This is a genomic window from Microcoleus sp. D3_18_C2 (assembly GCF_036702395.1).
In the GTDB taxonomy this organism is placed as follows: Bacteria; Cyanobacteriota; Cyanobacteriia; order Cyanobacteriales; family Microcoleaceae; genus Microcoleus.
Genome location: NZ_JAUBTG010000024.1, coordinates 1 through 56377, shown reverse-complemented (window position 1 = coordinate 56377; position 56377 = coordinate 1). Strand labels below are relative to the sequence as shown.

Annotated in this window: 53 protein-coding genes, 27 tRNA genes and 2 pseudogenes (1 of these 82 cut by a window edge); 63 read left to right on the top strand and 19 right to left on the bottom strand. The window is 45.1% G+C overall.

Annotated elements, in window-relative coordinates; genetic code table 11:
• The 4 genes from QUA88_RS16290 to QUA88_RS16275 all read left to right on the top strand — a co-directional run.
• Positions 1-2819, top strand: the 3' portion of a protein-coding gene (locus QUA88_RS16290; protein WP_333272608.1) for a glycosyltransferase. The gene continues 2539 nt to the left of window position 1, outside the view; 2819 of the gene's 5358 nt are visible here — the last part of the coding sequence; its start codon lies off the left edge, out of view; its stop codon occupies positions 2817-2819.
• A 138-nt stretch (positions 2820-2957) separates the two neighbouring features.
• A complete protein-coding gene (locus QUA88_RS16285; RefSeq protein WP_333233893.1) occupies positions 2958-3686 on the top strand; it encodes a class I SAM-dependent methyltransferase in 729 nt (242 codons plus the stop codon).
• A 222-nt stretch (positions 3687-3908) separates the two neighbouring features.
• Positions 3909-5189: a glycosyltransferase family 4 protein gene (locus QUA88_RS16280; protein ID WP_333044909.1), complete on the top strand. Its 1281-nt coding sequence runs from the start codon at positions 3909-3911 to the stop codon at positions 5187-5189.
• A 116-nt stretch (positions 5190-5305) separates the two neighbouring features.
• Positions 5306-5941, top strand: coding sequence for a DUF1802 family protein (locus tag QUA88_RS16275; protein ID WP_333272604.1), 636 nt, complete (start codon positions 5306-5308; stop codon positions 5939-5941).
• Here the strand turns inward: QUA88_RS16275 and QUA88_RS16270 are convergent.
• The 4 genes from QUA88_RS16270 to QUA88_RS16255 all read right to left on the bottom strand — a co-directional run bounded on the left by QUA88_RS16270 (position 5928) and on the right by QUA88_RS16255 (position 8601).
• Positions 5928-6578, bottom strand: coding sequence for an ABC transporter permease (locus QUA88_RS16270; protein WP_333053526.1), 651 nt, complete (start codon positions 6576-6578; stop codon positions 5928-5930). The genes QUA88_RS16275 and QUA88_RS16270 overlap by 14 nt on opposite strands.
• A 33-nt stretch (positions 6579-6611) precedes the next feature.
• Entirely contained in the window at positions 6612-7073 is a 462-nt protein-coding gene (locus QUA88_RS16265; RefSeq protein WP_333053528.1) for a DUF29 domain-containing protein, read from the bottom strand.
• A gap of 52 nt (positions 7074-7125) precedes the next feature.
• On the bottom strand, positions 7126-7881 hold the full coding sequence (locus tag QUA88_RS16260) for an ATP-binding cassette domain-containing protein (protein ID WP_333208958.1): 756 nt from the start codon (positions 7879-7881) through the stop codon (positions 7126-7128).
• 81 nt (positions 7882-7962) lie between these two features.
• A complete protein-coding gene (locus QUA88_RS16255; RefSeq protein WP_333272601.1) occupies positions 7963-8601 on the bottom strand; it encodes an NUDIX hydrolase in 639 nt (212 codons plus the stop codon).
• Positions 8602-8861: 260 nt separating this feature from the next.
• On the opposite strand from QUA88_RS16255, the gene QUA88_RS16250 reads away from it, so the two are divergent.
• A complete protein-coding gene (locus tag QUA88_RS16250; protein WP_333272598.1) occupies positions 8862-9134 on the top strand; it encodes a hypothetical protein in 273 nt (90 codons plus the stop codon).
• A 440-nt stretch (positions 9135-9574) separates the two neighbouring features.
• Here QUA88_RS16250 and QUA88_RS16245 read toward each other — a convergent pair whose 3' ends face one another.
• The gene (locus tag QUA88_RS16245) at positions 9575-10006 is read right to left on the bottom strand and encodes a hypothetical protein (protein WP_333208954.1); all 432 of its coding nucleotides are present in this window, start codon (positions 10004-10006) and stop codon (positions 9575-9577) included.
• Between the two features lie 267 nt (positions 10007-10273).
• On the opposite strand from QUA88_RS16245, the gene QUA88_RS16240 reads away from it, so the two are divergent.
• From QUA88_RS16240 to QUA88_RS29540, 5 genes and pseudogenes are all read left to right on the top strand, one after another.
• Entirely contained in the window at positions 10274-10447 is a 174-nt protein-coding gene (locus QUA88_RS16240) for a hypothetical protein (protein ID WP_333053533.1), read from the top strand.
• 68 nt (positions 10448-10515) lie between these two features.
• Entirely contained in the window at positions 10516-11427 is a 912-nt protein-coding gene (gene era, locus QUA88_RS16235) for a GTPase Era (protein ID WP_333246205.1), read from the top strand.
• A gap of 310 nt (positions 11428-11737) precedes the next feature.
• Positions 11738-13288 (top strand): ATP-binding protein, encoded by a 1551-nt coding sequence (locus QUA88_RS16230; protein WP_333272595.1) that lies wholly within the window; start codon positions 11738-11740, stop codon positions 13286-13288.
• Positions 13289-13524: 236 nt separating this feature from the next.
• Positions 13525-13756, top strand: a pseudogene (locus QUA88_RS16225) (DUF433 domain-containing protein).
• A pseudogene (locus tag QUA88_RS29540) lies at positions 13753-14085 on the top strand (DUF5615 family PIN-like protein). Before QUA88_RS16225 ends, QUA88_RS29540 begins: the two co-directional pseudogenes overlap by 4 nt.
• A 189-nt stretch (positions 14086-14274) precedes the next feature.
• On the opposite strand, the gene QUA88_RS16220 reads toward QUA88_RS29540, so the two are convergent.
• Complete coding sequence (locus QUA88_RS16220) at positions 14275-14979, bottom strand: Crp/Fnr family transcriptional regulator (RefSeq protein ID WP_333154838.1); 705 nt, start codon at positions 14977-14979, stop codon at positions 14275-14277.
• Between the two features lie 160 nt (positions 14980-15139).
• Here QUA88_RS16220 and QUA88_RS16215 point away from each other — a divergent pair, with 160 nt between their 5' ends.
• The 4 genes from QUA88_RS16215 (at position 15140) to QUA88_RS16200 (ending at position 20314) form a co-directional block, all read left to right on the top strand.
• Positions 15140-17458: a nitric-oxide reductase large subunit gene (locus tag QUA88_RS16215; protein ID WP_333272591.1), complete on the top strand. Its 2319-nt coding sequence runs from the start codon at positions 15140-15142 to the stop codon at positions 17456-17458.
• A gap of 48 nt (positions 17459-17506) precedes the next feature.
• Entirely contained in the window at positions 17507-18220 is a 714-nt protein-coding gene (locus QUA88_RS16210) for an alternative oxidase (protein WP_333053543.1), read from the top strand.
• Between the two features lie 422 nt (positions 18221-18642).
• Entirely contained in the window at positions 18643-19575 is a 933-nt protein-coding gene (locus QUA88_RS16205) for a hypothetical protein (RefSeq protein WP_333232568.1), read from the top strand.
• Positions 19576-20074: 499 nt separating this feature from the next.
• The gene (locus QUA88_RS16200; protein WP_333232565.1) at positions 20075-20314 is read left to right on the top strand and encodes a DUF2281 domain-containing protein; all 240 of its coding nucleotides are present in this window, start codon (positions 20075-20077) and stop codon (positions 20312-20314) included.
• Here the strand turns inward: QUA88_RS16200 and QUA88_RS16195 are convergent.
• The gene (locus QUA88_RS16195; RefSeq protein ID WP_333232579.1) at positions 20215-20460 is read right to left on the bottom strand and encodes a phage integrase N-terminal SAM-like domain-containing protein; all 246 of its coding nucleotides are present in this window, start codon (positions 20458-20460) and stop codon (positions 20215-20217) included. The genes QUA88_RS16200 and QUA88_RS16195 overlap by 100 nt on opposite strands.
• A gap of 220 nt (positions 20461-20680) precedes the next feature.
• Here QUA88_RS16195 and QUA88_RS16190 point away from each other — a divergent pair, with 220 nt between their 5' ends.
• From QUA88_RS16190 to QUA88_RS29535, 3 genes are all read left to right on the top strand, one after another.
• Positions 20681-21469, top strand: a complete 789-nt coding sequence (locus tag QUA88_RS16190) for a trypsin-like peptidase domain-containing protein (RefSeq protein ID WP_333232563.1) — start codon at positions 20681-20683, stop codon at positions 21467-21469.
• Positions 21470-21578: 109 nt separating this feature from the next.
• Entirely contained in the window at positions 21579-21794 is a 216-nt protein-coding gene (locus QUA88_RS16185) for a KTSC domain-containing protein (RefSeq protein ID WP_333232562.1), read from the top strand.
• Positions 21795-21967: 173 nt separating this feature from the next.
• On the top strand, positions 21968-22117 hold the full coding sequence (locus QUA88_RS29535; protein ID WP_445251568.1) for a DUF2513 domain-containing protein: 150 nt from the start codon (positions 21968-21970) through the stop codon (positions 22115-22117).
• Between the two features lie 232 nt (positions 22118-22349).
• Here the strand turns inward: QUA88_RS29535 and QUA88_RS16180 are convergent, their stop codons facing one another.
• From QUA88_RS16180 to petM, 5 genes are all read right to left on the bottom strand, one after another.
• Positions 22350-22742 carry an aspartyl protease family protein gene (locus QUA88_RS16180; RefSeq protein WP_333152425.1) on the bottom strand — a complete coding sequence of 131 codons (393 nt, stop codon included), beginning with the start codon at positions 22740-22742 and terminating at the stop codon, positions 22350-22352.
• Positions 22735-22953: a hypothetical protein gene (locus QUA88_RS16175; protein ID WP_333053554.1), complete on the bottom strand. Its 219-nt coding sequence runs from the start codon at positions 22951-22953 to the stop codon at positions 22735-22737. The genes QUA88_RS16180 and QUA88_RS16175 overlap by 8 nt, the downstream gene beginning before the upstream one ends.
• 357 nt (positions 22954-23310) lie before the next feature.
• Positions 23311-24228, bottom strand: coding sequence for an NAD(+) kinase (locus QUA88_RS16170; protein WP_333053556.1), 918 nt, complete (start codon positions 24226-24228; stop codon positions 23311-23313).
• A gap of 1 nt (position 24229) precedes the next feature.
• Complete coding sequence (locus QUA88_RS16165; protein WP_333053557.1) at positions 24230-25207, bottom strand: NmrA family NAD(P)-binding protein; 978 nt, start codon at positions 25205-25207, stop codon at positions 24230-24232.
• A 197-nt stretch (positions 25208-25404) separates the two neighbouring features.
• Positions 25405-25509 carry a cytochrome b6-f complex subunit PetM gene (petM, locus tag QUA88_RS16160; protein ID WP_172189541.1) on the bottom strand — a complete coding sequence of 35 codons (105 nt, stop codon included), beginning with the start codon at positions 25507-25509 and terminating at the stop codon, positions 25405-25407.
• A gap of 354 nt (positions 25510-25863) precedes the next feature.
• Between petM and pdxA the strand changes: the two genes are divergently transcribed.
• Together pdxA and QUA88_RS16150 are read left to right on the top strand one after the other, a co-directional pair.
• On the top strand, positions 25864-26961 hold the full coding sequence (gene pdxA / locus QUA88_RS16155) for a 4-hydroxythreonine-4-phosphate dehydrogenase PdxA (RefSeq protein ID WP_333053558.1): 1098 nt from the start codon (positions 25864-25866) through the stop codon (positions 26959-26961).
• A gap of 120 nt (positions 26962-27081) precedes the next feature.
• A complete protein-coding gene (locus QUA88_RS16150; RefSeq protein ID WP_333260588.1) occupies positions 27082-30693 on the top strand; it encodes an OmpA family protein in 3612 nt (1203 codons plus the stop codon).
• 240 nt (positions 30694-30933) lie between these two features.
• On the opposite strand, the gene QUA88_RS16145 is transcribed toward QUA88_RS16150, so the two are convergent.
• Positions 30934-31782 (bottom strand): biotin--[acetyl-CoA-carboxylase] ligase, encoded by an 849-nt coding sequence (locus QUA88_RS16145; RefSeq protein WP_333053561.1) that lies wholly within the window; start codon positions 31780-31782, stop codon positions 30934-30936.
• 496 nt (positions 31783-32278) lie between these two features.
• Here QUA88_RS16145 and QUA88_RS16140 point away from each other — a divergent pair.
• The 34 genes from QUA88_RS16140 to QUA88_RS15975 all read left to right on the top strand — a co-directional run bounded on the left by QUA88_RS16140 (position 32279) and on the right by QUA88_RS15975 (position 41859).
• Positions 32279-32352, top strand: a tRNA-Asp gene (locus tag QUA88_RS16140).
• A gap of 207 nt (positions 32353-32559) precedes the next feature.
• A tRNA-Cys gene (locus QUA88_RS16135) sits at positions 32560-32633 on the top strand.
• 79 nt (positions 32634-32712) lie between these two features.
• Positions 32713-32786, top strand: a tRNA-Glu gene (locus tag QUA88_RS16130).
• A 5-nt stretch (positions 32787-32791) separates the two neighbouring features.
• Positions 32792-32866 (top strand) — tRNA-Lys (locus QUA88_RS16125).
• Positions 32867-32879: 13 nt separating this feature from the next.
• Positions 32880-32961: transfer RNA gene (locus QUA88_RS16120), tRNA-Tyr, on the top strand.
• 34 nt (positions 32962-32995) lie between these two features.
• Positions 32996-33069: transfer RNA gene (locus QUA88_RS16115), tRNA-Tyr, on the top strand.
• A 4-nt stretch (positions 33070-33073) separates the two neighbouring features.
• Positions 33074-33160: transfer RNA gene (locus QUA88_RS16110), tRNA-Ser, on the top strand.
• A 4-nt stretch (positions 33161-33164) separates the two neighbouring features.
• Positions 33165-33237: transfer RNA gene (locus QUA88_RS16105), tRNA-Phe, on the top strand.
• Positions 33238-33243: 6 nt separating this feature from the next.
• Positions 33244-33318, top strand: a tRNA-Asn gene (locus QUA88_RS16100).
• A gap of 10 nt (positions 33319-33328) precedes the next feature.
• Positions 33329-33407: transfer RNA gene (locus tag QUA88_RS16095), tRNA-Gln, on the top strand.
• A gap of 5 nt (positions 33408-33412) precedes the next feature.
• Positions 33413-33486, top strand: a tRNA-Gln gene (locus QUA88_RS16090).
• Positions 33487-33521: 35 nt separating this feature from the next.
• A tRNA-Leu gene (locus tag QUA88_RS16085) sits at positions 33522-33593 on the top strand.
• A gap of 23 nt (positions 33594-33616) precedes the next feature.
• Positions 33617-33697 (top strand) — tRNA-Leu (locus QUA88_RS16080).
• 4 nt (positions 33698-33701) lie between these two features.
• Positions 33702-33774 (top strand) — tRNA-Pro (locus QUA88_RS16075).
• A 131-nt stretch (positions 33775-33905) separates the two neighbouring features.
• Positions 33906-33979 (top strand) — tRNA-Leu (locus tag QUA88_RS16070).
• 13 nt (positions 33980-33992) lie between these two features.
• Positions 33993-34069: transfer RNA gene (locus QUA88_RS16065), tRNA-Met, on the top strand.
• Positions 34070-34148: 79 nt separating this feature from the next.
• Positions 34149-34225 (top strand) — tRNA-Thr (locus QUA88_RS16060).
• 5 nt (positions 34226-34230) lie between these two features.
• Positions 34231-34301: transfer RNA gene (locus QUA88_RS16055), tRNA-Gly, on the top strand.
• 184 nt (positions 34302-34485) lie between these two features.
• Positions 34486-34557, top strand: a tRNA-Gly gene (locus QUA88_RS16050).
• A gap of 82 nt (positions 34558-34639) precedes the next feature.
• Positions 34640-34737 (top strand) — tRNA-OTHER (locus tag QUA88_RS16045).
• A 101-nt stretch (positions 34738-34838) separates the two neighbouring features.
• A tRNA-Arg gene (locus QUA88_RS16040) sits at positions 34839-34912 on the top strand.
• 7 nt (positions 34913-34919) lie between these two features.
• Positions 34920-34996: transfer RNA gene (locus QUA88_RS16035), tRNA-Ala, on the top strand.
• Between the two features lie 208 nt (positions 34997-35204).
• Positions 35205-35277 (top strand) — tRNA-Ala (locus QUA88_RS16030).
• Between the two features lie 6 nt (positions 35278-35283).
• A tRNA-His gene (locus QUA88_RS16025) sits at positions 35284-35358 on the top strand.
• Positions 35359-35362: 4 nt separating this feature from the next.
• A tRNA-Ser gene (locus QUA88_RS16020) sits at positions 35363-35445 on the top strand.
• 128 nt (positions 35446-35573) lie between these two features.
• Positions 35574-35846 (top strand): hypothetical protein, encoded by a 273-nt coding sequence (locus tag QUA88_RS16015; RefSeq protein ID WP_333053562.1) that lies wholly within the window; start codon positions 35574-35576, stop codon positions 35844-35846.
• Positions 35809-36381: a dihydrofolate reductase family protein gene (locus QUA88_RS16010; RefSeq protein ID WP_333053563.1), complete on the top strand. Its 573-nt coding sequence runs from the start codon at positions 35809-35811 to the stop codon at positions 36379-36381. The genes QUA88_RS16015 and QUA88_RS16010 overlap by 38 nt, the downstream gene beginning before the upstream one ends.
• Before the next feature lie 460 nt (positions 36382-36841).
• Positions 36842-36915, top strand: a tRNA-Lys gene (locus tag QUA88_RS16005).
• A gap of 227 nt (positions 36916-37142) precedes the next feature.
• Positions 37143-38105: a GNAT family N-acetyltransferase gene (locus QUA88_RS16000; protein ID WP_333272583.1), complete on the top strand. Its 963-nt coding sequence runs from the start codon at positions 37143-37145 to the stop codon at positions 38103-38105.
• A gap of 325 nt (positions 38106-38430) precedes the next feature.
• Complete coding sequence (locus tag QUA88_RS15995) at positions 38431-38610, top strand: radical SAM protein (protein WP_333208932.1); 180 nt, start codon at positions 38431-38433, stop codon at positions 38608-38610.
• A 124-nt stretch (positions 38611-38734) separates the two neighbouring features.
• Entirely contained in the window at positions 38735-38935 is a 201-nt protein-coding gene (locus QUA88_RS15990) for a hypothetical protein (RefSeq protein WP_333053565.1), read from the top strand.
• Positions 38936-39144: 209 nt separating this feature from the next.
• A tRNA-OTHER gene (locus QUA88_RS15985) sits at positions 39145-39215 on the top strand.
• A 527-nt stretch (positions 39216-39742) separates the two neighbouring features.
• Positions 39743-41182, top strand: a complete 1440-nt coding sequence (locus tag QUA88_RS15980) for a hypothetical protein (RefSeq protein ID WP_333272580.1) — start codon at positions 39743-39745, stop codon at positions 41180-41182.
• A 218-nt stretch (positions 41183-41400) separates the two neighbouring features.
• On the top strand, positions 41401-41859 hold the full coding sequence (locus QUA88_RS15975) for a DIP1984 family protein (protein WP_333232555.1): 459 nt from the start codon (positions 41401-41403) through the stop codon (positions 41857-41859).
• Positions 41860-42162: 303 nt separating this feature from the next.
• On the opposite strand, the gene QUA88_RS15970 is transcribed toward QUA88_RS15975, so the two are convergent.
• On the bottom strand, positions 42163-42417 hold the full coding sequence (locus QUA88_RS15970) for a DUF433 domain-containing protein (RefSeq protein WP_333232552.1): 255 nt from the start codon (positions 42415-42417) through the stop codon (positions 42163-42165).
• Between the two features lie 462 nt (positions 42418-42879).
• Here QUA88_RS15970 and QUA88_RS15965 point away from each other — a divergent pair, with 462 nt between their 5' ends.
• Positions 42880-43221, top strand: coding sequence for a hypothetical protein (locus tag QUA88_RS15965; protein WP_333149124.1), 342 nt, complete (start codon positions 42880-42882; stop codon positions 43219-43221).
• A gap of 143 nt (positions 43222-43364) precedes the next feature.
• On the opposite strand, the gene QUA88_RS15960 is transcribed toward QUA88_RS15965, so the two are convergent.
• Complete coding sequence (locus QUA88_RS15960) at positions 43365-43757, bottom strand: DUF4189 domain-containing protein (protein WP_333053569.1); 393 nt, start codon at positions 43755-43757, stop codon at positions 43365-43367.
• A gap of 269 nt (positions 43758-44026) precedes the next feature.
• Here QUA88_RS15960 and QUA88_RS15955 point away from each other — a divergent pair, with 269 nt between their 5' ends.
• The 7 genes from QUA88_RS15955 (at position 44027) to QUA88_RS15925 (ending at position 48430) form a co-directional block, all read left to right on the top strand.
• Positions 44027-44854 (top strand): hypothetical protein, encoded by an 828-nt coding sequence (locus tag QUA88_RS15955; protein WP_333272576.1) that lies wholly within the window; start codon positions 44027-44029, stop codon positions 44852-44854.
• A gap of 12 nt (positions 44855-44866) precedes the next feature.
• Positions 44867-45505 carry a ThiF family adenylyltransferase gene (locus QUA88_RS15950; RefSeq protein WP_333053571.1) on the top strand — a complete coding sequence of 213 codons (639 nt, stop codon included), beginning with the start codon at positions 44867-44869 and terminating at the stop codon, positions 45503-45505.
• A gap of 128 nt (positions 45506-45633) precedes the next feature.
• Positions 45634-46077, top strand: a complete 444-nt coding sequence (locus tag QUA88_RS15945) for a peptidoglycan-binding domain-containing protein (RefSeq protein ID WP_333053572.1) — start codon at positions 45634-45636, stop codon at positions 46075-46077.
• A gap of 202 nt (positions 46078-46279) precedes the next feature.
• Positions 46280-46636: a peptidoglycan-binding domain-containing protein gene (locus QUA88_RS15940; protein WP_333053573.1), complete on the top strand. Its 357-nt coding sequence runs from the start codon at positions 46280-46282 to the stop codon at positions 46634-46636.
• A gap of 143 nt (positions 46637-46779) precedes the next feature.
• Positions 46780-47346: a DUF924 family protein gene (locus QUA88_RS15935; protein ID WP_333053574.1), complete on the top strand. Its 567-nt coding sequence runs from the start codon at positions 46780-46782 to the stop codon at positions 47344-47346.
• Positions 47347-47467: 121 nt separating this feature from the next.
• Positions 47468-47914 carry a hypothetical protein gene (locus tag QUA88_RS15930; RefSeq protein ID WP_333053575.1) on the top strand — a complete coding sequence of 149 codons (447 nt, stop codon included), beginning with the start codon at positions 47468-47470 and terminating at the stop codon, positions 47912-47914.
• Positions 47915-47995: 81 nt separating this feature from the next.
• Positions 47996-48430, top strand: a complete 435-nt coding sequence (locus tag QUA88_RS15925; protein WP_333053576.1) for a DUF6575 domain-containing protein — start codon at positions 47996-47998, stop codon at positions 48428-48430.
• 86 nt (positions 48431-48516) lie between these two features.
• Here QUA88_RS15925 and QUA88_RS15920 read toward each other — a convergent pair whose 3' ends face one another.
• Positions 48517-49863 (bottom strand): sorbosone dehydrogenase family protein, encoded by a 1347-nt coding sequence (locus tag QUA88_RS15920; RefSeq protein ID WP_333208916.1) that lies wholly within the window; start codon positions 49861-49863, stop codon positions 48517-48519.
• Between the two features lie 312 nt (positions 49864-50175).
• Positions 50176-50676: an autotransporter gene (locus tag QUA88_RS15915; protein ID WP_333053578.1), complete on the bottom strand. Its 501-nt coding sequence runs from the start codon at positions 50674-50676 to the stop codon at positions 50176-50178.
• Between the two features lie 813 nt (positions 50677-51489).
• On the opposite strand from QUA88_RS15915, the gene QUA88_RS15910 reads away from it, so the two are divergent.
• Entirely contained in the window at positions 51490-52125 is a 636-nt protein-coding gene (locus QUA88_RS15910) for a L,D-transpeptidase (RefSeq protein WP_333272570.1), read from the top strand.
• Between the two features lie 417 nt (positions 52126-52542).
• On the opposite strand, the gene QUA88_RS15905 is transcribed toward QUA88_RS15910, so the two are convergent.
• Together QUA88_RS15905 and QUA88_RS15900 are read right to left on the bottom strand one after the other, a co-directional pair.
• Positions 52543-54411, bottom strand: coding sequence for a tetratricopeptide repeat protein (locus QUA88_RS15905; RefSeq protein ID WP_333208914.1), 1869 nt, complete (start codon positions 54409-54411; stop codon positions 52543-52545).
• A gap of 72 nt (positions 54412-54483) precedes the next feature.
• Positions 54484-55257, bottom strand: a complete 774-nt coding sequence (locus QUA88_RS15900; protein ID WP_333272567.1) for a Uma2 family endonuclease — start codon at positions 55255-55257, stop codon at positions 54484-54486.
• Positions 55258-55459: 202 nt separating this feature from the next.
• Between QUA88_RS15900 and QUA88_RS15895 the strand changes: the two genes are divergently transcribed.
• Positions 55460-56272, top strand: coding sequence for an ABC transporter ATP-binding protein (locus tag QUA88_RS15895; protein WP_333053582.1), 813 nt, complete (start codon positions 55460-55462; stop codon positions 56270-56272).
• Positions 56273-56377: the final 105 nt, after the last annotated feature.

Sequence of the window (56377 nt, the reverse complement as noted above, 5' to 3'; positions counted from 1 at the left end):
TTCTCGAAAGTGCGATCGACAGCGTAATCAATCAAGTTTATCCAAACTGGGAACTCTGCATTGCCGACGATTGCAGCACCGATTTAACTGTTGCTGAATCTTTGAAAAGCTGGGGTCAAAAGGACGATCGTATCCGCATCACATTTCGTACAGAAAACGGCAACATCAGCGCAGCAACCAACAGCGCCGCCGCCCTCGCAACAGGCGACATCATCCTGTTTTTAGACAACGACGACGAACTAACTCCCGACGCATTAGGCGAAGTCGCCTTATATTTTGCCGCCCATCCAGCCACAGATTTTCTCTATTCCGACGACGACAAAATCGACACTAAAGGCCGCCGATTCGCCCCGCAATTCAAACCGGAATGGTCGCCGGAACTGCTGCTTTCCTATATGTATCTCGGTCATTTGTGCGCCGTCAGAAGACACATTTTTGAAGAAATAGGCGGTTTGCGAATCGGTTTTGAAGGCTCGCAAGATTACGATTTTGCCTTGAGAGCCACCGAAATTTCTCGCCACGTCGCCCACCTGCCGCTAGTGCTGTATCACTGGCGAACCGCACCCGGTTCTACAGCCATATCTGGAGCCGCGAAACCCGCCAGTTTTTCCGCAGGTCAAAAAGCCATTCAAGACGCACTAAACCGCCGCCAAATTAACGGCAATGTCGCTCAGCACGCATGGGCTATTAAAGAAAATTTGGGCATATTTGCCCAGGATTTCCCGGATAACGGCCCGTCAGTAACGGTAATTATTCCTACTAAAAATCAGCTCCAATTGCTGAAATCATGTCTGGATTCTCTAGAAACTACAACATACAAAAATTATCAAGTTGCCGTTATCGACAACGAAAGCGACGATCCGAAAACTCTGGAATATTTAAAGCAATTAAATTGCCAAGTTTTGCATATAAAAAATCCTGGGGGCAAGTTTAGTTTTGCAGCAATTAACAACCGCGCTGTCGAACAAGTTGACAGCGAATATGTGTTGTTTTTGAACAACGATACTGAAGTAATTAACCCCCGCTGGCTGAGTCAAATGGTGGGATACGCTCAAATTCCCGCTGTGGGTGCAGTCGGCGCGCGGCTGTTATATCCCGACGGCAGAATTCAGCACGCGGGCGTAATTCACGGGCTGCATCACGGTTTGGCGGGTCACGCTTTTAAGCTGATGGACAAGAATAATCGAGGCTATCTTTCTCAAGCGATGGTAACGCGAAATTACTCTGCGGTAACAGCCGCTTGCACGATTACTCCACGTCAATTGTTCTTAGAATTGGGCGGTTTTGATGAGGAGAATTTTGCTGTTGCTTACAATGATGTAGATTACGGATACCGATTGTTAGAACGGGGTTATCGGTGCGTATATTGTCCCGATGCGGAGTTGTTGCACAAAGAAGGAACTTCTAGGGGTTTTACCGACAATCCTCAAGAAGTGGCGGCTTTTAGGCGTAAGTATGCGGGCAAAAATGACAGTTTTTACAGTCCTCATTTGTCTTTAGAAGATGAGTATTTTCATATTCAACCTCGACGGGTTTTTATGAAGGAAGAAGGTTCGGCAACGAGCAATGTACGGGATGTAACGGATGTAACGGATGTAACCGATAAGGAAGAACGCAAATTTAGTGATTCTGGTTGGTTGGAAGCAGAAGCAGAGAATTTGATTCATCCTATCAAAGTTTTGATGTGCAGCAATTCGCTGGATTTTACTGGGGCGCCCCTGCATCAGTACGAAATCGCGGTGAAATTGGCGGCTGAGGGTGTGGTTAAGCCGATCGTACTTTGCACCACAGACGGGCCCCTGCGTCAAGCTTACGAACAGCAGGGAATTGAAGTAATTGTGCGCGACAATCCTCTCGAACACATCTATCAGCGCGATGCTTATGATGAAGCTATCCGCAGTTTTAGCACAGAAATTGCCAGTTTAAAAGTAGATGCAATTTATGCCAATACTTTAGAAAACTTTTTTGTAGTTGATGCGGCGCGACAACTCGGAATTCCTACAGTGTGGAACGTGCACGAAAGCGAACCTTGGCAAACTTATTTTAACAGGTTTGGTTCGGAGATTGCGGCGAGAGCTTTAGAGTGTTTTCGCTTTCCTTACAAAGTTATTTTTGTGGCGGATGCCACGCGGGACAGGTATTTGCCTCTCAACAGCCACCACAATTTTACGGTGATTCACAACGGCTTAGATTTAAGCAAATTGGAAAATTTGGATAATTCTGAATTAGCTAGAAAAACTTTAGGTGTTGCGGCGGAAGATGTGGTAATTTTGCTGCTGGGAACGGTATGCGAACGCAAAGGACAGCAGGATTTAGTTAAGGCACTTTCACTTTTACCTGATAAATGGCACAATAAAATTAGGTGTTTTATTGTGGGCGATCGCCCCAGTATTTACAGCAATAAATTAGCCGATTTAGTGGGGGAATTGCCAGCAGAGTTGCGGCAAAGGGTGACAGTAGTCCCGGAAACTGGGGAGACGGTAAAATATTACAAAGCGGCTGATATTTTTGTTTGCACTTCTCGCGTCGAAAGTTTTCCAAGAGTGATTTTGGAGGCGATGGCTTGCGATTTGCCAATTGTTACATCGCCAGTTTTTGGGATTAAAGAACAAGTGCGGCCTGGAATTAATGGTTTGTTTTATACGCCCGATCGCCCGGACGAATTAGTTGCAGCTTTGATTAGTTTATTGGAGGATAAATCTTTGCGACAGCAGTTAGCTGACAACGCTAAATATGTCTTGGATTCACTTAATACTTTTGAGGAAATGACTCAAGCTTATGCAGAGATTTTTTGCGAAGCATATTTCAGCCGTCATTAGTCATTTTACAGTGCCAGCGTCCCCCCCAGTGAAGGGCAGTAACTCACCTCGTAGACTTTTGGCAGGATTTAATATAATTTGCCAAGAATTGCGGAACATATTGAAAATTGAGCCATCAATACTATAAAATAATCAAAAATGAACGATGATAAAATGACCGATCGCCCAAGAGTAGATTATGAAAGGGCCTGGGACAGTTACGCCCAACAGTGGCAAAAAACTAATGCCGAACTTGCCTATATTGGCGACGAATGGATAGGTAAAGCTGCCGGTGCCGCCAACTCCTTAGCCGAATACGAAGCGCTGATAGAACAGCAATTTATTGCACCGTACATCAAAAAAGAACATACGGTTTTAGAAATTGGTATCGGCGGGGGAAAAACTGGTTCGCTGTTGCTGAAATACTGCGATCGACTAATTTGTGCCGACATTTCCAGTCAAATGCTGCAAGCAGCCCGATCGCGCTTGGGGTGCGATCGCGTTTCTTACGTCAAACTCGACGGTTTAACATTAGACGGCATCGCCCCAGGTTCAGCGGATGTCTGCTTTTGTTACGATACAATGGTACACGTAGAGCCGGTAGATATATTCAACTACCTGACTCGAATTCCCAAACTGCTGCGGGGCGATCGAATTTGCGTGTTTCACCACACAAATATTTTTAGCGAATTAGGGTGGCAAAAATTCGCCAGCGAGTGGGACAAAAACTTGCTAGGGCACCGAGACGGCACAGCATTTTCAGTGATGACTGATACAATTATGGAAAAATTTCTCCATCATTTAAACTATGAAATCATCCTGAAAAATACATCTTCAGTACCGCGAGATTGCGTCTGGATCTGCAAAGCGCCAACCCCTAATGAATAAAACCAAAGCTTTTTAGCCGCCTCAAAATATTTTATTCCAACTAACAACAGTCAACAGTCAATCGATTTTAGATTTTAGATTTTAGATTTTAGATTGTTATCAGTCAACAGTCAACAGTCAACAGTCAACAGTCAATCGATTTTAGATTTTAGATTGTTATCAGTCAACAGTCAACAGACAACAGACAACAGTCAACAGTCAACAGTCAACAGACAACTGACAATGAAAGCATTATTTCTCCATCCCAACTTCCCCGCCCAATACCGCCACATTATCACGGCTTTAGGCGCAGATCCCAAAAATCAAATTGTTTTCGGCACTAAAAACGAGCGCCCAGAGTGGAACATTCCCGGCGTTCGCAAAGCAGCATTTACCCCCAGCCGAGAACCCCACGCGCAGACTCACCAATACGTCCGCCCTTTAGAAAGTGCCGTCATCTACGGACAAGCCGTATTTAGAATGGCAGAACAACTCAAAGCAGACGGTTTCGTACCCGATATTATCTGCGGACATTCCGGTTGGGGGCCGACATTGTTTGTCAAAGAAGCTTTTCCAAATACGCCGCTTTTGTGCTATTTCGAGTGGTTTTATCATGCTATTGGTTCAGACGCAGATTTCGACCCAGCGGAACCTTTAACAGTTGACGATATGGCCAGAATTAGAATCAAAAATGCGCCGATTTTGATCGATTTATACTCTTGCGATTGGGGTTTATCACCAACTTATTGGCAGCGATCGCAATTTCCCCCAGAATTACAACAAAAATTATCCACACTCCACGACGGCGTAGATACCGATTACTTCAAACCAGACCCCGGTGCTAAACTGGTTTTGCCTAACTTAGACTTGTCTGGCGTTGATGAAATTGTCACCTACGTATCGCGGGGAATGGAACCTTACCGGGGTTTTCCCGAATTCATTGAGTCGATCGCCTATGTACAAGAACGCCGCCCCAACTGTCACGTAGTAATCGTTGGTTCAGAAAGAGTTTGTTACGGTCGTTCTTTACCCAACGGCGAGTCTTACAAAGACTATATGCTCAAAAAAGTACCGCTAGATTTATCGCGAGTTCACTTTGTCGGGCCCCTACCTTACGGACTGTATTTAAAAGTAATTCAAGCATCCGACGTACACGTTTATTTGACCAGACCTTTTGTGCTATCTTGGTCTATGATTGAATCTCTATCAACCGGATGTTTAGTAATCGGTTCCGACACAGGGCCAGTCAGAGAAGTTATCCGCGACGGAGAAAACGGTTTGCTAGTCGATTACTTCTCACCGAAACAAGTAGCCGATCGCATTGATGAAGTTTTAGACCATCCTACCCGCATGGCAGAAATTCGCGTCAAAGCCCGTCAAACCGCCCTAGAACGCTACAGTTTAGCTAAAATGCTGCCGCAACATTTACAACTGATCGAGCAAGTAGCAAATCGTTCCATGCCGCCTACAGTTGGTATGGAACCAGAACGGGAATTAGCAGCATCTTTTGCAGTGAGAATTTAGCAATAAAGGGTAGTCCTGCATAGTCAGGACTACGCCAATTTTAACAGGAAGAAATGGCTGTACTTGCTTGAAAGTAACCATTTTTGTTACTATTGTTAAAACCCAAATAAATTCCCATGAAATCAACTACTAGGGCGCTGAAAGAATGGAATGTAGCAGTTAATGCTTTGGAACAAGGTCAAACCATTGTGCTGTTGCGGAAGGGGGGAATTCGCGAGCAAGCAGGACAGTTCAATGTCACTGAAAAACAGGTTTTGCTGTATCCAACTTTTGAACACCAACAGCCGGATTTATTAAAGCCGGAGTTTGCACATCAAGTCCAGAAAGTTGAATCTGGTTGGCATCCTGAAGTTATTAGAATTGGCAGTTGGGCGGAGATTACTGATGTTTTTTTGGTAGCTTGGGAACCGGCAATTACTGCGCTATTTCCGTACCATATTTGGAATGAAAAATTTGTAAGCGATCGCCTGAAATGGAAACAAACTCAGCCAATTTATATTTTATTGCTGCGGGCTTATCGCCTTGCAGAAATCCGCGAAATTCCCTACACTCCTGAATACGGCGGTTGCCGTTCTTGGATCGATTTGGCCGATGCTATTTCCCTGGAGGGAAGCCAAGCTGTTTTGAGCGATCGAGAGTACATTGAACGCTCAAATGAAATCCGCAATCTGATAGCGAATCCTGCGAATGCTTCTGGTTCGCAGAGAGTGACAACGCTGACGGAAGGTAGTCAGGATTTTACTCCTCATTAATAGTTTTTAAGGTACTTTTCGAGAGGCGCGCTTCTACCAAACCCAGCCCAAAATCCGCAACTAATGCCATTAAAGCGGCCGGAATTGCCCCAGCCAAAAGTAACTGATTGTTGACGGTAGCAACGCCCCGGAAAATAAACACCCCCAAGCCGCCGGCACCAATTGCAGCGGCGATTGTAGCGAGTCCGATCGCAATTACCGCAGCAACTCGCACCCCCGCCAGAATCACGCCCAGCGCCAGGGGAATTTCCACTTGCCATAACAGTTGCATATCAGTCATCCCCATGCCTCTTCCCGCTTCCGTAATCGCTGGATCGACGCCGACAATCCCAGTATAAGTATTGCGGATAATAGGCAGTAAAGAATACAGAGTGAGGGCGATAATTGCCGTGCGATCGCCTATTCCACCCACTACCGGCACCGGGATTAGCAAGCCAAACAAAGCTAAACTGGGAATTGTTTGCATAATATTAGCAAATCCCAAAATTGGCTTTTTCAATTTAGGTTTTCTCGTGGCTAAAATTCCCAGGGGCATCCCCACAATAATAGCGATAAAAATTGCAACAGTTACTAAATATAAGTGTTCACTGGCGCGCTGAATTATCTCAGCGCCATAGCGGTTGATAAAAATTATCATTAGGTAATTGGTTCTTGCTGATTGCTGTCAACCTTATAAATCATTTTCTATTTCAGGACTTGGTTCACCAGGATAGAAGCGAGAGTCCAAAATTTCCTCTAAGCTGTAAAGGCAATTTTGAGGAAATGTTTTGAGAGGCAAATCGGTTTCTCCTACTGCCAAATCTCTACCGTTTTGATAAGCTTCTTGGAAAGCTTCTTGCAAGTAAGGTTTCAGACTTGGGTTATCTTGTATCAGTCTCTGAGTGTCCCGCCGCTGCACTCGAATTGTAGACAACCAGCTACGACTCCGCTGCTGGGGCTGATATTGCCACTTCAGCAAATGTCCCAGCAAAATGCTCAAACGATTTCTAAGTTCTTGACGTTCCTGTTTGCCCAAAGATTCAATCTCCTCAATTAAATTTGGCAAGTCAAGTTGACTCCACTGACACTTGCGAAGTAACTTGGCTTGTTCTTGCGTCCAAGCATAGAAGTCTGTCTCGTAAAGACTGTGCATCGTTTGATTATCAGCTTAGTTACTAAAACTATATTATCAAATTTTTGCTAAATTATTCAAATTTAGCTACTTGCAAACATTCAAGAAATGCCCCCGCTTCTGGATGCTGAGATTTGAGAAAATCATCAGGTGTTGCCAATTCAATCAACCGTCCATCTTGCATCAAACCAATTCTAGAAGCTAACAAAAAAGCTTCTTGAATGCCGTGAGTCACAAAAATCACAGTTTTGCCAAGTTGCTGCTGTAATTGACCGAATTCCCGCTGCAATTCCAGACGAGTAATCGGGTCTAAAGCACCAAACGGTTCATCCATTAACAATATCGGAGGGTCAGCCGCCAGTGCTCTGGCGACGCCTACCCGCTGCCGCTGTCCGCCGGATAACTGATGCGGATAGCGTTTGGCGAAGTGCTGGGGGTCGAGGTTGACTAATTCTAACAGTTGGCGGACGCGAGATTGAATACGATCGCCCTCCCAACCTTCTAATCTTGGCACTAAACCGACGTTTTGCTCGACGGTAAAATGGGGAAACAAACCAATTTCTTGAATGACATAACCAATTTTTCGGCGCAGTTGAATTGGGTTCCATTGAGTTGTCGGTTTTCCCATGACAAGAACTTCGCCGCTGCTTGGCGTTAGTAAATTGTTAATCAATTTCATGGTAGTAGTTTTGCCACTCCCGCTGCGTCCCAGCAATACTAAAACTTCTCCTTGCAGCACTTTGAAATTGAGTTTGTCTACTAAATGCCTGCGGTTGAGGCGATATGTCACGTCGAGGCATTCGACAGCAACTTCATTATTGAGAGGCATGATTAGTTCCGGTGATTTTGGTTTTAATAAATCGTCAATTGGCTAGCGTCGCGGGACAATCCAAAATCTAAAATCTAAAATCTAAAATCTAAAATTGTCTTGGTTTTGCCATTCTAGCAGTAAGGCTCGACATTGGAGGCAAGTTAATTTTTTGAGCAAGTCGCGAATTCCGTCTGGGGTGACAGGATATTCAGCACCGATAAATTCGGGGTTTACTGTTGCTGTCGGGTGCAATTCTGCAACAAAACCGTAGAGTTTTTGATTGGAGAATGAGCTGTTTATCGCCCAGCCGATATTGTTAATCGGTTCGAGGCGGGCGATCGCACTTTCTGTCACGCCTAATTCTTTCTTGATTATAGCTGGAACGGCTGCTGCTGGCGTGGCTTCGGCTGGTACGCGACCGCCGGGAAAATCCAAGGTTGCTTCTGCCACGCCGGGGCGATACATCGGTGAGGGAAACAGCAATTTGTCAGCTTGAATTGTCAAGATCACAACTGAATCTGCTCTTTCTACTCGCCAATATTCTACTGTTTTTCCTTCGGTTGTTTCGAGATGTTCCGCGATTAGTTTTACCCAATGAGAGTTGATCTCTACAAAGCGATCTAGAGTTTTCCACTGGGATTTTGCAGTTTGGTTCATGTGGGAATTTTTGGAATAAATCAGATGTTGTTTGCTATGGTAGGCGATCGTTGCCGAGCGCAACAATAAGCTGTTCACCATTTAAATCTCAGAGGCTATCTATGCCAGTAAAGGGTTTCAGGCTCTGAAATACGCAGTTTAAATGCTAAACAGCTTAGCCGATCGACCTTTTCAGCTTTGAGCCCGTTTTTTCCTCTCGATTGTAAATTTTTGCTACAACCTTACACATTCGCCTAGATAATTCCGTAACATAGACTACATAATCAAAGTTTATCTGCGCCGGCGCTCTGGGTTGTTGCAACCCCGACCTGGTTCAGAGTCTTAGCCCAAAAGGAGTTGTGATGAAACTGCAAACAGATATTCGTACTTGGCAATCCCAACCAACGCCCGGAAGCTTCGCCAATGTCCGCGACTGGGAAAAATTTGGCTGCGCCGTACCTGCACCAAAATTGACTCCTTCTATGTGGGTTAAATTGTTCAACCCGCCAACGGCATTCAGCTTTGACGAAGCGTGGCTGTTGTGTGAATCTTCGGAAGAACAGTGGCTAGCTTGGATTCCTGATTATGGCGAAATTTTACTGAGTACACATGAATTTTGCGCTACTAAATCGTGAATTACGCAGACAAACTTTCATAAACCGGGTGTTAAAATCCATATCCCTCCGGTTCCACGGGATTTTTGGGAAACAAGCTGGTTTCTGCCTAATTATCTCGTTTGCAGTGAGGAATGCAAGTCCTTAAACTTTGATAAGGACTTGCATTCCTCACTACAAACCTCTTATATGATGTCGTTTCAGCCGATATCATATAAGTCCTAATAGATATTAATTGAAATTTCGCCAACAAAAAGAGCAATAGGTTTCCTATTGCTCTTTTTGTTCAAAAACACTCTCTAGTTTTTATCTTTAGATAGCGGAAGTTATATCAACTGGCTTCGATTGACCCCAATATCGCTGCGGTGACGGGTTTACTGTATCGATGCTTGCATGGGAGATATTGGTGAACCCGCCCTTACAGCAATTACGGTCAATTTAGCCCCTGTGATATTGCTGGCTTATTTGCAAACTGCACGGTTATTTGCGTTTCTGACAATCGTGCCTACTCTACCATTAATCTGAATCGGGTTCTTGGTGCTGGCTCGAATCAAGAGTGGTTGTTTTGCCAGACATTCTCTGATTGATGCTGCCCAGGCGGTGAGAGCTCCGGTGTATTCTGTACGACCCGCTGGGGCGCGAAACTGATCGGTAATTAGGAAATCCGAGGTGATGCTAGTGTCAGTACCAACATTGGTAATAATTGGAAAATCAAAGGCTCTGGGCAAGGTTCTGTCCTGGATTCTGCCCGGTACTAACTGGTATTTCTTCGATCCACCCTTGTAGTCAATACCTGCTTGAGGGCTGGTGGGAGGGCTTGTTTGAGCTAAGGCGGGAACAGGCAAGCTTGCTACCAAAACGGTGCAGACACTCCAAAATAATTTCGATTTCATTCGATTCATCTCCTCAACTTTATGACGATTAGCACTAATTTAGGTATGCTCAAAATACACTAGCTTTTATTGAGAAAGCGCCTGATGATATTGAGCTTTTGAGTTTGAGTTCAACTTACCTAATTTATTACCAAACATTCTCAAAAATGTTAAAACTGGTTGGCCTGACCAACTGTAGAAAAGTTTCAGTTGAGTTAGATATTTACACATCTGAAGTTGTTACAGCATTGGGGAGTCGGTTTTACCAGAATGATTCATTTTTGAGCGATGTCATTGGAACTTTATCAAATTTTGTCTCAGATATCAAGTTTTGCCGATCGCGTATCCTGTTTTAACACTGGTTTGTGGCTCGATCGAGGTTTGAGTGTGGCGCGCTATACCAGGGCGAGAAAGATGCTACAGTGCATCGATGGGCGTTTGAGTATTTTCAGGCGACAATAGACAGAGAAGGGGCTTGAAAATAGGTGATTTTAGTGGAAGATAGTAAATTTATCGACGTATCGGGCATTATGGGTGTTCCCGCGGCTCCGGCGGGTTACAAATCCGGCTTTGTGGGTATTGTCGGACGCCCGAATGTCGGAAAATCAACGCTGATGAATCAGTTGGTGGGACAGAAAATTGCGATTACTTCGCCGGTGTCTCAGACGACGCGTAACAGGCTGCGAGGCATCCTAACGACACCGGAAGCACAAATTATTTTTGTAGATACTCCCGGAATTCACAAGCCACATCACGAATTGGGCAAGGTTTTGGTGCAGAATGCCCGCACAGCGATTCAGTCGGTGGATGTCGTGCTATTTGTGGTGGATGGTTCGGTGGAATCGGGAGGGGGCGATCGATATATTATCGAAATTCTCAGCAATTGCAAAGTTCCGGTGATTTTTGGGATGAATAAGTTGGACGAACAACCGGAGGATTCTGTGTTGATCGATCGAACTTACGAGCAAATTGTCAATCCTGAGTGGCCTGTAGTGAAATTTTCCGCTCTCACGGGCGAGGGTGTCGAGTCGCTGCAACAATTGTTAATCGAACATTTGGAGGTTGGGCCTTACTATTATCCGCCAGATTTGGTGACTGACCAGCCGGAACGCTTTATTATGGGCGAATTGATTCGGGAACAGATTTTGCTGCTGACGCGGGAAGAAGTGCCGCATTCTGTAGCAATCGCGATCGACATAGTTCAAGAAGAAGCGAAAATTACGCGGATTCTGGCGACAATTCACGTCGAACGGGATTCCCAAAAAGGTATTTTAATCGGTAAAAGCGGCAGTATGCTCAAGTCGATCGGCAGTGCGGCCCGGGAACAGATTCAAAAGTTAATTGAAGGCAAAGTATATTTGGAGTTATTTGTCAAGGTGCAGCCGAAGTGGCGGCAGTCGCGTACTCGTTTGGCAGAATTGGGCTATCGCGTGGAAGAATAAAACTTTGGCAGTTGGCAGTTGGATTTCTTCGGTTCTTTAGACCTCTTGCAAAAAATCCTTTTCATCTATTGATGGGACGGGCTCTCCGGCCCATCCCACAAGATTTATTTTTTCTTGTGGGATGGGCCGGAGAGCCCGTCCTAATTATTTTTGCAAGAGGTCTTTTGAATCAAGAATCGAGCACGAATTTCGCTCATAGAGAGTTTCATCGGGTACCGAGAGTCTGTACAAACCCCCGCTTAACAACTAGAACGCCATTCCAATAACAGTACAGTAAACTGAGAGCAGCCCCATTCGCCCCAGTTGACCTATGCCACGTTGGTTCAATACTGCTGGCCCATGCCAAGAAGACATTCATTACGCATTGTCGCCCACGGTACGCTTACCCAGCTTAGAAAGGTTAATCGCTCAACGCAACTATTTCGTCATCCATGCACCCCGGCAAGTGGGGAAAACCACCGCTATGCTGGCGTTAGCCAAACAACTCACCGAAAGCGGACAATACACCGCCGTGATGCTGTCAGTTGAAGTGGGCGCACCCTTCAGTCAAGACATCGCGGGTGCAGAGGATGCCATTCTCGGTGCTTGGCGACGGGCGATTTCGATTCGACTTCCCCCAGAATTGCAGCCGCCTGCTTGGCCCTCGTCGGAACCGGGACAGCAAATCGGCGATGTACTCAGCCTGTGGGCACAATCTTCTCCTCGTCCTTTGGTGATTTTCATCGATGAAATTGACGCACTACAAGACCAAGCGTTGATTTCTATGCTGCGACAACTGCGCGATGGTTATCCCAATCGCCCGAAAGCGTTTCCGCAATCGGTGGGTTTAATTGGTTTGCGGGATGTTCGCGATTACAAAGTGGCTGCGGGGGGAAGCGATCGACTCCATACATCGAGTCCGTTTAATATTAAAGTGCGATCGATTACTCTCAGAGATTTTAATGCCTCAGAAGTCGCGGAACTCTACGCGCAACATACCCAAGATACCGGACAAGTTTTTACACCTGAAGCCGTAGCCTTAGCTTTTGAACTGACTCAGGGACAACCTTGGTTAGTGAATGCTTTAGCTAAGGAAATTGTAGAAGAATTAGTTACCGATGAATCTATAGAAATTACACCACAACATATTTTCTCAGCTAAAGAAATTTTAATAAAACGGCAAGATACGCATTTGGATAGCTTGGCAGAACGACTCAGAGAAAACCGAGTCAAAGCCATTATCGAGCCGATGTTGGCGGGTTTGGAACTGGGCAATATCCCCAATGATGATATTCAGTTTTTAATCGATTTGGGTTTGTGTAAGATGGATGTTCAGGGTGGATTGACGATCGCTAACCCAATTTATCGGGAAGTTTTGCCCCGCGTGCTCACCGTAACGCCAATGGCTTCTCTGCCCCAAATTGCACCGAGTTGGTTGACTCAGGTCGGCAAATTAGACACGCAAGCGTTACTCAAAACTTTTCTGGAATTTTGGCTACAGCATGGCGAACCGTTACTCAAAAGTGCATCTTATCCCGAAATTGCCCCGCATTTAGTGTTGATGGCGTTTCTGCATCGGGTAATTAATGGTGGGGGAACGTTGGAGAGGGAATATGCGATCGGACGCGACAGAATGGATTTATGTTTGCGTTATGGTGAGGTAACGTTGGGAATTGAACTGAAGGTTTGGCGAACTCGGAAAGTCGATCCGTTGAGTAAAGGGTTGGAACAGTTAGATGGATATTTGGCTCGATTGGGAGAAGATGAAGGGTGGTTGGTGATATTCGATCGACGCGAGAATGCGATCGAATTAGAAGAACGACTGAATACTGAAATTCATCTGACACCAATGGGGCGAACCGTTACAGTTATTCGTGCGTGAAGAAGTTCTGATGAATGTTTTGGTTCTGGCGATCGCCGAGGGTGTGCGATGACTCTAATCTAAAATATAATTAAGAAGGGATTGACATACACTATCGAGCTGCGGTATTACTCGATTATATCCAGTATTGTACCGCAACTGCAATACAATTATTCGATCGCGCACCCATGTAACAAGCTAGTATATCTAATCTTTTCGCCAAACCTCAAACGAGGAGATTCTCAAAAATTCCAACTATGAACTACCGAAACCACATCACGATCGAAGCAAATAAACGCGGTGGTAAGCCTTGTGTACGCGGCTTGCGAATTACGGTTTATGAAGTGCTTGAGTACCTGGCTTCCGAGATGACCGAAGCAGAAATTAAAGGGCGATTTTCCCGATTTGACGCGAGAAGATTTAAAAGCCTGCATAGCTTATGCTGCTGACCGCGAGCGTCGGTTTATGACCGCGACCTTATCGGCATGAAATTACTTTTTGATGAAAATTTGTCGCCCAAGTTGCCGAATCGTTTGAGCGATCTTTTCCCAAATTCGCTTCACGTCCTTTGATGTGGGAATGAAAGCAACGATCGACCCAATAGTTTGGGATTATGCAAAAGAAATAATTTGATGATTGTCTCGAAAGACGCGGATATGCACGACCTGAGCTTAGTATTTGGGAATCCACCGAAAGTTATTTGGCTTCGCCTTGGAAACTGTTCGACATTGCAAATTGAAAATTTGCTACGTCGGAACTTTAACGCGATCAAATTATTTTGTGAAGACGAGAATTTATCGCTGCTTGCTTTATCATAATACACCGAATCGAATTAGCGTTAGGGTAGGTAGTTTTTCCATGATTATTCCACCAATCTTTTAAAGCCTCACACGCCAATTCACTGGCATATTTACTGTTTCATAATGTTATATATCCTATGTTTTGTTGAAAATCATAAATCCCATGTGGAATAACTTTTCCGTGACCTAAACTCCAAAATTCATGATCTAAAAGCGATCGCCCAACTCTACATTCTGACTCAACGCTTGTAGCCGCTCGCGATCCAATAACTCAATCTGAGAACCATTGATCGTAATTAATCCTTTATCGTGGAGATGCGAGAATGCCCTAGAAAGGGTAGCAGAAATCGTCCCTAAAATAGCAGCTAGCTGAGTTTTAGTAACATCTAGATTAATAACTTGATCACCATTAGCGCGACCGCTCAAATCTAATAAATAAGCCGCTAATCTTTGTGGCACTTCTTTAAACGACAGATCTTCCACCATCTGTGCCAATTTACGCGAACGGGTTGCCAAACTTGTCAGCATATTGATGGCGAGCGCAGGATATTGATGAAGTAAATCCAGAAAAGCTAACCGAGGGAAGAAGATTAATTCTGTGGATTCCAATGCGATCGCAGAAGCTGGAAAAGCTTTGCCATCAAAGGTGGCAACTTCGGCAAAGTAATCGCCTCTTTTTAATAAATGTAAAATGTGTTCTTTCCCATTGGATGCAGTCTTAAATACCTTAACACGACCAGCTTGGACAATGAAAAACCCAGTTGCTTCACTGCCCTGATGGAAAATTGTCTCATCTTTTCCAAAGGTTTGCAGTTGAGCGATCTGAGCTAAAGGAATCAGTTGCTCTGCTGATAATCCTTGAAAAATTAGAATGTTTTGTAACCAGTTGCTCAAATCGACTCTATTTAACATCGTTTAGGGTAGTGAGGATGGTTGGAACAAAGCGCCGAGCTAGACAATATAAACGTACTTGAGCATTTTTTAAGGTTCTTTTTGACTTAAGTCAAAGCATTATTAGGTTCTATTCTCCTATGGTATGTCATAGGTACTTTAAAACCGAATTTATGGCTTTATGGCAAACCCAACCTTTGACAAAGTGGTGACAGCCCGCGCTCGTCCCCGTCAAATTAGCCTACCCGCTTGGCTTGTGCTAATTTGCATCGTCACTTTTTCAGTGCTGATCTTTGCAGGATCGGCGATTTATAAAAATGCACCACCGATTCCCGCGACAGTGGTTTCTCCACAACAGGAAATCATTCTGACTCAAGCGAATATTCAAGCTGGGCAAGTAACCTATCTAGGTCGTGGGGGGCAACATATTGGTAGTATTTGGGGGCATGGCAGTTATTTAGCACCCGACTGGACTGCCGATGTTTTACACCGTTGGGGCTTAGCAACGGCAGGAATTTTGCATAATGGCAATCCTGATTTTAGTGAAGCAGATTTACAGGCACTATCAGAAGTCGATCGCGCTACTCTCCAAGCGCAGGTACAGCAAGAATTTAAAACTAATCGCTATGCGTCAGAGACAGGCGCTTTAACCCTCACGGCTGCTCAAACTAAGGGACTAAGCAAGGTTTTTGATAGCTATAAAACTTTGCTATCCCAAGGCTCCAAGATTCATTCCATTCCTAGCGGTTGGTTTACTGACGACACGCAAATCCGCAATGTCACCGCTTTCTTTAGTTGGACGGCTTGGGCAGCATCTGCCGATCGCCCGAATGCACCATTTTCCTATACCGCCAACTTTCCCCACGATGACTTGATTGGCAATCAGGCTCCGGCTCAATTCTTGATCTGGTCAATTGTGTCGGTGATTGTGCTGATTGCGGCGATCGGTATATTTCTGTTTGTTTACATCACCCAAGAAGATAGCGAAGAAGTAATCGCTGTCGCCCATCGCCCCCTGATTCGGATTGCCACACCGAGCCAAAAAGTCACTACCCTCTTCTTTGGGGTTGCTATGACTTTGTTTTTGGTGCAAATGTTGATGGGAATGGTCACAGCCCATTACGCTGTAGAAGGCGACGGCTTCTATGGTGTGCCACTTCAGCAATATTTACCCTATGCCGCCTCGCGGACTTGGCATTTACAGCTAGCAGTATTTTGGATTGCCACCTGTTGGCTCGCCGCAGGGCTATATTTCGCGCCAAGGTTTGGTAAACATGAGCCGAAGTTGCAAGCTTGGGGCAATGGCGGTTTGTTAGTGGCTTTGACTGTCGTTGTTGTTGGTTCCTTAATCGGATCTTGGGCTAGTGTCCAAGGCATTATCGGCGGTGACAATAGTTTCTGGTTTGGACATCAGGGCTATGAATATGTAGAACTTGGTCGCCTCTGGCAATTATTGCTGATTGGTGGCATGGTGTTTTGGCTCTGGCTGATGTACCGCGCCCTCAAGCCTGCACTCAAGGCGGAAGGCGATAAAACGGGACTGAATCACTTCTTTCTCTACAGTGCGATTACGATTCCCCTGTTCTATGCGTCAGGGTTGATGTACAACAATCACACCCATTTGAGCATTGCTGAATATTGGCGTTGGTGGGTTGTGCATCTTTGGGTAGAAGGTTTCTTTGAGGTATTTGCGACGGTAGCGATCGCCTATCTATGTAGCGAATTGGGCTTCCTAAAGCGCTCCTCCGCCCTGAGAGCCACCTACATGACGACAATTCTCTATCTCGGTAGTGGCGTAATCGGCACGTTACACCATCTCTACTTTGCAGGAACACCTGTATTCATTACGTCGATGGGTTCCGTTGCTTCAGCCTTAGAAGTCGTTCCCTTGACCTTAATTGGCTTTGAAGTGGTGAAGTCGATGAAGCTATCCCAAGAAGCGCAAGGATTTTATCGAGTACCACTAAAATTCTTTATTGCCACTGCTTTTTGGAACTTAATTGGCGCAGGTGTCTTTGGTTTCTTAATCAATCCACCGATCGTTCTCTATTATTCCCAAGGACTAAACACAACCCCAATTCACGCTCACTCTGCACTCTTCGGTGTGTATGGCTCCCTGGCGATCGCCCTCATGCTCTTTGCCTTGCGTGAAATCACTCCCGATCGCGCTTGGGATGAGAAAAACTTCAATTTATCCTTCTGGTGGATCAATGTTGGTCTAGGCATGATGATGGTTTTAGGACTGATTCCTAATGGTTTTTATCAATTGGTGCAATCCGTTAATCATGGCACTTGGTACGCTCGCAGTGCTGAAGTCATTGGTTCTGCCTGGATGCAGTGGACAGTTTGGCTACGCATCCCTGGGGATATCGTCTTCTCGGTTGGTGCATTGATCCTCGTCTTTTGCGTGATTAAAGCGATCGTGGCTATTTTCCAACAGCCTACTCAAGCCCAACCCCTCGAAACCATTGCGGCTGAGACTCCGGTTGTCAGTCATTAGTTGCTCAATTGTTCAAATTATCTTTGGTATTTATTGAGGATTCAGTCAGTGATTCGTTTCTTAGTTGGTATTCTCGTTTTTGTGATCAATATCGTCTATGCCGATCGCCCTTATCCTCGGTTTTATGTGCTAGAAACCGTGGCTCGTGTTCCTTATTTCTCTTATCTATCGGTACTTCACCTCTATGAAACCTTGGGCTGGTGGCGGAAGGCTGATTGGTTAAAAATCCACTTTTCGGAGTCGTGGAATGAACTACATCATCTGTTGATTATGGAATCACTGGGAGGATCGAGCTTTTGGGTCGATCGCCTTCTAGCACGAGCCACTGCACTCATTTACTACTGGATTATCATTTTGGTCTACATGGTGTCGTCCAAATCTGCCTACAACTTCATGGAACTTGTAGAGGGACACGCCTATGCCAGCTACGACAAGTTCCTCAATGCCGAAGCTGAAGCTCTCAAGCAACAGCCCGCACCAGATGTCGCTATCCAATACTATCGAGATGGCGATTTGTATATGTTTGAGGAGTTTCAAACAAGCAGTGCTAATGTATTCCGTCGTCCAACGATCGACAATCTCTATGATGTGTTTGTTGCCATTCGGGATGATGAAATGGAACACGTGAAAACAATGGTGGCTTGTCAGCAGCCGACTGCACAATTCTCGTTAGTCAGTCCCCATGCGATGCAGGCAGCTTCTACGCTAAAGGTTGAGTTAACTGCAAAGACCGATGCTGTGGAACTCAGTCCGTCGAAATAGGTGATTTGAACCCGTCGTTCTCTGGTATGAAAACGTTGGTATCGCCCCGTGTCTAGGGGCGATCGCGGCTTTCTCTTATTTTGCGATCGGGACTTTATTCCATTCGTCGATCGTCTTGGACTAAAATCTGTTCTCTAAACTAATCTGTTAAAAATCCCATATTAAATTAGTACAATTAATTCAGGGAATATGCGATCGGGTGCGATCGAGTCTAATCTCAAATATAATAAAGATAGCTTGTTTCAGTGCGACGCCTGAAGTGATTGAGTCGAATCGTGCTGCGAACTCGATCGAGAAAAGAAGATTCCGATGGGGAGTAAGAAGGGGTTGACAGACATCATCGATATGCGGTATTATTCGATTATATTCAGTATTGTACCGCAACGGCGATACAATTATAAGTAGTGAATAGAATTAGCTTTATGACAATAGACTTCGGCAGTATCAAAGGCTACAATCCTGATAGAGGATTTGGGTTTGTCGGTCATACTTTTTTTAATCCTGATGGAAAAGTTTTTTTCCATATTAAAAAAATCAGGAGAAAACATCCTGAATTAGCCCAACAATTGGACAGTGGCGAAGCTTTTGAAACATTCAATTTCTGGTATGAAATTGAAACCACCGAAAAAGGCGAACAAGTTAGTAAGCTTTGGCTAAACGCAGACGATATCCCTCAAAGTTACACAAATGAATTATGTGGTTTGATCCAAAAAGTAGAGAGGATCTGGAAAAATATAGGCTCTCCAAAACCTAGTTGGCTTGACCATGTAACGATAAAGTTGGTTGGAGTTGATTGTAGAGATAAATTAAGTGTTGAGCGAGATCGCTTAGAGAGTCAGCGTAGAGTGGCAAAGGAGGAGCGCCCCAGGGAGGCAGAAGCTTTACTCCAAAATCCAATTGCAAGACTAATAGCTAATAATCCTTACAAGAAAACGAAGGCTGATGAGTCTGGGCAACAAAAGAATGAGTCTGAGCCACCAAAACCGTCGCCACCACCAAAACCTGATCCTCCACCACCACCAAAACCTGATCCTCCACCACCACCAAAACCTGATCCACCACTAAACGACCCGAACGATGAGTTGAAGCAACTATTAGCAGAGATGCGTCCTTTAAAATTTAAGAATAGTAAGGAACTCTCAGCCTATATTGTAAAACATAAACTTGGTTATAGGTATCCAAATATCTCAGGTATTGTGATAATGGAAGATGGAGGTAAAGAATGGCCGTTTTCTGGGGGATTTCCTCCAAAGATTTATAAAATTATTTGTGAAAAACTCGGTTTGGTAAACCAGGGGACGAGTGCTAGAGCAACAAAATTTACACCATATGAACAACTATTAAATAGGAAATAGATAGAAATGAGTAAACCCTTTTACAAAATTAAAGGTACAAACGATTATGGTGTTCTTGAAGGGCCGGTATGGCCAAATCCGTCTTTCTACCTCCAACTTAGGCTTGTAAGCGCTGTTGGCGGAGAGATTCAGTTGAGTTACCAGTACAAACCTGTCACGACTGAAAATCTAGTTCTAGTCTCACCGGAGGAAGTTCAAAAGGCTCTATTGGGTTTTTAGTTAATTTGTTGAAGCCCGCCTAACACTGCGTTGGTGCGGACGGAACAGAGGTTATCGGTGGGTGCTCTAACCTGTCTGCCGCCACACAACTTTATCGTTATCTCCCAAACGCTGCCTGACTTTGGAGATGCTTCGGAAGCTCGATCGCGAGTTTGACCTACACAAAATTGGTAGAATCAATAGATACGCTTCGATCGCGCACCCATGCAACAAGCTAGTAAATAAAAAAATGTTTGTGTAAATAGTTAAAATAGTACCAAAAACAACCAAGGAAAAACCCATGTTAACCCTAGAAATGGCAATTCAAAAAATCCAACTCTTTTCCCCCGAACAACGCAATAAAGTTATTGAATTTATCGAATTTATAGAATTTAAAGCCAGCCAAACTAAAACGATAGAACAAAAAAACGATGACTCCAATCAAGAACAATCCTTTTTTGAGCTAGCCGGAATCTGGGAAGGAAAAAATATCACTCTAGACGACATTCGCAAGGACGCATGGGGTAAAGAAAACCAATGATTTTGTGTGACACCCATATTCTCATCGAAAAACACAATATTTTGAGTGGAAGCAGCGATTTTTCGGTCAGTAGCAAGATAGGAAAGATAAGCCCGAATTTCCTCAACTCCCATATCTTGAGGATGTCGCTTATTATGAAAGTAAATGTAATCTAAAATCTAATAAAGATAGCTTTTTTCGGTACGACGGCTCATATGTTTGAGCCGAAGTGTGCGACGAACTTGCTGTAGGAAAGGAGATTCTGATGGGGAGTAAGAAGGAGTTGACATACATCCTCAATCTGCGGTATTATTCGGCGACATACAGTATTGTATCGCAACTGCGATATAATTATAAGTTAGATTACCAATGGAGGAATGCAATTAATTGGATAATGTAATAGAGGTAAACCCATTTAGTGCAGCTTCTTTTTTCATCGAAATGATGTTTAATGAAGAAAATATTGCCTGTGGAACAGCTTTCTATTTCATTCTTCAAGGAAATACATATCTCGTCTCTAACTGGCACAATTTCTCTGGGCGTCACCCCGAATCTCATAAGCCATTGCATTCACAGCTTGCCATACCAAATAGAATCAGAGTTCATGGGCACGATGTCGATAACTTAGGGGTTTCAGCAATATCCACATATGAATTATCGGATAGTGATGGCGCTTGTCTTTGGTATCAGCACCCAAGATTAGGAAGTTCGATAGACGTAGGAGTGTTGCCAATACCCAATAATCGTGATGCAAACACCTTTGATATCTTAGCCGCAGTAAACGAGGTTGACCCTTTCGATGACTGGCGATTAGAGATTGGCGAACAACTATTCGTTCTAGGATTTCCATTTGGTATATCAGATACATATCGTTTCCCTATATGGAAATCTGCAAGTCTCGCAAGTGAGCCTGCAATCGACCAAGAGAACCTGCCATTGCTGTATGTTGATACTGCAACTCGCCCAGGAATGTCGGGATCGCCTGTCATAAAGTATCAGCGTAGAGCAGTTAGTATTTTCGACAAAGATAGGCACAGCCGTTTTCACGCTGCATTTATTGGTATATATTCAGGGCGTATTGCACCAAAAAATCAGATTGAAGCACAACTTGGAAGAGTATGGAAAGCAGATTGCATCGAGGAAATTATAAGAGGTGCAGTACAACCCAATATCTAACAAGCGCGTACACTCGGAACGGAGGCGAACGCTTTCGGTTATGATGCAAACATGATCGCCGTCCGGTGACACGCATGACGTTAGACAGATACGCAAATGAGGAAACACAATGAATAGAACTCCAGTATCGTCATCGAATCTTGCATCAGTTGGATACGACTTAAGTACACAAGTATTAGAAGTTGCATTTCTTCATGGTGGTATCTATCAATATTCAGGGGTTCCTTCGTCGGTTTATTCTGGTTTAATGGCAGCTAGCTCACACGGGTCGTATTTCGATCAACACATTAAGAAAGTCGGTTATTCTTATAGAAAAGTTGGCTGAGTGTTCTCAAGGCTTCAAATTTTATGTGCATCATTGAATAAACTTTAAAATGGCATGAGTCCTAAACGAGTCAAGGTTTTTTGCAATCCAGTCTATTATTCTAGAGATCGACAGAAAGATATTAGACCTCTTGCAAAAAAAATCTATGTTATAATTAAAGGTATCGACTGACAATGGCTGGACACGACTTTCTAGATACAGCGCGAGACGAAAATCAATGGAAGAAAGCTATGACAACTGTGAATGAAAAAGGTGGTGCAGTCACAATAGGAGTTCTTATACAGATTCTTTCGGCTCTCATGAAACAATCGTTTGGATTATGATGGTTGGTACAAATTAGACTGGAAGACAGAAAAAGTCTTCATCAGTCATCACCATGTCTAACAAGCGGCTGCACTCGGAACGGATCGTTACTCTATAGTTAGACGCAAAGTGAGTCGCCGTGCGGTGAGCCGCCGTCCGTTATCTCGCAAACTCTGCCTAACTTTGGAGATGATTCGGAATCTCGATCGAGAGTTAAGCTAAATAAAACTCCGAGTTCTGCATCGATGCTTATTAGAAGCGAATAATTTCGATCGTGCATCGCGATCGCACAAAACAAACATCAAATTCTCGAAAGAAGTTGGTTTGCCCGAGAATTAATGGAACCTGAGAGGCTTGTGCCCAAGCAAATGCTAGGCGAACGGGTTCCAGATTCCCAATTTGAACATCTACAAATACACCCCGCGCCTCAACCGTTGCCAGATTTCCAGCCAATGGCAAGCGGACAGTTTGTTCCTCCCAAATTGCACCCAATTGCAGACCAATGTCATAAGGTAATAGATTGACCGCAGACCCAGTATCTAGCAGTGCATTCGCCGAGACAGAAAAGCCTGCATGAATCAGAGTGATGGGAATCGTGGGTAATGCTTCATCGTCAGAAAAGGGAAACTCGATCGAACTAGGCATGAGTAGATGCCTCTCGATCGTCTCGAATCATCTGCATCATAATGTTTGCCGCTTCCGTTGCATCGTAGAGCGATCGAACCGGATACTCTGATGCAGAAAAGATGACTTGTAGTTCAGCGTCTGGGATTTGCACTGCTAGGAGTTTGAAGAGTGATAATTTGTCTGACTGGCTCAGATTGTTCACCAAAGGTATTAACTCAGCGAGAGACATGGTTTAAACTCCCAGAAGTACGAGAATACATCTATCATAAACGCTGCCTGAGTTTGGAGATGATTCGGAATCTCGATCGAGAATTAAGGATTCCGTAGGAGATTCCGATCAAACTTTATCCTGCCCAAAAACAAAGAAAAAGCCGCCCTAAAAGGCGACGTACTGAGCGTAGCCGAAGTGACCACGAATTTCTTGATGGTACCCGCCACGTGATTTATCCGTGGAATCAATCCAAAATCGAAAATCGAAAATCCTCAAGCCCCCGCATTTATCTCGCGCAAGTCAATCGAAAATCTAAAATCGAAAATCTAAAATCGATTGACGGGACTTTAGCCCTCCGCTTATTACCAACAAATATCAAGGCAACTCAACCGAACTCGGTTTAGCAATGTGAGGCAAGCCCCAGCCCAATTTTTCCCGCAAAATGTGGAAAAACTCAAAAGATTGCACCCGAATAAAGCGGGCTGGGTACGGAGCTCGCTCGACTTGCACCCAATCTTCGGGCAGAACATAACATCCGCCGTTACCATCTACCACCATTACCAGGCGGGTCGGACTCGCCGGCAAAATCTTGATCGGCTCGGTGTTGGAAAACACCAAAGCCCGCGAAGCCATTGAATGCGGGCAAATAGGCAGCAACTGCAACACCGGCACTCCGGGAATGATCACAGGCCCGCCGGCAGACAGCGCGTAAGCCGTCGATCCTGTGGGAGTCGCGATGATGACTCCATCTGCGGCAATGTCAATAGAGGCGTGTTGCCCGATCGCCACTTCAAAATGACACATACAAGTCAGCGGTTCCCGGTGCAGCACCATTTCATTGAGACAAAGGGCTTCCCAGAGGCAGTCGTTTTCTCGAAACAACCGCACCGCCAGCATCGATCTTTCTTCTATTTCGTATTCTCCAGCGATTACCTTTTCCAAAGCTTGCGGCAGCAAGTTCAGGTAAGTTTCTGTCAAAAAGCCCATGTGACCGGTATTGACAGTCAGCAGCGGCACTCCGATGGGAGCGACTTGGCGAAATGCCGACAGCACCGTACCGTCGCCGCCCAAAACCACTGCAAACTCCATGTCGCTGTCAAAACCGGGGGGGACGAGTTGTTCGATCTGAGTGTGGCACAGGGGGCGATCGGGGCTAGAATAGCCCAGAATTCCTCCCGAACCAGAAACCGAGCAAACCTCCCAGCCGCGGGCAGTCAGCTTGTCTTCTAACTCTGCGGCGATGCGACAAGCCACAGGTTTAACGTCGTTGTATATAATCCCAGCTTTCGGCACTTTAAAATGTAAAGGGCATTTTTTGTTTACTCCGTTTTTTAGTCTTAAGCTGCTCGTACTCTATTTCCTTGAGCTTCTTCATGATCAGATTAAAGTATTCTTCGAGATAAGACTCCAAAGTAGTAGTTTCTTTAGGGTCGATTCCGAAGACACTGTAAACATCATCCATCGGAGCTTTCAAGGGTTTTCCGGCTGCCAAAACTTCTGAAAAAGCCAATCTGTCAGCTACGTTCCAACTCCACTGAAAGAAGGTAGCTAATTTACGAGTAGCCTGCAACAAGACATCTGGGGTGCGCGTAATTTTGGCTTCCTTCCCTGACAGCCGTTCGCACAACCGCACGATTTCGTCAGCATCCCAAGCGCGATTTCCCACCACCGGAAAGCTTTTTTTCTCGGTTTCGGGAACGGAAAGGGCCCGGACGGCAAATTTAGCAACGTCCTGAGTGTTCATGTAGGCAAGGGCGGATGGCTTGTTGGGCAGCCAGACTGCCTGATTGTCCAAAATCGGCATTGCATACAGGCTCAGCAGTCCTTGCAAAAAGCCGCAAGGTCTCAAGATTGTGTAGTCTAAACCGGATTCTGCTAAGAACAATTCGGTACAGCGCTTGATTTCCAACAAGGGGACTTGGGGATATTTCTCAGCGTCGAGAAAGGAAAAGAATATGTAACGCTTGATGCCTGCTGCTGCTGCTGCTTGGATCAGCGATACTTTTCCGTCCCAGTCTACTCTTTTGATGCTGACAGAATCGGCTGCACTGGCTGTTGCTGCATCGATGATAGCAGTGACGCCTTCTAGGGCCGGAGGCAGACTGTCTGGCTGGCAAAGGTTCCCCGGTACGAGTTCAGCGCCCCATTCTTTCAAAAAGGCAGCTTTTCTGTAACTTCTGACTAAACAGCGCACCTGGTAGCCCTCGTCTAGGGCGCGGCGGGCTATTTGGCGGCCGAGAGTGCCGGTGGCACCTAAAATCAATAAAGTCATCTAGGGATTAATTATGAATCTTAAACTTTCAATAAGATGGTATCAGGTTTTTGTTAAGTTTTTTATAAAAACTTAACAAAAACCTGAAATTTTCTCATTTTAGGCTTGAGATATTCGCCAGAAGGCTTGCTTTCGGCAGCAAGTAGACTCTAGAAGGCAGAAGGTAGAAGGCTTTTGAAGGATTGGTTGAAAAAAACTTATTCTTCGCCGCCTTGCAATTTGAGCAGGAGGAAGCCTCCACCTATACCCACGAAAATTAGGGAAAAGGACAAAAAGGCTGCATTGAAAATTTCAGGATTCATGATTTTATCTGTTCAATTGGGCGATCGCATTAATTGACACTCCTCGCCCTGAAGGCACGAGGATTCTTAAGACATTTCGATCTTAATATCCCTAGTAATAGGGTTCCCAGGCTGACCACGAAAAGCACATAGGTGTGTAGTCATATCTCCTCTGTGAATGTTTTGGGCGTAGACTTTCCCCCAGTCCGGGGGTAGGTTTTTAAATCTTGTCTGATCTGCTTATTGTACCATATTCATTTGTTTAGATAAATGTGTTATTTTACTTGAAAATGGAAAAAGCCGTCCTAAAAAGACGGGGTTTTAAACCCAATCTTCTGATAAAGATAATATAATTTGGGTCAACCCGGTACATGAATGCTAAAATTTCAGTGCCGAAATTCCTGTATTTTGTTGGAGAAAACTGCCTTGAGTCTCGATCGGGAATCCAAACTAGCTGTAACTCTGGGAGATCCGGCGGGAATTGGCCCGGAAGTGATTCTCAAGGCATTGGCAGATCCCGCTGCTGCTTTGAAGGTGACGGTTATAGGTTCTAGGAGAGTTTTGCAGCAAACTTACGATAAGTTGCGATCGACCAATCCCGCAGCAGAAGCGGCAAATCCCGAAACATTAAATATTATTGATATTGAACCAGACAACAAGTGGGGCGAAATAGTCCCCGGTGTCGGGAATGCAGCTAGCGGGGCGGCTAGCTTTGCTTACATGGAAAGTGCGATCGCCCGTACCATCGCCGGCGAATTCTCCGCGATCGTGACCGGCCCGATTTCCAAAACTTGCTGGCAGGCTGCCGGTTACAATTATCCCGGACAAACAGAACTCCTCGCAGAAAGGGCAAAATCGCAGCGGTTCGGAATGCTGTTTGCCGCCACATCTCCCCACAGTGGCTGGACGCTGGTAACTTTACTCGCTACCACACATATTTCCCTCCGTCAAGTCCCCGATGCTTTGAGTCCAGAATTACTGAGTGAAAAACTAGAATTACTGATAGACTGTTTGCGGGAAGATTTTGGGCTGGAAAGACCGAAAATTGCGATTTCTGGCTTAAATCCTCACAGCGGCGAAAATGGCAAACTGGGAAATGAAGAGCAAGACTGGATGATACCTTGGTTGGAAACGCAGCGCGATCGCTTTCCTCAAGTGCAGTTAGACGGGCCAGTCCCCCCCGATACCCTGTGGGTAAAACCGGCTAAAGTTTGGTACGGTTTAGCCAAGGAAGCTCACGACGGTTACTTGGCAATGTACCACGACCAGGGGTTGATTCCAGTAAAATTGATGGCTTTTGATAAAGCAGTCAACACTACAATTGGCTTGCCTTTTGTCCGCACATCTCCCGATCACGGCACAGCTTTTGATATTGTAGGTCAAGGGATTGCAGATGCCTCCAGCATGAAGGCAGCATTGCAGTTGGCGGCCCAGTTGGCTAGTCGCAGAACAGCAGTTAAAATAGGGCGATAGCTTTAGTACGCCAGACACTCGGAAAAATTGTGTCATTCCTATTGATTTTCGCTGGGGTGAGGCGGCAAGCAAGCTGGCATTTTTATTCGGTCGGTTAAAATCACCTTTTGGTAGCGCAGTATGGCAGCATTTAATGATAATTCCGGCAAAATATATCAGTCAGAAAAAGAGGTTTCTGATGCAACTCTGGCAAGTTCTAAAGCTGGAGAGCAACTTCAGGAATTGCTAACCATATTGACTGAATTTCAGTTATTAAAGAAATCAAAAAAAGAGCCAAGCGAGTTGAAATTACCGCTTTCGGAAAAGTCTGTTCAGCGATTAGAGGATGAGGAGAATCGGCGCAAACAATTGTCTTTCCTGATCGAATCACCGAGTATTGTACCGGAAGTATTAACTAACGATGAAGAGATACCTTCTCAAAGACGAGAAAACAATAATGAGGAACCAGATTTATCTATAGCCGGGAAGGTAGCTAAAAATAATCGGCAGTCGGAGGAAGAATTAGAACAAGCAGTTGAGCAGTTTAAGCAGTTGCAACAACTACTGTTTGAAAGGGATTTGCCGGAATTTTACAGTAATGTTTTGAGCGTGGAACAAAGGTTAGAAAATTTTGAGAAGCTGATGTCTCAACCAGAAGAGTTGATGGTTTTACTGAAACCGTTAATTCCTGAGTTGGTGAGAGAAGAATTAGAGGAGTTGAAGTCGGAATTAAAAAAGGCGATCGACCTCGCAAACAATAATAAAATTAATCGCATCGAGTTGGAGGCTAAATTAGCAGATTGGGAAAATCAAATTGCTAACTTTAACCAGCAACCCCTGCCGAATACAGAACACTTAATCCAACGGCTGATGCCAGTAGTGGGAGATCTGCTAAACCGTAAGGTAGAGGAGTCTAAGTTAGAGGTAGCTTCGGCGATCGCACCGAGAGTCAATCAAGTAATTCACAATCAAAACGGACTTGAAGAACAGGTAGTAAGAATTGAAGATAGAGTTGCAAATATTCAGCAGCGTTACCAGCAGCAACCGGAAGATTTAATCAAGCAGCTAGTACCAGTAGTTAGCGATTTACTGAACCGCAAAATTAGTGAATTAAAATTAGAGGTTGTAGAAGCTGTTGCCCCCTCAGTACAGGTAAGAATAGCTTGGGTAGAAATAGAAGAAAAAGTATTGAGCATCATCGAACGCCGACTGGCTACGCAACAGTCGCCAACTCAGAAGCCTGAAGAGATAATGGCGATGCTAATGCCGGCAATAACTGATTTGCTGAATCAGAAAATCGATGAATCAAAATTACAAGTAGCAGCGACGATCCAACCTTTGATAGAATCAGCAATTCTTCAAAGAGAAGTTCAAGGCAAATTGAGCGACGTAGAAAGTAGACTAAATAATCTTCAACGACAGCAAAAAACTCAGCCGGAAGATATAATGGCAAGGCTAATGCCGTTAATGATTGAGTCGCTGAACCGGAAAATTGAGGAGACAAAGTTAGAGGTGAGAGAGGCGATCGCACCTGGTGTCAACACGGCTATTCAAAACAGCGGTATTGCAGCACAAATTTTAAATAATGAAACTAAGATTGTTGAAGTTCAGCAGCAAGTTTTAGCCGAGATAGAAGGGTTGATGGCAAGAATAATGCCAGTGATTGTAGAAATGCTGTCCCGAAACATCGGGGAAGCAAAGCTAGAGATAGAATCTGCGATCGCCCCGGCTGTAGATGCCATCATTCAGAATAAAAGGATCGATCAAAGACTGGGGAAGATCGAACAACAGATTGTGGCGATCGAACACCGAATTTATGAATCCACAGACTTGTTTACAGATTTACTGAAACCTTTGATTGACGAGCTGATGGTTAGCCATCACGCCCAACTACAAAAGTCGGTCATCGAATCTATTTTACCATTGTTAGATGAAGTTGTAAGTTATAATTACAGACTCAACGATAAAGTAGGGGAACTCGATCGCAAAATTACTGATGCGGAATGGGGAGGCGATCGGGAAGAATTACTCGCCCGAATTAAAATCATGTTTCCCGAAATGATGCTCCAAACCATTAATGAGTCGAGACAATCATTTGTCGAAACCATAAGTCCGATAATTGATGAAATAATTAATACGAAAACCAGAGAAAACAGACAATCGATGGGAGTAGCCATATCGCCGGCTCTGACTGTGGGAATCAGCCACAGAATGAGTGAATCGCCGGATGAAATTGCAATGGCGATCGCGCCGGAAATGGCCGCTGCTATCAAACAGCAAATTCATCTCAAGCGAGAAGCAATGTCGGATGCACTTTATCCCATCATCGGCAGCACGATTTTAAAATACATCGCCGAGATGATGGGGGAGATTAATGAAAAACTAGAATCAGCTTTAAGTCCAGAGGGAATTAGTCGCAAAATCAAAGCCAAATTGCAGGGCATTTCTGAAGCAGAATTGCTGATGAAAGAAACAACACCACTGAGTGTGAAAGCTGTCTTTTTAATTCAAGCAGGATCGGGCTTAGTAATTTCAGCAGTGCAGAAGTCTGAACGCGAACAGCTAGAATCAGATATGGTAGCGGGGATGCTGACTGCTATTCGGGCTTTTGTCAACGATTGTATATCTCAGTCAGGAAATATTGCAGAGATTGATGCTATAGAATACGGCACATCTACCATAGTATTGGAAGTTGCGGGTTCGTGTTATCTGGCAGTAGTGATGCAAGGAGAAACCCGCCAGTGGTTTAAGTATAAAATGCGATCGATATTCAACAATATTGTTCAAGAATACGGAGTTCAAATTCAGTCATTTAACGGCGATCCAGCCACTGTGCCACCCGAAATAAACTCGAAATTGCAAAAATTAATCGATACAGAGGTAAAAGTTAAATCTCGTAAACGTCCAATTTTACCCACGATCGGTTTGGCAGCGTTAGGTTTAATTGGCCTACCTTGGGGAATTCATCAATACCGCAGCTCAGTTGCAGCGAGCTTAGAAGCAGATACAAATTTAGCATTACAATCTGCTCCCGATTTATCCGTTTATCGCCTCGTGGCTGATGTTAAAGATAGAGTATTGGAGATTTCGGGACGAGTGCCGAATCAAAATCTGCGATCGAAAGCGGAAAAAATCGCTCAGCAAGCGGCTCCCCAATCAAGAATTGAAAATAAAATTATAGCCGTTGAAGTACCTCCAGATCCGGTTTTAGTCGAAGCCGATGTCAAGCGGACAGCAGCTCTTTTGAATAAAGTAGAAAGCATTAATATCTCCGCTCGCTATGCAGAGGGAAAAGTCGCCATTGCAGGCAGGGTAAGCAAAGTGCCAGATGCTCAGAAAATAACTCAAGCTTTTGAGAAAATTCCGGGGGTGAAGTCTGTAACAAATACAGTGATAATAGGAACTCCACCGCCACCAAAGATAATAATGCCAGTTCGCGTGTATTTCGGTGCAGGTTCGGCAAGTTTGCAGGCGAAAGACGTAGCACAAAAGCTTAGCAAAGTCAAGGAATATATGGATAAAAATCGCACGAAGAATTTAAGGATAGTTGGCTACAGCGATTTTAAAAGCACTCCGGTAGAAAATCAAAAGTTGGCACTGGAAAGGGCGACAAATGTGAAAAATATTTTGGTTAGACAAGGGATAAATGGCAACAGAATACAAGTTGCTTCTACTAAGGGTCGTCCCGAAGGTGTGGAGGCCAATCAACCGCTGTGGCTGAGCAGATTGGTAGTATTTGAGGTGATCAATTAAAATTGGGAATGGGGAATTGGGAATTGGTAATTGGTAATTGGGAATTGTTAATTGGGCATTTTCCCTAATGACTAATGACTACTGACTAATATCATGTCCGATCGATTAACCATAATATCCCGGTCGGGGCGGGTTTTTGAGATGGTCAATTATTGGCAGGTATTGTTGGTGAACCCGCCCCTACCTGATTGCGGGTAATCGACAGGATATGACTAATGACTACTGACTACTGACTACTGACTACTGACTAATGACTTCTTCCTCTTGAATTAATCGAACTCGCCCGGAGGTAAAGGCTTGTATTCGATCGCCCGCCAAACACACTAACAAGCGGCCGCATCCGTCAATGCCCGCTGCTTCTCCGCAGATGGTTTCCGAAGCAAGTTCGATCGCCACCGGGCAGCCAATCAACGCATCGCGGCGGCGCAATTCCGGCAAAAGTAGCGCTAAACCGGACTTGGAGGCTGGCTTGTCTGTGGTAGAAAACATATCGGCTAGTTCGAGTAAATAGTGCCGCAGTCGATCGAGCAAACACAGTTCATCCGGTACTGTACTAGCAATAGAATGCAAGCTTACCGCATTACCGAGATCCCTTTCATCCAATCCCGCAGCCGCGAAATCTACGCAGCGGTTGAGTCCAATTCCCACAACGGCGCGAGTTTTACCCAAAGCATTGCCCGAAGAGGCTTCGCAGAGAATTCCGGCTAATTTGTGGCGATCGATCCAGACATCGTTTGGCCATTTCAGGCGCAGCATATCTCGACAGTCGGGAACCAAATCTTCGATCGCGTAAATCACCGCTAAACCCGCTGCTAAACTGAGTCCCGGCAACAGAGTGGGGTTGAGGTTGTCGAGTACAAAACTAACAGTCAAGACACCGCTTGGGGCGTGCCAGGTGCGCCCGTGTTGGCCGCGCCCGCTGGTTTGTCGCCTAGTAAATACTGCATCTCCGTGGTGGAGCCCGGCCGCGCGGGCGATCGCCCAACTGTTGGTACTTGGACAGGTATCCAACGAGTGTAGCCAGTGAGGGAGGTTTGGGCGATCGGGTTCTGGGCTTGCGGGCACGGGAGTTAAGGGCAATTCAGACAACGTTTGATTTGTAGTATTTGATATCTAAAAGCTGATTATCGCATTTTCCAGAAGTGCCACCTCGCGCGACGGCGAGAATTCAGAGAAATTGGAGTGTAGTACAGTTTCCGCATCAGATTTACCTTACGCCACAACATCTGTTTAGCCACCAAATCTCTTGATTTATAAGGATTTTGGGGGATTCATAGGGTTGGTTGGAGCGATCGACACCCCTTTAAAAAACCCAATTTCAAAAAAAGTTGTATTACCCCCTTGACAGTCTTGTAATACGCAACGTAGTATAAATGTATGGCGAAGGGGAAAGAGCTTCAAAGCCTTACCCCACGAGCAATATGAACCTTGAAAACAGAATAGGAAGTTAATCGTGTCACATAATTGTGGACATTGGCGGTGTAGACTCCGGCAACAATAGCCCGATCGGGTTGTAGTACGCGGAATCAACCGCCACCCCGTCCCAACTTGAGTAATTCAAGGACACAATATTGTTCATTTTCGCGGGGGTATAGCTCAACCGGTCAGAGCAGTCGCCTGTCGAGCGAAAGGTTGCGAGTTCAAGTCTCGTTACTCCCGTCAGTCGATTTTAGATTTTAGATTTTAGATTTTAGATTTACTCCACAGGAGAAGAATCTGGGAATTGGAACTTTGGTCTAAAATCTACACCTCCTGTCGGAAAGCAAGTATCCGTTTTTCGGCGGGGTCAAAGTCCCGTAGGCAAAAGTCAAGCCGTCTCCCCCTCTGGCGTGAAGATTGCGAGTGCAAACCTCGTCGGGACTCCCAGGTTAGGTGGCTGAGTGGCTCAAAGCGTCGGTCTGCAAAACCGATTTTCGCGGGTTCAAATCCCGCCCTAACCTCTGTTCCTATTTATTCGCAGGAGCAATCTCAAATCTCAAAGAGCAATCCAAAATCTAAAATCTAAAATCTAAAATCGATAGTGCTGTAGGCAAATGGTTTAAGCCGCTTGGTTTTCACCCAAGTGATTGCGGGTTCAACTCCCGTCAGCACTTCTCGTGGGTCGTTGGCAGAATGGTTTTGCAGCCGCCTTTTAAGCGGATGGATCGAGGTTCAATTCCTCGACGACCTACCAAAATTTCTATCTTGGGTCGGCCCTCCTATTGGCGTGGGTAGCTGTCTGTAAAACAGTAGCTTAAAGCGTTGCTGGTTCAATTCCAGCCCGGCCCATTTGTAACTGCATTTAATCCGCAGTTGCAATCTTGAGAACGTGGTGTAGCCGGATAACATCTCAGTTAATAAAACTGAAGATTGAGGGTTCAAATCCCTCCGTTCTCGGTGTGGAGAGGTGGCCGAGTGGCTTAAGGCGCTTTCCTGCTAAGAAAGAGCGGTTTAACAGCCGTCGAGGGTTCAAATCCCTCCTTCTCCGTTTTCCCCCGATAGCTCAGTTGGTAGAGCGCTTGTCTGAAGAGCAGGAGGTCGTCAGTTCGATACTGACTTGGGGGATTGCGTTGCCTTATAGCTCAATGGTAGAGCAAGCGGTTGTTAACCGCTAGGTTGTAGGTTCGAGTCCTACTGGGGCAGCCATTTTTTTAATTGCCGGGTAGACAAATTGGTAAAGTCGCCTATCTCTGAAATAGGAGTTTCTGTAGGTTCAAAGCCTACCCCGGTACCCAATTATTGGGAAGTCGCCTAATCGGTATGGCACCGCTCTTTGAAAGCGGCAAAATGCAGGTTCGACCCCTGCCTTCCCAGTTCTGCTATTACCAAAGCAGATCAATTACACTCCTGTAGCCCAATTGGCAGAGGCCACAATTTCAAAAATTGTGTTGTGTGAGTTCAAATCTCACTCCTGAGTACCAAATTTTCAACTAAGTTTCTACTTGCTCCTGTGGCGGAATTGGCAGACGCGGCAGACTTAAAATCTGTTTTATTTTGAGTGTGAGTTCGAGTCTCACCCGGAGCATGAACGGGATGTAATTCAGCGGCCAGAAGCCATGCTTTGGGAGCATGGAGTCGTTGGTTCAAATCCAACCATCCCGACTTTACCCCTGTGATGTAATTGGAAAACATCACTCGCTCAAAACGAGTGTTTTTTGCAGGTTCGAGGCCTGTCAGGGGTATGAGGTTTTATTCAATCTCAAATCGAAAATCTCAAATCGAAAATCAATTTTGCCCCTGTAGCCCAATCGGTAGAGGCGCTAGATTTAGGATCTAGTTAGTGCTGGTTCGATGCCAGTCAGGGGTATTTGGTGACATCGCGGGTGAAGTAGCCTGGGTAGGCTTGGCAGTCTCATAAGCTGCAAATCCGCAAGTTCAATTCTTGCCCCCGCCACCAAAAATGCAGGTGTGATGTAATTAACAACATGAGGGTTTCATACAGCCTTTTTGCGAGTTCAAATCTCGCCATCTGCTGTGCTGGTGTAGCTCAATTAGGCAGAGCAACTGATTTGTAATCAGTCGGTTGTAGGTTCAATTCCTATCACCAGCCCCACAATTGCGGATATGGTGTAACGGTAGCATTCGAGTCTTCCAAACTCTAGGCACGAGTTCGAGCCTCGTTATCCGCTTGGTTAAACGAGAGGTTTGTTAAATCTCACATCTTGCACCATTCTCGCTTAACAGGCTTTTCGGCCTGTTCCACAAGAAAATCTACTCTTTGTGGAACAGGCCGAAAAGCCTGTTCATAAAAGGCTTATTGACAAGGGTGCAACATCTCAGTTAAATCCAAAATCTCACATCTAAAATCGGTTTGCGGATGTCATGTAGCGGCTAGCATCTGAGTATGCCATTCTCAGCGCATGGGTTCGAGTCCCATCATCCGCTTTTGTAGTCCTGAGCTTCGATGGTAGAGCGTTTGCCTTACAAGCAGACGCGGGGTAATCTCCTGTCAGGACTACTAATTTATGGGAGTGTAGCTCAATGGATAGAGCGCCGCGCTATGCGCTACCGCGCACGCTTCGCTAACGGACGCGGATGTTGTGGGTTCGAGTCCTGCCACTCTCGTTGTTTTTGCTTTAATTTAAGGAGGTTGATTCCCTTGAATGGATAATTTTTTATATTACGATCGATTCCCGTAGGGAATCGCACAAATTAACAAAAAATACGGGAGTGTAACTCAACTGGATAGAGTGTCGAGCTTCTACCTCGAATGTTGTGGGTTCAAGTCCTACCGCTCCTGCTGTCTGGGGTTCGTAGCTTAATTGGTAAAGCATCTAACTGGCTGTTAGAAAGATATCGGTTCAAATCCGATCGCAATCCACCACACCGATTTTAGATTTTAGATTTTGGATTTTGGATTTGAGATTGATTTCACAAATCAATCTGGAAGCTTGAATATTCGTCTAATATTTTGTTATGGGCGACTTAATACCACTTTAAAAAACTAATTAAACTGTCGAGAATCTCCAAACCCATATCCACTAACTCATCCCCAATCTAAAATCTAAAATCTAAAATCTAAAATAGTATAAGGGGTCATAGCTCAATTGGTAGAGCGCTTGCTTTGCACGCAAGAGGTCAGGAGTTCGATTCTCCTTGACTCCACTTACGGTGTCTGAAGTCGAAGCGGTCGAGACGCTAGCCCGTGAAGCTAGTTATTAGCGGGTTCAATCCCCGTCAGACACCCCTTGGAAGATGCCGCTAAATGGTTGGCAACCAGTCTTGAAAACTGGGGTACAGGTAACTGTAAGGGTTCGATTCCTTCATCTTCCTTTTAACCACCGGAAGTCGAAAAGCGAGACACCGTGCTGATAACGCGGGGATAGGAGGGGCAGTACCTCCTCGGTGGATGGATTGGTTTATAATAAGTCTAAATTTACTACTGATTCAACATAAAAGCCATGAAAGTTCAAGTTATAAAATTAGAATTAATTCAGTGGTCTTTGTTATTGAAGGATATTCAATTTTTAAACGAAATCCAAAAACTGAAAGAAACGTCGCATGAAAAGACTGCGGTCTTCAAGTCCCGTAAATTTGGCTGTGAAAAAGGAATTTTTACTTTCGTTGCGGATGATTTTGATGAAAAAAGTCCTGGTTTTTACGATGTAAAATTGTTGTACCAAATGAACGTGAAAGATGAGAAAACTAAACTATTACGTTGCTTGCACAGTTGATGGGTTTATTGCTCGCGAAGATGGGTCATTTGATTGTTTCCCTATGGACGGAGAGCATTTTGCTGATTTGTTAGATTCCTTTCCTGAAACTTTTCCGGCTCACTTTCAGGAAGCACGAGGCATTCGTGCAGAAAACAAGCAGTTTGATGCGGTTTTGATGGGACGGAAAACCTATGAGGTAGGGCTAAATGTTGGTGTAACTAATCCTTATCCCAGCTTGAAGCAGTATGTCTTTTCGCGCACTATGGAAGCCAGTCCCGATGAGAATATTGAACTTGTTTCGGACAATCCTGTTGAATTGGTTAAGGAATTGAAAAGGGAAACGGGTAAAGACATCTGGCTCTGCGGTGGTGGGGCTTTAGCGGCAACTCTTTTTTCTGAGATTGACGAGATGATTGTGAAGTTAAATCCGGTAGTAATTGGAGCGGGAATTCCTCTTTTTTCCGGTGCAATCGAGCCGACCAATTTGGAAGTTGCCGATCGCAAAATCTACAGCAACGGTTTCATGTTGCTTCATTATCGAGTGAAGCATTAGCGATAAGCTGTTCGGCATTTAAAGGACTTGCGTAAGGTGCGTCAGCATCTAAGGTTTTCCGTTTCAGCGTAAAAGTTCTAGCTGACGCACCCTACTAGCCTCGTTACTGGTTTAAATGCTCCACAGCTTAAGGACTTTATTTGTTGCAATTACTGCGGGCAAAAAAGGACTGAAGTCCTTACTACAAAATGATTTTCTAGGAATTACACAAAAATTGTATGCGGTATTTTCTCGGTTTCAATGTTGAGTCAGACTGATATCTTGCACCATTCTCAATTAGCGGTAGGGGCGGGTTCGCCAACAGCCTTAAAGCTTGCAAATAGGTTCTATAAACCCGCCCGACCCCACGAAAAATCCTCTTATTGATATTGCTGCAAGATGTCAGGTCAGACCGATCGCCACAAATTTTTACAGAAATAGTTGATTTTTCAAAACGGTTGTGTTATACTAGCTTAGATGCGGGAGTATAGCTCAGTTGGTTAGAGCAGGTGACTCTTAATCTCAAGGTCGAAGGTTCAAGTCCTTCTACTCCCATCCCAAATAACATACGACTCACAAGGCTTAGAGGCTTTAAACTGTCTCTAGTTTGTCGTTTTCCACTCATTTTGCGCTCACGATAGCAGCCAATGGCGGTAGCGGTTGGATTACTGTGAGTGTTTGCGTTGTCGGATTTTTAATGTCGATCGACTCATCCGATCGATAAAAGTGCGATCGCCCAAGCTATTTTGAAACTGAATAACAACAGGGAATGGTGATTAGCTATGATGGCAAATCTCTCGGCGCGCTGCTATGGGGGCGATCGCGATTTAGATGCGATCGCCCATTTAATCAATTCTTGCGAAGAAGTCGATCGGCTCGATGAAGGCACTTCCATCTCGGAATTACAACAAGAATTTAACCAACCGTCCCTAGATGTAGCCCGCGATATCCGCCTTTGGGAAGATGCGGAAGGAAAATTAATCGGTTTTGCTCAGTTGTCCGTTTCTGAACCGGGGGAAGTAATTGACGGTTGGTTGTGGTTTCGCGTTCACCCCGACGCGCGCGGAGGCGATGTGGAAGCAGCCGAGATCGCCTGGGGTGAAGTGCGGATGCGCGAAGTGTCTGCAATGCGGGGCGGGCGCGTGAAGCTGCGAACCTATGCTCGCGCTGAGGATTGCGATCGCATTTCTGTGCTGACAAGTTGCGGTTTTAAGGCCGATCGCTATTTTTGCCGAATGGCGCGATCGCTCTCTGAACCGATCCCAGAACCGCAATTCCCCGAAGGTTTTGCCCTCATTCAGTTCCCCGGCGAACAGGATGCGGCAGCTTGGGTAGAAATGTTCAACCAGTCATTTATCGATCACTGGAATCATCACGATTTAACGGTGGATAAATTTAAGCACGAGTTAGCTAAACCCGATTACAGAAATGATTTAGACTTGATTGCTGTTGCTGATGACGGCACATTTGTCAGTTTTTGTTACTGCGAGATTAGTGTGCAAGAGTGCGATCGTACCGGGCGCAATGAAGGCTGGATTGCTTGTCTCGGCACTAGGCGTGGCTTCCGCAAAATTGGATTGGGACGAGCAATGTTGCTGGCTGGTTTGCATCGACTGAAAGCTGCCGGTGTCGCTACTGCTATTATCGGCGTCGATGCTGCAAATTCATCAGGTGCGATGCGACTTTACGAGTCTGCTGGCTTCCACAATATTCGCAACAGCATTTCCTATGTTAAGGATGTTTGATCGATGTTACAGATTGCGATCGCCCTTTGACCCAAGAAACCGGGTTTTTTACCGAATCTGCGGGTGGCAACGAAATATTTTGGTAAAAAAACCCGGTTTCTCGCCACTCGTGTAAGTTTTATCTAAAAAACTTTTGCTACCCCCTTGACACTTGTGTAGTATTTATGTAGCATATAAATATGGAAAGCGCAGGACAAGCAAAAACCTGTATTTTTCGTGCAAATTCTGAACCTTGACAACTAAATATTGCTCAAATTTTCAACGAACATCAATTTGAAAGTCTTGCAATATAGACTCGATGGTCATGTTGTTACTTTATACGAAAATGTTCGGTTACAAATTGACTCGATCCGAGTCAGATGTTGTACGAAATCAGTCTAATTTCAACGAATTTAATGCGGATTCAGAACAGAAAATTTCAGCCAGATTTCAATCAACCAAAAAGGCTGAGGAAATCCGCAAAATTAAACAAGCTTATCATTTAGAACGGCGCTTCTTTCAGTAAAGATTATCAGATTTCGTGAATCTTTACCGATACTGGCAATTTGCCCGCGTCTCACAAAAAGCCAAAGTCGAGAGCAGATAAGCTACTAATCCAAAATCAAAAATTGCTCTAGGAGGTATCGGTAATGGTTCACATTCGTTTTGAAGGACGTTCCTACGATCTGGCGGAAAACCAACTGGGTATCGCGGCAGGAATGAGCGACAAAGCTATTAAGGAACGTCTGGCAAATCATTTTGATGTCAAGGGATCTCGCTTCGATTCTTACGTGCTCGATCGCCGTCCCAGTGGCGATTTAATTGTTCGCCCAGAAGCCGTTTACGGCTAGAAATTCACTTAAAGCACGTATTAGGCAGCGCACCCTAACAAAAGAAGCTTACAAACTGGATACGTTCGACTTAAAATCGAATTGTAGGTTCAATTCCTACTTGCCGCGAGGCTAAAGCTTCTCTGACTTGTGCGCTGCCTTTTATAGCTGAATTTTTTATATCTATCCGGCGCTTAAAATTTCCACTTCGCGCCCCAACAAAGGAAGCTTACATACTAGCTCATTGGTAGAGCATTTCTCTTTAAAGAAAAGGTCGCGGGTTCAACTCCTGCGTATGTGCAAATGGCTTTCTTAACTTGCGCGAAGTGACTTTTGAGGCGCTATCAGCTCTTGTGGTTAATTCAGGATAATAATTAAGTAATCCTGTTTGTATTGAAGACTTCCGTCCTCAAAAATAAATTGGTATTAGCCATGAGAAAATGTTGGCCGATATCTCGCCGATGAAAGTCACAATTACTCGATCGTACATCTGGCTAACGGTTTGATTGCAAAATATGCCGATCGCACTTTACCATTTCGCTACTAGACGCGCGATCGCCTGATGTCCTGGGAAGCTCGGATTAATTGGGTTGAACCAGATTTGAAGTCACTCGACTCCGAAATAGTCCGCCAGGGATTGAAATCCCTGTCTAATAGCTAAAGTCCTCGCTATGAGGACTAAAGATATTTGTTTTTCTTGGTTTTTAATCACCGAAAATACATTTTTAAACACGCATTTCAGTCCTCTTAAGAGGACTTAAGCTTTGAGCCAGGGATTTCAATCCCTGGCGGACTAAGGCGATAGGTGCAAAATATTAGGTGACAGCAATGAATATGAATGTATTAGAGCGCGATTTGCGTTTGGAAATGCTCAACAGTCTCCTCACAACTCCTCACCGCCAATTAGAAAAAGTAGCAGAAATTCACAAGTTAATTATCGAATTAGATCCGATTTTTTACGGTCATTTAGCAGTGTGGTATCAACGCCACGGCGACGTGCGCGATCACAAGGAAGTTTTTGCCGGAAATTTGCTAACTTCGGCGCTGACGGAACACCGAGATGCCGGTTTTATGATGCTGCAAGAGTTCCCTCCCTACGAGGTTTCGCGGATTGTGGACTTTATGAAACAGCATCAGAATAAGGTGCCCCGCAGTGCGCGCACTGCTGTCACTCGCTATCTGAAATCGCGGGAAAAGAATGCACAGTTTTTCGATCGCGCCGCCATCCGCAACCGCAAGGCGATGAAGCATTTGTACGCAACGCTGCACGTCAAGCCGAGCGATCGCGCTAATGCTATTCTGTTTAAAGACAATCCGCCGGAAGACTCTCTGGCATTCGTTTTGAAGCAGTTAGCAAAGGCGGCGACACCTGCGGAACAGGCGAATTTGATTGTTGAGTACAAGATTCCGTATACGATCGCAGTTGGTGCGATCGGACAGCTAACGCCAACAGTTTTGGCGGCGCTGATTAACTCGATGTCGCCCCAGGAAGTCATCAACAATTTGAAATCGATTCAGTCGCGCGGCGCGATGGATCACCCGGAAGTCAAGCAGTTGATTGATTCCAAGCTGGATGAAGCGGCGAAGTGCGATCGGGTTTCGGCTTACAAAGCGAGTGTTGCGGGCGCGGGCGCGAACTTCGACGCAGCAACGGCGGCGAAGCTGGAAGCAGTGACAAACGAACAGGTGAAGAAGCGCGGCAAGATTGCGAAAGCAACCGGTTTGTTGATTGACAAGTCGGGTTCGATGGAAAGTGCGATCGAAGTTGGGAAGCGTCTGGCTGCTTTGATTTCCGGCATTTCCGAGGCTGCACTGTTCGTTTATGCCTTTGACACGATGCCGTATCCAGTGCAAGCAAACGGCAGCGAATTGACAGACTGGGAACGGGCTTTCAAGCACATTCGCGGTGGCGGCGGCACAAGTTGCGGTTGCGCGGTGGAAGCAATGCGAATTAAAAAGCAGGTTGTCGAGCAATTCATTATGGTAACAGATGAAGGCGAAAACGCTGCACCTTATTTTGCAGATGCTTATCAGAATTACTGTCGCAGTTTGGGGGTAATTCCTGATGTTGTGATTGTGCGAGTTGGTTCTTGGTGCGAATATGTCCAGAAGCAATTGAAGGACAAACAAGTATCGGTGGAAACCTTTACGTTTGCGGGTGATTATTACTCCTTACCGAATTTAGTGCCGATGTTGAGCCGTCCTTCGCGGCTGGAATTGTTGATGGAAATTCTGGATACGTCGCTGCCGGTAAGGAATGACAAGTAAAATGTAGGGTGCACGCTGCGACCTTATTTCTTAGTCTCAAGCGGCTGTAATATCAAGTTGGAGCGCTCCGTTACAATCTAATTCCCGGTATTGTAGGGGCGGGTTCACAGACAATAATTGCCGATAATCGACAATCTCGTAAACCCGCCCCCACCCAACGGTAAATCGCAATCTACTTATATAGTTAAAATTGGCACGGATCTGAAGGACAAGACACTATGAAACTAGCTGAAGCTTTAATTTTAAGAGCTGACTGTCAAAAAAGAATGGAACAACTGCGAGCCAGATTGATAAGAAGTGCTAAAGTACAGGAAGGAGAAGAACCTCCAGAAAATCCCCAAGCACTAATTAGCGAATTAGATGCAGGGGTGCAAGAACTGGAAGACTTAATTAAGAAAATTAACAAGACTAATTCGCTGACAACTCTGGAATATGGATTGACTTTATCGGATGCTTTAGCTAACAGAGATGCTCTCGCGCTTAAGCGCGGCATTTACAATTCTTTAGTTGACGCAAGCGCTTTGAGGCAAGACCGCTATACTCGATCGGAAGTCAAATTTTTTAGTACGATCGACGTTGGTGAACTGCAAACGCAAATCGATCGAATGTCTAGACAGTATAGGGAGTTAGATACTAAAATACAGCAAGCAAACTGGAATACTGAACTTATCGATTGAGCAAGTTGGTAGCCAATGCAATAGAAGCGAGCACAACCCCCAACAGGGTTAAGTTGGACGGTACGGTTGAGAGGCCATAACCAAGCGGGTTCAAACCCCGTATCACAAATCAAGCCTTGATTGTTACAAACGTACAGGGCATTGTTAAAGTTACTACCGCGTGCTGGTCTATTGATATTGGTGAGGGTGGGTTAGGGGTTTCTTGCTCAATTGCAAAAAGTATTGGGAATTCCAGAAGGCTGTGAGGCGGTTAAAATTTCGATTTTTTTCATCCTCAACCGAAAGCGTTTTCCCTATTTTAAATTATTCTCTAATTCGATCGATAATTTCTAGTAACTCTGGATTAGCGATGGCTGAGACTAAGTGGGAATCCGCAGCAGCCAAAGCAGCGCGTAACTTTTCCGAAGTCAGTGCGGGATATTTTTCTAACACCTGCTGTTGAGTCCATCCCGCAGCAAAGAGCCCTAGCAAAAATTCTACAGACAATCGAGTTTCTGGTGCTGCTGGTTGACTTGTTGAAGCTTTCGGGTTTGGATGAATGAGCTTTCGCCAGTCCATTGTTTTACTTAAACGATTGGGGAAGATTCCGCCGATTATACAGTATTTGGGCACAGTAGAAACACGGGCCTCGTTGACTGACTTTGTAACAGTGCCACCGCAGGTCATACCATGTTAGATTTTAGATTTTAGATTTTAGATTGGGAATCACTGATGAATTAAGGGTTTGAAGCTTGGCTAGAGTCGCATTTTTTGGGAACTGGTGTCATTTCGCGATTTTGCGATTAAATTGTTATTACGATCGCAGTACAGCACTTTCTTATAGACTAGACTAATGGGGTAGCGACGGGGCGAGATCCCTTTTTCCTTCAGTCCGTTTCAATACCGAACCGCGTTAGCCAAGCCCGCCCCTACGGGGGCTACGCCAACTAAGAGGATCGCACTAAATCTCAACCCACTGTCTAACGGACTGTGCCATCCACAGTGCAACCCACAATACAACTACTTTAACTTCTTAAAACTATGGGAAAAAAGTCGAAAGCCAAAAAATCCCAGGTCAAAAAATCCAGTTTGCTCTCCCAGCGACTGCAAGAAGCTCTCGATCGAGGCAGTAAAGTTTGGATTAAAACAAATAATAGCAGTTTCGGCGGCATCCCGATTAATTTGTTCGGGGAGTTTGCGGAACTTTTGGTGATAGTTCCCCCTAACGAACAGGCGGAAAATATCGATGCTTACGGACAAGTTACGTGGCTGATTCGACTCTCTGATATTATTGCACTCGCTTACCCTACTGAATATTGGTCTAAAGATAGATTAGAAAGTTTGCTGCCACCAGATGCAGTTACTTCCGAAGTAGGAGATTAACTGCGTAGGGTGTGCATTGCGTACCCTAATTTTAGCTGAGTTGTATTTGGTATGGTGTGCAATGCACACCATACATTTACTATTTTTTAAGCTGTTTTAGCAGCCAATATATACACCTCTTCCACCGATTTTTATCAGTTTAATTAGTTGTTGCAAGCTGAAAGCTGCACTTTACAACTGCCGCCCTCTAGTTCGCTGCAACCCGCGAGAGCTTGAGCTTCTGCTGCGGCTTTATCGTCGCCCCAGCCCGCACCTGCTCCTCCTTTGCCTACGGCGATCGCTCCACAATTATTACTATTAGATGTCAGCGGTTCGCAGTCGTTAGCACCTCCGCTTTGTTCATTGCAAGCGGCTACTGCTGCGTTTAGTGCTTCTTTCTCCGTAGCATGATCCCAACTAATACCAGTGGCGTCAGAAGTCGGAGAATAAGCAGTAGCTCCATAGCTGTCCTGAGCTTTAGCTACCTGGACTGAGCCAAAAAGAGGAAGTGTCAAAGCTGTGACTACAACCCACTTAGAAAAAAGCTTTTGCAGCATATTTACGCGATATATCTACAAGGTTAAATTGGGAGGTTCGCTCAATATTATATTAGGGTATTGATTCGCGTCAACAGTATTGATGAATCTTTATATTTATTTAATTTAAAAGTGTGTTAGGTAAAAAAGTTAAGACAGGACTTACCCATTCCGATGCCTAGAAACCGGGTTTTTTAGCGAATCGGCGGGCGGGAACGAAATATTTTTGTAAAAAACCCGGTTTCTGATTCCCTATGCGTAAGTCCTGTAAGATGAAGGAGGTCAATTCAGTGGCAGATATCCGCAAAATTATCAGCCAACTCGCTGCCCAAGAAGCGCACCTACTCGATACCCAATTTCTGGCTCCTTGCGTGCGTGGGGGAAGCGTGCGGATAAGAGTTAGCTCAATGGTTTATACTTTTGTACCGCAGCCACAAAACTTTGAAGGATGGGCTATTTTTAGGCCGATTAATGAGAAAGTTGCTGCGGTAATTGAGGAGCCGAGTTTGCCGCAAGTGGCAGAGTATTTGCAACTGCTCGTATCCGTTCGCTTGCACTTGGCTTACGTGCTGCAAGGGCAAACGTGGCTGGCTTATCCTGTTAACGAATCTGATGCTAAACAGCGCACGGATCTTGCGAAACCCGTACCAGTGCATTTAGTAACAGAAGGTTCGCAGTTTGAGCCGATTGTTGCGCGCTGGGACGGTGATTGTTTGTGGTTTGAAGAGATTGACAGGCGCGCCGATCCGCTGCCGTCTGAGAAGTTGAAAGCAGCTTTAAAAAAGTTGATTTTGCCTCAAGAAGTTCGCTTTAAAGGGATGACTCCGGAAATGCGAACTGTTTACGAATTGGTTTCCCGAAATATTAAAGATTTCGATCCAAAAGTGCGGGAAGAAAAGCGCTTGCAGGGGGCATTGAAAATGGGCGGCGGTGAATTGCGGGATTTTTTAGATCGCGAAAATTATTGGCTAGTTGAATGGACTAGCGGAACCGGAGAACATCACACTTCTGCGATCGCCAAAAATGACTTGACAGTTATGAGTGCGGGGATTTGTCTCAGCGGATTGGACAAAGACTTCGACTTGCATTCATTGGTTGGAGTCGTCGAAAATCGATAATTCTTGATTACCATGAGTATATTTTTTCACGAACAACTTTACAGAAGTGCCGCCGTGATGTCGCAGATAAAAAATTTCCCGGTAACGGTGTGCGGGGCGGGCGCTTTGGGTGCGAATATTACAGAAAGTCTGGCGCGATCGGGCTTTTGCCAGTTAAAAGTCATCGATCGCGATCGCATCGAAGAGCGCAACCTTTCCACTCAACCCTATTATCGATCGGACATCGGCGCATTCAAAGCCAAAATTCTCGCCAACAACCTCTACCGCGCTTTGGGAGTCAGCATTGACGCGCACTCAAAAGAATTGACGCCCGCAAATGTCGATCGGCTGCTTGCTGTCAGCGCCACAGTCATCGATACTTTTGATAACAGTGTCGGGCGACAAGCAGTCAAGGATTACTGTGCGAGTGCCTCCCTTCCCTGCGTGCACGTCGGATTAGCTGCAGATTACTCGGAAATAATTTGGAACCAACACTATCGGGTTCCTTCAGCCGCGAATGATGACGTTTGCGATTACCCGCTGGCGCGAAACTTGGTAATGCTGACAGTTGCAGTTGCCTGCGAAGTAATTGTTACCTTTGCTGCTACCAAAGAGCAACAAAATTTAACTTGCACGATCGGAGATTTTGCAGTAAAGCCACTTATATTGTAGAATGTCGGTTGACTGTTGCCAGAAACTCGGTCAAGATTGGATGCCTCCATCTCAGAAACCCGGTTTCTCACCCTCGAAAGAGATCGTCAAACCTACAACATACGCTTGAGAAAATTAACAGGGAAAGTATGTCCGAACAAGTTTGTACTGGTACTATTTCACTAGAATGCAAGCCAAAACCGCCCCCTCCTCCGCCTCCGCCTCCGCCTCCGCCTAAGCCTAAGCAGCAGACTTTTTATTATTTAGTAGCAGTTCTGGGCTTATTAGTTTTGACTGGCGCCAATGCAGCAAACTATACAGCGGGCAGCACAATTTGCCCCACTAATGATTGCAACGAACCAGAAGTCAGACCCCATAAAAGGATTTTAAAACACGGATCGAGAGGGGCAGATGTGAAGAAACTGCAAAAGTTGTTGAACGCGCGGGGCTTGTCCCCACACCCGATCGTAGTTGATGGCGTGTTCGGCCCGACAACTCTCGCAGCAGTGAAGAAATTTCAGCGGCAAGCTCATATTCCTGTAGACGGAGTTGTGGGAGGCCAAACTTGGGACAGACTGTTTGCTAGTTCGTAACTTTAAGCACCGGACAACAAAAGTTCCTAAGTCATCATTGCTAATCATTAATCGCTGCGGTTTGTAGTTGCACAGATAGCGCATTTTGTGCAACTACAGACACAGGAACTTTAATCAACAATCCATCGCATACTAGATTGCTAATGAATGAAGTTTTAGATTTTTGGTTTGGTCGCTCGAATGAAAAATTAACAGGGAAAATATGGCAGGATCACAGACTTTTTATTATTTACTAGCAGTTCTCGCCCTATTAGTTTTGACGGGCACAAGTAGAGCCAACTATGCAGCGGGTTCCGCAGTTTGCTACACTGATGATTGCCATCGACCAGCAGTGAAACACCATAAAAGGATTTTAAAATGCGGCTCGAAAGGGCACGATGTGAAGAAACTGCAAAAGTTGTTGAACGCGCGGGGCTTGTCCCGATACCCGATCGCAATTGATGGCGTTTTCGGTCCGACAACCGAAAATGCAGTGAAAAGATTTCAGCGGCAAGCTCATATTCCTGTAGACGGAGTTGTGGGAGGCCAAACTTGGGACAGACTGTTTGCTAGTTTGTAACTTTAAGCACCGGACAACAAAAGTTCCTAAGTCATCATTGCTAATCATTAATCGCTGCGGTTTGTAGTTGGACAGATAGCGCATTTTGTGCAACTACAGACACAGAAGCTTTAATCAACAATCAATCGCATACTAGATTGCTAATGAATGAAGTTTTAGATTTTTGGTTTGGTCGATCGCACTCTCCTGAGTTTGGCAAAGTCCACAAGAAATGGTTTGAAAAAGATGCGGATTTTGATGCCCAAGTGCGAGCGCGATTTCTGCCGCAATACGAACTAGCCGCCTCCGGTAAACTCGACTCATGGCAAGATTCCCCCGACAACTGCCTCGCATTAATTATACTGCTCGATCAATTTCCGCGCAATATGTTTCGCGGAACGCCCCAAGCATTCGCCACAGACAACAAAGCTTTAGCCACCGCCGAATACGCTGTTAATAATAAATTCGATCGCGAATTGCTGACTGTACAAAAATCGTTTATTTATCTGCCTTTTGAACACAGCGAAAACTTAGAAAACCAGCAAAAATCTGTCAAACTATTTCGCCAACTCAGCGGCGAACCAGACAGCGATTCAGTCATTGAATACGCGCAGAATCATTTGGAAATAATCGAGCGTTTTGGGAGATTTCCCCACCGCAATGAAATTCTCGGACGCGAAACAACCCCGGAAGAAGCGGAATTTCTGAGACAACCCGGTTCGGGATTTTAAAGGGCGATCGTAAAACTTTTTTGCGATCAGTATAAATACTGGTGAACCCCACCATGACTTTTTTGCCGATCATCAGTATAATACGGAATAATTATCATCTCTTCCCACTTGATATATAATCATGAAAAACTTTATTGAAGCTATTGGTGGACTAATAGGAATCCTAGCTTTTGTGAAAGGCATTCTTGAGTTCGTAGATCTCAATAGGATACGTAGATATGAGAAATTTCATGAGATGAGCCAAAGATTCGATGAGAACGAGTCAATCCAGAAAGTCTGTGAGCTTTTGCAAGATAGATATAGCAGCACATCAGTCACAAAACAGGAAAAAGAGGTATTTATCTGCTTTTTGGAAGAGATTTACTTTATGATTATGTCTGGGATAATGAAAAAGGAAATTGCACTGTACACCTTTGGCTATTATGCAAGAGAAGCAATGCACAACCAAAGATTTTGGCACGATCTTGATAGGGGGGAAGAGTATTACACTGTATTCCATAAATTCTGTCAAATGGTCTCTATCTTTGAGCCAAGCAAACTCGGAGTCAAGGAAACGCTAAAATACTGACCACCATGAAGATAAATTCTTAGGTCACAATGTAATTTTGACTGGTTATCCTTTGATTTAGTTTCTTATAAGCTAAAAAAAGTGGAACAATTAATCGGATTTAAACTAAGTAAATTTCCTCTAACTCTCAGAAGCATAGTCAATTTAGAGTATTTCGACGGCCCGCTACTATCGCTTTTTGAGAATGAATACGGCGATAGCTATCTTTATTCTTGGTGCGATGTAGATAATTTGTACAATCGCTGGTTGGTTTTCAGAGTTGCACAACTAACTCTCAAGCTTTACATAGAGGGACAAGTTTCATTGCACGAGTTAATTGTAAATCCTGTTGACGGATTTCTATATTCATTAGATATAGACAATGATTTACAGGTAAAAAACACTTATTTAATTCTGCCTGATAATTTACCGGCAATCTACTTGCCAGAAACAGATTCCTATTACGAACTGTCTGATTTAAATCGCGAAACTGCGGAAGAAGATAGGTTATTAATTTTTCAAAAAATTTCCGGCTAATCTCAACTTAGCAAGGTTTGAAGCTGACTAAAAAACCCGAGCCCCGACTTCTTGAAGAAGTCAGGATCTAATCCATCGCCCAATCGTCAGCCGCGATACTGCACTCGATAAATCCGGTTATTCGCTTCCTCAGTAAACAGCAAACTCCCGTCCGGTAAAACCAGCAAACCAACCGGCCTCCCCCAAGTTTTAGGGCCAGACGGATCTGTGAGAAAACCAGTCAGAAAATCCTCATAATAACCTTGAGGGCGTCCGTTCGCCGCATTAAAAGGTACAAACACGATTTTATAACCAGTTCCAGAGTTCCGGTTCCAACTGCCGCGAAACGCCACAAATGCGCCGTTGAGAAATCTTTTGGGAAACGTTTTGCCGTCGTAAAACTGAAGCCCCAAAGCCGCCGAGTGCGCCTGAAACAGCACGTCTGGCATTAATGTTTTAGCCGCTAAATCAGGTCGATCGCTATTGCCGTTTCTGGCGTGGCGCGGGTCGAGCAAATTCGGCTTAAAATAAGTGTAAGGCCAGCCGTAAAACTCGCCTTGACGAATTCTTGTCAAGTAATCCGGCACCAAATCATCTCCCAAACCGTCGCGTTCGTTGACTGTCGTGTAGAGTTGATTGGTTTTTGGGTGAAAATCCAATCCCACCGGATTTCGCAACCCAGAAGCAAAAATTTGTTGGTTCTTGCCGTCCAAATTCATCACTTGAACAGACGCCCTCGGCAGCGGTTCGACATCGGCATTAGACTGCGATCCAACTGAGACGAAAAGCTTGCTATTGTCGGGGGAAACGACAACATTTCGCGTCCAGTGTTGGTTGTAGCCGCCGCCCGGTAAATCAGCAATTTTTTGACCGGTACCTGTCAATTGTTCCTGCCCTTTTGTGTAGGGAAATCGGCGGACTTCAGCGGTATTTCCGAGGAAAAAATAGCGATCGGCAAAAGCCATGCCAAAGGGAATATTTAACCCGTTTTGGACACTGGCAAAAGTTTTGCGAACCTCAGCAACCCCGTCGCGGTTGGCATCGCGCAACAGTGTAATCCGATTCTGCCTGGTTTCTGTGACCAAAACATCGCCTGTCGGCGTCAAAGCCAGCCATCGGGGAGCGTCTAAATTGTCAGCAAAAACGTTGACGACAAAGCCAGGAGGCACTCGCAGCACTGGCGATGCGGGAATCGGTATTACTTGAGGAGGTTTTGAGGCGCTGTCGCTGGCTCCTGGCTGCGGCAAAGCAGTTGCAACAATACGGATTGGCTGCGGCGACAGCGGTTTGGTCGGTACAATTTGATTTGTCCCAACATTTGTCAGCGGTGCACGGGAGGGAATTTGCGAGACGGGGCTGTTGTCGCCCACAGCAGGGGATCTCGCATCTGTAGCTCGATCGCACGCAATCATCGGCAACAGCAGAATTAGCAGCAAGAAACGCAGGTAATACATAGCAGCGATTTCTCCACAATTGCTGGACAATTCTATTATTCTAACTGCTATTCAACAGCTAAGCCACCGCCGGCGCGGTGGCTTAATTCCATGTACTGATACCAGTTGCCAAAAAGAATGCAAGTGTAGGCCCGTGTTCCAAACCTTGATCTTCATCAGTCAATCGATTTTAGATTTGCTATTTTAGATTTTAGATTGAAGAAAGCAATCCCACGAATTAATCCGGGGGCCCCGGATCAAATTGCTTGATTGTCATTCCCAATCTTCAATCTTCAATCTAAAATCTAAAATCTAAAATCGTATAACCTAGCTCTACCAAAGTCCTCTCACAGGAGCCGGACGGGGAGCCGGAGCCGGAATTGGACGGGGAGCCGGACGAGGAGCCGGAGCCGGAGCCGGACGAGGAGCCGGACGCGGTGGGGGTTCTGGAGCCGGACGCGGTGCCGGTGCTGGGGTTGCGGGACGAGCAACCGTTGTGGCTACCACCTTATAATCGGGGATCACCGCGATATTTTGGATCTGAGATCCGGCGACGGTGGCTCTGACTTTCATTCCCGGTACTAAGCCAATAATTCTCAGGACGCATCTTTGAACCCTGAGAGTCCTGTACGGCGCGCTTTCTTCGCGAATAGTTACTACGTCGCCGACAATACTTTTGACAAAACCGACAATGGTTGTAGTGTTTGCTGTTGTGGTGGTCTGCGTTTGGGCTATTTGAGTTGCAGGGTTAGCCATCGCAGGATGTACTGAGACCGCCGAAATTACCACCGACAGTGTTGCACCTGTCAATAATTTGATGTTCTGAAGACGCATTGAAACCTCACATTAACTGCTATTCAGGGTCGGGTTTGCTTCCGCTGCACGAAAGTCCCAACCTCTATACCTAATCCAGTTTAATCCCCAAAGTAGGAAATTTATGACAATCTCAAAAAAAGATTATCGAACAAGTATTGAAAGACTAAATTTTACATCATAAGTTCCCGATTTACAACAAGTTCAGCGGTTTGCATCTCTAGAGTGTTGCCGTGATATATTGAGTTTATTCGATCGACCGTTGCCGTTTTTTTCCGCCCACCTAACTGTTGCTGGGGGAGAACTCTACCCAAAGACAGATTGTGATTGCCGGATACAGCAGCGCCATAGTTTGAATACTCGATCCCCAGTCGGTCATTGCTAAAAAATCTAATTAGTCGGAGGTAAAATCTAATCATTTTCTGGCAATATTTACGCATAAACCGGGTTTTCTCACGACATTCTATTGCGTAACTCCACTGAGCCACTTATAAAAACCTTGTGGTTTTGGTATTATTGCCTAAGCTTTGTGTTGAGTTACCAGTTATCAGTGGTGGAATTTCAACTAAAAACTGTACAGCGCAGTTGCCGTCATTCGATTTTAGATTTTAAATTTGAGATTTTCGATTGACTTGCGCGAGATAAATCCGGGGGCTTGAGGATGCAAGGATTTGGGATTGGGGATTGATTCCACGGATAAATCACGTGGCGGGTACCACCTTTGAAATTCTTGGTCAAAAAGCATCTCAAAATTTTTCGGATCGGGTGCGGTTGGCGGATAATTAGATCGGAACTTTGTAGGAAATGCTGGTGAGGAGTTTAGCGAAGAAAACAATGGTGAAGAGCAAATTTTTGTTTAACAAGTTAATTGTACTGAGCTTGAGTGCAGCCTCGCTGTCGGTCGGCATACAGCAGCAGACGACTGCCGAAGTGGTGGCTAATTCAAGCAATAGTGCGATCGCAGCGCAGCGGCCCACCTCCGAGACACAGTTGCCGAATCTCGGAACCCCAGAACTGCCTCCCTTGGGAGAACCATTTCGTTACATTCCCCAGGAACCACAGCCTGCGGTAAATCCTATTGAGGAAGTGCGTTTAGTGCTGAAATTGCGAGAACGCCGCGTCTATGTTTACCGACAAAATAAGGTGCAAACCAGTTTCCCGGTTGCTGTGGGAAAAGGCGGGTGGGAAACTCCTACGGGCAATTTTAAAGTTATGCAAATGATCAAAGATCCAGTTTGGCAAAATCCTTGGACAGGAGAACTTATTCCTGCTGGGCCAGACAATCCATTAGGAAGTAGGTGGATGGGGTTTTGGACGGATGGCAAGAATGTGATTGGTTTTCATGGCACTCCGAATCCAGAGTCGATCGGGGGGGCGGCTTCTCACGGCTGCGTCAGAATGTTTGATAAAGACGCACAGGCTTTATTTGAGAAAGTCGCCGTTGGCACACCGGTGATAGTTGAGCATTAATTATTTGGAGTTTGGGGTGCATCAAAATATCTAGGAACAGGCAAGATGCCTGTTCCACAAAAATTCAATACAGGCAAGATGCCTGTTCCACAAAAATTCAATACAGGCAAGATGCCTGTTCCACAAAAATTCAATTTTCTTGTGGGGAGTAGGGGTTGGGCAGGAGAGCCCGCCCATGAAATACTAATTGATAATGGTGATTTTCGGCGAGTTAGAACTTACACCTTAAACCTCTGTCAGCAAGAGGCTTTCCGGCCTGTTCCACAACAAAGAGTTATATCATGTCCGGTCGATTCCCTCCGCTTCGCTTCGCCCGAAATCAGGTAGGGGCGGGTTCAACAACAATATCTGCCAATAATTGACAATCTCAAAAACCCGCCCCGCCGGGATATTATGGTTAATCGATCGGACATAATATTAAATAGATTGCTGGTATTTTTCCAGCAACTCCGGGATGTAATCGTAGCCATCAACACCGATCGCCGGAATGATATTCGCTCGACTTTTAGCCAAAGCTTGTTTAAAAGATTCCGCCCCCATTTGACCCTGCAAAATGGTCAACAAACCAGCCGATTGACGCCACTCCATCGCACCAATTTGCTCCAAAGTATACATTCCTAAACTGCCTGCAAATATCGCTTTTTCTAGTGAGTTGATTCTGTAATAAGCTTGAGCCAAGTAAGCCAAATTCAGACCTTGCAAATATAAATCCCCTGAAAATTGAGCCGCTTGCCAACCTTTGAGCAAATATTCGATCGCAGCTTCAGCATTTTCCAGGGCGATTTTAGCAATACCGAGACTGCTGGAACAAAAAGCTTGACTTTGGCGATCGCCCAATTTTTCCGATAGCAACAAACCTTGTTCCAAATAACCGATCGCACTCTCATAAACCTCCGGTTCCACCTCCTCCAACTGCCGCGCTTGAAACACTTCGCTGTAACCCAAATTAGCCAGAGCATTTGCCTCGCCTTGTCGCTCTCCCGTTTGTCGTGCCATAATTAAAGCCCGCTGGCTGTAATTAATCGCTTCCTGATAATTTTTTTGAGCAACATAGTTGCGGCTGATGTGATTGAGATTGGCAACTTCGCAAGCTTTGTCTCCTTCGGTACGGGCAATTTCCAGCGCTTGCTTGTGCAGCAAGAGCGATCGCTCATAGGCCCCAGCCGCCTGCATCGAATAACCCAAAAGCGTCAGAATCCGAGCTTTCGCTTGAGTGCCTTCAACTCGCCGCAGCGGTTCATCTAAATAATCCAAAGTATGACGCAGAGCTTTACCATCAAACGAAGCAAAAATCCCCCCGTAAAGCGGAAAATATTCCCGCTGAGAAAAAGCGCGCAAAATTTGCAAAGTTACTTGAAAACAAGCATTTGCCAACTGTTCCCCGCTCTTGGTAGAATTATTAAATCCACTAGCTAGCTGACTCCAAATTACCGCAAAAGTAATGTAAGTAGAAATTGAAGCTTTTGTTGACACTTTGGAATCGTAAACTTGCTTGTCAAACCATGTCGCCAACGCCCGCTGCAAGCACTGCAAAATAATCGCCACTTCCACCAATATGCCTAAATCTAAATTCGATTGCTGGGCTGCGAATTGAACTACAGATTCACCGAGGGCAATAGTATTTAAAAGAGCCTGGGGAAAGGGACTGTTAACTTTTTTAGCCCAAAAAGCCCAAGGCCCATTTTGTTCTGGACTACCGGCAAATCCTAGCTGCTGCGGCTGATAAATCCAGCCCACAAGTTCCGGTTCCAAACGCTGCCAAGATTCTAAACCTTTAGCGATGCCGGCGGTGATTTGCTGCAAATCTTGTTCGGTTTCGGGATTGGCAGTTTGCAGCATTTGTTGGTGCAGAGATTTTGCCAATTGCTGCAATTGAGCGAGAGTCAGCGGATGTTCTTTATTCGGATCGATTACTTGCAATAATGCCAGGAGGCGGGCATTAGATTCAGCACTAACGATTTGTTGGATTGAGGATGCAATTGCGCGATCGACGCGGTTATCTTTCTGCCAGCGTTCCCATTCTCCTTGGATGGTTTTGAGAGCTCTGAGGCTGCGATTTGCCTTTGCTTGTTTGATTTCGTCTTTTTCATTTCTGAGTTGATTTTCGGCTGCATCAAGGCGTTCGCCGAAACAGCGTTCAAATATTTCGCCAGTACCGGTGCTAATGTCTTGCACCAGCATTTGATAAACTTGTTCTTTGGAGCGAATTTGACCTTTGAGGGTGATTTCGACAATTTTGTCGATTAGTGCTAGGTAGCGATCGCGCAGTGAGGTAGAGTCTGGCATAATTTATTTTTAGTTAATAAGTTTTTATGGACAGCGCTTGCAGCTTGCACCATTTCATGCTGCTATTTAATTTTACAGCTCATCTGGATTAATGCCCATTGCTCGCAGTCGATCGGCTAATCGGTTTGCTCGCTGACTTTCTAATTCAGCTCGCTGACTTTCTAATTCAGCTCGCTGCCTTTCAAACTCCTCTGGAGTCAGAACCCAATCGCCACTGACATCGTACCAACGCAGCCACAATCTCGAACAACCTTGATAACAACCTTCCCACAAACCTATACCTAATTCTAATTCCGGTATCCAGAATCGCGGCTCGGTTAAAACTTGTTCGCGGTAACGATTGCCAATCAAACGAAATACTCTCAGTTGATTGTTGTACCGACTGAAAACAAAGTAGTAAGGAATCTCCAAAATCTGTTCGTAAACTCGGCACTTAGTAGGCGGTTTATTTGGTGCTTCTTCTGTGATTCCTAAATCCTCCTCTTCAGTTCCAGGTGACAGCAGTTCCACTACTACCAGAGGACTGACATTTTCTTGCCACATCACGTAGCTGAGGCGCAATTCGTCACCTCGATAAAATCTCGGAACCCCCAAGACGACAAACCAATCAGGTCTTTTGTACCAATTGAGATGGTTAGAATCGTAGTAGAGATTGAGGTCTGTCGCTATAAATATTTGTTCTGGCGGATGGTTAGCGGGGCGGCAGGTTAAACGCAGCAGTTCCGGTTGAAACTCGTGGAATTCGTCAGGCAAACCGGGTTCCTCCGGGTCTTCACTGGGTAAATCATACATCGTAGGGAGGACTTTTGTTTGCGAAGGCTGCGAATCCGGTACGTACATCGTCATAAGATTACCCAGGCGAGACGGCTTGAGGAGATTGAAGCGGTACGGCAATTGTAATATTATAGCGGTTTTCCGTTGAATCAGCTAGATGCCTAGTAATTAATCATGGATAATTGGTAATCAGTAAATGATTTTCAAGCGGGAGGCTATTTATTAAAATACAAATGTGAGGCATAATTAGATTGCAGATTTTATCGAGTTTTTTGTGATTTCAGAAACTGTTACCATCTCAAAAAGCAATTCCATCTTAGAAGCACAAGGATTAACCCGTCGCTTTGGCGGCTTAATTGCTGTAAACAACGTATCTTTTACAGTTGAAAAAAACGAGATTTTTGGATTAATCGGCCCTAACGGCGCGGGCAAGACAACTCTATTTAATCTCATGACTGGACTGATACCTGCTTCTAGTGGCAACCTGATTTATCAAAATGAAAATATTTCCCAATTGAAGCCTTATCAAATTGCTAATAAAGGTATTGCCAGAACTTTTCAAAATATCCGGTTATTTGGGGAACTTTCTGCTGTGGAAAATGTAGCGATCGCCCGACACATCCACAGTCGATCGGGCAATCCAGTTTTAGCGGTGCTGGCGGGGATTTTCGGCTTGCCAGCATCTAACGCAATGGAACGCAAAACCCAGCGAAAAGCCTTAGAATTGCTTGATTTAGTCGGATTGGGCGATCGCGCGGGCGAACAAGCGAAAAACTTGCCCTACGGCGACCAGAGGCGCTTAGAAATTGCCCGCGCTTTAGCCCTAGAACCGCAAATATTGCTGTTAGATGAACCAGCAGCGGGGATGAATCCCAATGAAAAGCACAAATTAAGCGAATTTATCCGAGAAGTGCGCCAACAATTCAATTTAACTGTAATATTGATCGAGCATCATGTACCGCTAGTTATGGGATTGTGCGATCGCATTGCCGTCTTGCATTTCGGTCAGCTTATTGCCTTGGGCGAGCCTGCTATTGTCAGGAATGACCCCGCTGTGATTGAGGCTTATTTGGGAGATGAAAAATAGACCTCTTGCAAAATAATTTTATGATATAATGAAAAGTTTTGCTGAAAGTTGATTGAATCCCAACTCTTAACTTATTTTCACTCTTGTCTTGTTATCAACAAAATA

Bases quoted from the DNA above. Each gene is read 5' to 3' on its own strand.
- QUA88_RS16285 (WP_333233893.1), top strand. From the start codon at position 2,958: ATGAACGATGATAAAATGACCGATCGCCCAAGAGTAGATTATGAAAGG.
- QUA88_RS16280 (WP_333044909.1), top strand. From the start codon at position 3,909: ATGAAAGCATTATTTCTCCATCCCAACTTCCCCGCCCAATACCGCCAC.
- QUA88_RS16275 (WP_333272604.1), top strand. From the start codon at position 5,306: ATGAAATCAACTACTAGGGCGCTGAAAGAATGGAATGTAGCAGTTAAT.
- QUA88_RS16270 (WP_333053526.1), bottom strand. From the start codon at position 6,578: ATGATAATTTTTATCAACCGCTATGGCGCTGAGATAATTCAGCGCGCC.
- QUA88_RS16265 (WP_333053528.1), bottom strand. From the start codon at position 7,073: ATGCACAGTCTTTACGAGACAGACTTCTATGCTTGGACGCAAGAACAA.
- QUA88_RS16260 (WP_333208958.1), bottom strand. From the start codon at position 7,881: ATGCCTCTCAATAATGAAGTTGCTGTCGAATGCCTCGACGTGACATAT.
- QUA88_RS16255 (WP_333272601.1), bottom strand. From the start codon at position 8,601: ATGGTGAACAGCTTATTGTTGCGCTCGGCAACGATCGCCTACCATAGC.
- QUA88_RS16250 (WP_333272598.1), top strand. From the start codon at position 8,862: ATGAAACTGCAAACAGATATTCGTACTTGGCAATCCCAACCAACGCCC.
- QUA88_RS16245 (WP_333208954.1), bottom strand. From the start codon at position 10,006: ATGAAATCGAAATTATTTTGGAGTGTCTGCACCGTTTTGGTAGCAAGC.
- QUA88_RS16240 (WP_333053533.1), top strand. From the start codon at position 10,274: ATGTCATTGGAACTTTATCAAATTTTGTCTCAGATATCAAGTTTTGCC.
- era (WP_333246205.1), top strand. From the start codon at position 10,516: ATGGGTGTTCCCGCGGCTCCGGCGGGTTACAAATCCGGCTTTGTGGGT.
- QUA88_RS16230 (WP_333272595.1), top strand. From the start codon at position 11,738: ATGCCACGTTGGTTCAATACTGCTGGCCCATGCCAAGAAGACATTCAT.
- QUA88_RS16220 (WP_333154838.1), bottom strand. From the start codon at position 14,979: ATGTTAAATAGAGTCGATTTGAGCAACTGGTTACAAAACATTCTAATT.
- QUA88_RS16215 (WP_333272591.1), top strand. From the start codon at position 15,140: ATGGCAAACCCAACCTTTGACAAAGTGGTGACAGCCCGCGCTCGTCCC.
- QUA88_RS16205 (WP_333232568.1), top strand. From the start codon at position 18,643: ATGACAATAGACTTCGGCAGTATCAAAGGCTACAATCCTGATAGAGGA.
- QUA88_RS16200 (WP_333232565.1), top strand. From the start codon at position 20,075: ATGTTAACCCTAGAAATGGCAATTCAAAAAATCCAACTCTTTTCCCCC.
- QUA88_RS16185 (WP_333232562.1), top strand. From the start codon at position 21,579: ATGAATAGAACTCCAGTATCGTCATCGAATCTTGCATCAGTTGGATAC.
- QUA88_RS29535 (WP_445251568.1), top strand. From the start codon at position 21,968: ATGGCTGGACACGACTTTCTAGATACAGCGCGAGACGAAAATCAATGG.
- QUA88_RS16180 (WP_333152425.1), bottom strand. From the start codon at position 22,742: ATGCCTAGTTCGATCGAGTTTCCCTTTTCTGACGATGAAGCATTACCC.
- QUA88_RS16175 (WP_333053554.1), bottom strand. From the start codon at position 22,953: ATGTCTCTCGCTGAGTTAATACCTTTGGTGAACAATCTGAGCCAGTCA.
- QUA88_RS16165 (WP_333053557.1), bottom strand. From the start codon at position 25,207: ATGACTTTATTGATTTTAGGTGCCACCGGCACTCTCGGCCGCCAAATA.
- petM (WP_172189541.1), bottom strand. From the start codon at position 25,509: ATGAATCCTGAAATTTTCAATGCAGCCTTTTTGTCCTTTTCCCTAATT.
- pdxA (WP_333053558.1), top strand. From the start codon at position 25,864: ATGCTAAAATTTCAGTGCCGAAATTCCTGTATTTTGTTGGAGAAAACT.
- QUA88_RS16150 (WP_333260588.1), top strand. From the start codon at position 27,082: ATGGCAGCATTTAATGATAATTCCGGCAAAATATATCAGTCAGAAAAA.
- QUA88_RS16015 (WP_333053562.1), top strand. From the start codon at position 35,574: ATGAAAGTTCAAGTTATAAAATTAGAATTAATTCAGTGGTCTTTGTTA.
- QUA88_RS16010 (WP_333053563.1), top strand. From the start codon at position 35,809: ATGAGAAAACTAAACTATTACGTTGCTTGCACAGTTGATGGGTTTATT.
- QUA88_RS16000 (WP_333272583.1), top strand. From the start codon at position 37,143: ATGATGGCAAATCTCTCGGCGCGCTGCTATGGGGGCGATCGCGATTTA.
- QUA88_RS15995 (WP_333208932.1), top strand. From the start codon at position 38,431: ATGTTCGGTTACAAATTGACTCGATCCGAGTCAGATGTTGTACGAAAT.
- QUA88_RS15990 (WP_333053565.1), top strand. From the start codon at position 38,735: ATGGTTCACATTCGTTTTGAAGGACGTTCCTACGATCTGGCGGAAAAC.
- QUA88_RS15980 (WP_333272580.1), top strand. From the start codon at position 39,743: ATGAATATGAATGTATTAGAGCGCGATTTGCGTTTGGAAATGCTCAAC.
- QUA88_RS15975 (WP_333232555.1), top strand. From the start codon at position 41,401: ATGAAACTAGCTGAAGCTTTAATTTTAAGAGCTGACTGTCAAAAAAGA.
- QUA88_RS15970 (WP_333232552.1), bottom strand. From the start codon at position 42,417: ATGGACTGGCGAAAGCTCATTCATCCAAACCCGAAAGCTTCAACAAGT.
- QUA88_RS15965 (WP_333149124.1), top strand. From the start codon at position 42,880: ATGGGAAAAAAGTCGAAAGCCAAAAAATCCCAGGTCAAAAAATCCAGT.
- QUA88_RS15960 (WP_333053569.1), bottom strand. From the start codon at position 43,757: ATGCTGCAAAAGCTTTTTTCTAAGTGGGTTGTAGTCACAGCTTTGACA.
- QUA88_RS15950 (WP_333053571.1), top strand. From the start codon at position 44,867: ATGAGTATATTTTTTCACGAACAACTTTACAGAAGTGCCGCCGTGATG.
- QUA88_RS15945 (WP_333053572.1), top strand. From the start codon at position 45,634: ATGTCCGAACAAGTTTGTACTGGTACTATTTCACTAGAATGCAAGCCA.
- QUA88_RS15940 (WP_333053573.1), top strand. From the start codon at position 46,280: ATGGCAGGATCACAGACTTTTTATTATTTACTAGCAGTTCTCGCCCTA.
- QUA88_RS15935 (WP_333053574.1), top strand. From the start codon at position 46,780: ATGAATGAAGTTTTAGATTTTTGGTTTGGTCGATCGCACTCTCCTGAG.
- QUA88_RS15930 (WP_333053575.1), top strand. From the start codon at position 47,468: ATGAAAAACTTTATTGAAGCTATTGGTGGACTAATAGGAATCCTAGCT.
- QUA88_RS15920 (WP_333208916.1), bottom strand. From the start codon at position 49,863: ATGTATTACCTGCGTTTCTTGCTGCTAATTCTGCTGTTGCCGATGATT.
- QUA88_RS15915 (WP_333053578.1), bottom strand. From the start codon at position 50,676: ATGCGTCTTCAGAACATCAAATTATTGACAGGTGCAACACTGTCGGTG.
- QUA88_RS15910 (WP_333272570.1), top strand. From the start codon at position 51,490: ATGGTGAAGAGCAAATTTTTGTTTAACAAGTTAATTGTACTGAGCTTG.
- QUA88_RS15905 (WP_333208914.1), bottom strand. From the start codon at position 54,411: ATGCCAGACTCTACCTCACTGCGCGATCGCTACCTAGCACTAATCGAC.
- QUA88_RS15900 (WP_333272567.1), bottom strand. From the start codon at position 55,257: ATGACGATGTACGTACCGGATTCGCAGCCTTCGCAAACAAAAGTCCTC.